Here is a 56,794-nt window from a genome sequence, read left to right on the forward strand (position 1 = left end):
GGCAGGCTGACCGTCGGATTCGAAGACCGACGAAGGGTTTGACGCGTGTACGAGGGTGACATCGCATCGGTACTGATTACCGAGGAACAGATTCGTCAGCGAACGGCCGAACTCGCGGAGGAGATCGCGGCGCGTTACCCCGTCGGTGCACCCGAGGGTGACCTGCTCCTGATCGGTGTTCTCAAAGGCGCAGTCTTCTTCATGACGGACTTTGCCCGGGCTCTCCCGATTCCGTCTCAGATGGAGTTCATGGCCGTCAGCTCTTACGGGTCCTCGACCTCGTCTTCGGGCGTCGTCCGCATTCTCAAGGACCTCGACAAGGACATCGCCGGCCGTCACGTGCTGATCGTCGAGGACATCATCGACTCCGGTCTCACGCTTTCCTGGCTGATGCGCAACCTCAAGACCCGGAACCCCGCGTCGCTCGAGGTCGTCACGCTGCTCCGCAAGCCCGACGCCGTGAAGATCGACGTCGACGTTCGTGACGTGGGCTTCGACATTCCCAACGAATTTGTCGTCGGTTACGGACTCGACTACGCCGAGCGTTACCGCGATCTGCCCTACATCGGATTGCTGGATCCCGAGGTCTACGGCGGCTGAACTCGCTGCCTCGCGTGAGGTAGGAGTGTGTGTTCGCTCGCTGAGCAGGACGTTGGAGTGCGTGTTCGCTTACAGGGAACTATGCGCTGTGGTTGCTCGGGAACCTCGTGGTCCTGGTCGTCGTTGAAATTGCAGACGATCGTTTCGATCGACCTCGACGGCTGCTGACGGGCACAGACAGGACCGACCACGGTAACCTGCAGGTGTCCGGTTGACAGCCGGCGGCGACCGGCAGACCCGCACTCCCGAAAGGACCGGCCACATCGGCCGACCTGTATGAACCGTAAGACTGTGTTCCGTAACGTGCTACTCGTAGCCGTCGTGCTGATGGTGATCTACGCCTTCAGCTACTTCGGTAACGACACCCGTGGCTTCAAGACCGTCGATACGTCGGTCGCGATCTCCCAGATAGACGCCAAAAACGTCACGTCTGCGCAGATCGACGACCGTGAGCAGCAGGTTCGCCTGTGGCTCAAGGAAGGTAACGACGCGACTGGTGGCCAGACGCAGATCTTGGCGAAGTACCCCGAGAGTGCGTCCCAGCAGATCTTCCAGGACATCGAGGGTGCCGGGCTCGAGAAGTTCAACACCACCGTCACCACTCAGAGTTGGCTGACGTCGATTCTGTTGTTCGTCCTGCCGATGATCATTCTGTTCGGCATCTTCTTCTTCGTCATGAACCGCATGCAGGGCGGCGGGGGACGCGGCGGTGTGATGGGCTTCGGTAAGTCGAAGGCCAAGCAGCTGTCCAAGGACATGCCCAAGACCACGTTCGCCGATGTCGCCGGTGCGGACGAAGCTGTCGAAGAGCTGTACGAAATCAAGGACTTCCTCCAGAACCCGACGCGCTACCAGGCCCTCGGTGCCAAGATCCCGCGCGGTGTCCTGCTGTACGGGCCTCCCGGTACCGGTAAGACGCTCCTCGCTCGCGCTGTTGCAGGCGAAGCCGGTGTCCCGTTCTTCACCATCTCCGGTTCCGATTTTGTCGAGATGTTTGTCGGTGTCGGCGCGTCGCGTGTTCGTGACATGTTCGAGCAGGCCAAGCAGAACAGCCCTTGCATCATCTTTGTCGACGAGATCGACGCCGTCGGTCGTCAGCGTGGCGCAGGCCTCGGCGGCGGGCACGACGAACGTGAACAGACTCTTAACCAGTTGCTCGTCGAGATGGACGGTTTCGGTGACCGCACCGGCATCATCCTGATCGCCGCAACCAACCGCCCAGACATTCTCGACCCGGCTCTGCTCCGTCCGGGCCGCTTCGACCGCCAGATTCCCGTCGGTGCCCCCGACCTCGCCGGCCGACGCGCCATCCTGCGTGTTCATTCGCAGGGCAAGCCGATCGATCCCAACGCAGACCTCGAGGGTCTCGCCAAGCGGACCGTCGGTATGTCGGGCGCTGATCTGGCCAACGTCATCAACGAGGCCGCACTACTCACGGCGCGCGAGAACGGCACCGTCATCACGGAAGCCGCACTGGAGGAATCCGTCGACCGCGTTGTCGGTGGACCGCGTCGCAAGAGCCGCATCATCAGCGAGCACGAGAAGAAGATCACCGCGTACCACGAGGGTGGACACACACTCGCGGCGTGGGCGATGCCCGACATCGAGCCTGTCTACAAGGTCACCATTCTCGCTCGCGGTCGCACCGGCGGCCACGCGATGACGGTGCCAGAGGACGACAAGGGTTTGATGACGCGCTCCGAGATGATCGCTCGCCTCGTGATGGCGATGGGTGGACGCGCCGCGGAGGAATTGGTCTTCCACGAGCCCACTACCGGAGCGTCGTCGGATATCGACATGGCCACCAAGATCGCTCGCGCGATGGTCACCGAATACGGCATGAGCGCCAAGCTCGGTGCAGTCCGCTACGGGCAGGAGGGCGGCGATCCGTTCCTCGGCCGTTCGATGGGCGTGCAGTCCGACTACTCGCATGAGATCGCCCGTGAGATCGACGAGGAGGTGCGCAACCTCATCGAGGCCGCGCACACCGAAGCGTGGGCAATTCTCAGCGAGTACCGTGACGCCCTCGACCTCATTGCCAGCGAACTGCTCGAGCGTGAGACGTTGACCCGCAAGGATCTCGAGAAGATTCTTGCCGGCGTCGAAAAGCGTCCGCGCATCACGGCGTTCAATGATTTCGGTGGCCGCACGCCGTCGGATCGTCCGCCGGTCAAGACGCCTCGCGAATTGGCGATCGAGCGTGGCGAGACGTGGCCGGAGCCGGCTCCGGCGCCCGTGCTCGTGAAGTCGGGTGCGCCCGCTGCCTCGAGCATCGGCGGTTCCAACGGCTACGCACAGCCCAATGCTCCGCAGCAGCAGCCTGCGGCCCCCCAGCAACCCGCACCTGCGCCGGGTACTCCCGACTACGGAGCACCGGCCGGTTGGTCGGCTCCGGGTTGGCCGCCGCGCGAGAACGAGACGCAGGCGTACCCCGGCCAGCAGACCGGCGGATACCAGGGCACGCCCAACCAGGGCGCTCCTAACCAGGCACAGCCTGCGCCGGGCCAGTACGGTCAGCCGGCACCGGGTCAGTACAGCCAGCCGGCACCCGGTCAGTACAGCCAGCCAGCACCCGGTCAGTACGGTCAGCCGCAGAGCCATCCGGGTGAGCAGGCCTATGGTCAGCAGAATTCGGGCCAGCAGCAGAATTCGGGCCAGCAGTACCAGGGCCAGCCTCAGTACCCGACCCAGCATTACACGGGTCAACAGGGTCAACCGAGCTACCCGGTGCAGTACCCGGACGGTGGGCCGTTTGCCGATCCGAACCGTGGAAATGCCGGTGGAAACACGGGCGTCGAGGGTCAGGATCAGTGGCTGGCGCCGGAGTCGGATCCCAACGCCGCGTCGAGCGACGACGGACCGAGCACCATGCGCTGGGACGGACCGGACGGATCTCGCTGACCAACCGCCGTTAGGCTCATGCGGCGGGGTATGAAACAAACTCTCGAGGAGCGTTCGGTTGTCGGTGAATGAAGTGGTCAGTGAACTGGTATCGGTTGAAACAGGGCGGCCGTTCGATCAGGCCCGTGCAGAAGCAGCGGTTCGTGAACTGTTGATCGCGGTGGGCGAGGATCCGGACCGTCCCGGTTTGCTCGATACACCCGCACGGGTGGCTCGGTCGTACAAGGAGATCTTTGCCGGGCTGTACTCCGAACCGGATCAGGCGCTGAACACCACGTTCGACGAAGGACACCAGGAACTGGTGCTCGTGCGAGACATTCCGATGTACTCGACCTGCGAACATCACCTGGTCTCGTTCCACGGAGTGGCACATGTCGGCTATATCCCGGGTAAATCCGGCAAGGTCACCGGCCTGTCCAAGTTGGCGCGAGTTGTCGATCTGTACGCAAAGCGGCCGCAGGTCCAAGAACGGCTGACAAGCCAGATCGCCGATGCGTTGATGCGCAAGCTCGATCCGCGCGGTGCCATCGTGGTCATCGAGGCCGAGCATCTGTGCATGGCGATGCGTGGTATCCGCAAGCCCGGTGCGAACACGACGACGTCGGCTGTTCGTGGGCTCCTGCAGTCCAGCGCGGCCTCGCGTTCCGAGGCTCTGGACCTCATTCTTCGTAAGTGAGCGCAGTGAACTCGGCGGGCGGCGTGTCGACGGATCCGGGTCGGACGCTGGTGATGGGGGTCCTCAACGTCACCGCTGATTCATTCTCGGACGGTGGCCGGTTCCTCGATCGAGATGCGGCGCTTGCCCGCGGACTGGAACTGAAAGCTCTGGGCGTAGACATCGTCGATGTCGGTGGCGAATCGACCCGGCCCGGAGCCTCGAGGGTTGATCCGAAAGTGGAAGCGGCACGGGTAGCGCCGGTCATCGAGGAGTTGGTGGCCGCGGGCATTCGCGTCAGCGTCGACACCATGCGCGCATCGGTTGCCGCTGCCGCGATCGAAGCCGGCGTCGACATCGTCAACGACGTATCCGGTGGTCGCGCAGATGCCGACATGGCGTCGGTGGTTGCTGATGCCGGGATTCCGTGGGTTCTGATGCACTGGCGCTCGGCGAGTGACTACGTTCACCGCGGCAGCGCCGATCACTACGACGACGTTGTCACCGACGTTCGTGATGAACTCCTGACTCAGGTCGACCTCGCACTGAAAGCGGGTGTCGATTCCTCTGCCATCATCCTCGATCCGGGCCTGGGGTTCGCGAAGAACGCCGACCACAACTGGGCACTGCTGCGGGCGTTGCCCGAGTTCACGGCGTTGGGTTTTCCTGTTCTGGTGGGGGCGTCGCGTAAGCGTTTCCTCGGGTCGCTGCTCAGCGATTCCGACGGGACGCCGCGTCCGCCGGCCGGCCGTGAAACTGCGACAGCGGTGGTCTCCGCGCTTGCCGCACGTGATGGCGCGTGGGGTGTTCGTGTTCACGACGCCCAGGCGTCACTCGACGCTATCGCTGTTGTGGAAGCGTGGTCTCGTGGACGGGAAAGGGACTGACATGGGCGATCGGATCGAGTTACGAGGACTGAAAGTCCGTGGCAATCATGGTGTTTTCGACCATGAGAAGCGTGACGGTCAGGACTTCTTCATCGACGTCACGGTGTGGATGGACTTGGCCCCGGCAGCCGCGTCGGACAATCTCGAACACACGCTGCACTACGGCGAGTTGGCCGAGGCTGCCGCAGCGATTGTCGGTGGACCGTCACGCGATCTCATCGAAACCGTTGCTGCCGAGATCGCCGACAACGTCATGACGGATACGCGGGTGCAGAGCGTCGAAGTTGTTGTCCACAAGCCGTCGGCACCGATCCCACTCGTGTTCGCAGACGTTGCTGTCGTTGCTCATCGGACGAGGCAGAAATGACTCGGGCCGTTCTGTCGATCGGCTCGAACATCGGCGATAGCCTGGCCCATTTGCAATCTGCGGTCGACGGTCTCGGAGACGCCGTAGTGGCTGTGTCACCGGTGTATTCGACCGCGCCGTGGGGTGGCGTCGAACAGCAGGATTTTCTCAACGCCGTCCTACTCGTGGACGATCCGACGGCCGGAAGCTACGACTGGCTGCTGCGGTCGCGCAAACTCGAGGAAGACGCCGATCGGGTGCGTGATCAGCGATGGGGTCCGCGGAGCTTGGACGTCGACGTGGTGGATTGTGAAGGAATTGTCAGTGCTGATCCGGAGCTGACGCTGCCGCACCCGCGGGCACATCTGCGGGCCTTTGTACTCATTCCCTGGCTTGACGTCGAACCAGGTGCAACCCTGATGGTCGATCAGGAGGTTCGGGCTGTTGCGCAGGTGCTCGCGAACCTCGATCGCTCGGAGCGCGACGGAGTGCGCGTCACGGATTCGGTTCTGATTCGGTGACCGAACAGGATCGGGGCATGAAACCGACAAAAATCAGCGAACTACTGGTTTTGACCGGAGTGGCCGCGGTTGCCACCTGGATTCTGATTCGTGTGTTCTACGGTTCGATGCCGCCCATCCCGGTGTACGCGGGCGCGTCGCTGTATCTGGCCGCGATCGCCGAGGTGATCCTCGCGTTTGTCATTCGGTCCCGGATCAAGGGAAGCCAGATCGGCGACGGTTATCGACAACTGCACCCGATCGCTGCTGCACGCGCCCTCGCGCTCGCAAAAGCGTCAGTACTGGTCGGTTCAGCTACCACCGGGGTGTGGATCGGAGCACTGGTGTATCTGATCCCACAACGATCCGTTTTGAAAGCTGCCGCCGAGGACACGCCGGGGGCGTGGGTCGGACTTGGTGCAGCAATTGCGCTGGTAGCAGCCGCGCTGTGGCTCGAACACTGTTGTAAGACGCCAGAAGATACACCGGACGAGCCGGCGCACTGAGCGCTGCGGTAGGCGAATCGCATGGGTAAGGTCCATGGCACCTGCGCTCTCGACAAGTACCCTGGCAACCATGACGAATTCTGGTCGATCGAAGTCTGCGCGCCGTAGCAAGCGCAGCGCGAGCCAGATGATCGTTGCCGGTCTTCTTGCTCTCGCCGTCATCGCCTCACTGTTTCTGATCTTCAGTAACAGTGTTCAACTCCTTCGTGTCGGACTGGTGGTGGCGCTCTGGGCAGCCACGCTGGGTGCGATCGCGATGACGAAGTACCGCCGCGAATCGGCGCTCGACAAAGCAAAGGTCGCGGACTTGCAGACCGTGTACGAGCTGCAGCTGGAGCGTGAGATTTCCGCTCGACGCGAATACGAGTTGAGTGTCGAAAGTCGTATCCGCCGCGAAGTCGGCACCGACTCGGCAGAACTGTCGGCGCTTCGCGAAGAATTGGTGGCGCTGCGACGCAATCTCGAAGCGCTCTTCGACGGTGGATTACTCCCCGAACGCCCGGCTTTGAAGGCCGACTCGACGCGCGTCGGAGAACTCGGCGGCGGTTCCTACAGCGCATATCAACCCGCAGCATCGGGCCTGTACGTACCCGGTGCCGGTCAGAACGCCACCAATTCCCCGAGCCCTCAGGTAGGTGGGTTGGCGTCGCCGAACGACGGTCCGGTCACCGCCGAAACCACCGTCGTGTTCGAGGAAGTCGCGTGGCGCGAGGCAGCTGCGAAGAATGCGGCAGTGAAAGATGCTCAGGTCAAACGCAATTCGCAGCAAGCGCAAGGCGCGCAGCGCGGCGAAAACCGTGAGCCTGCTGTTGCCGCAGTGAAGCCTGTGGTTGTCACGCCGCCGATCGCGAAGCCTGCAGTTGTGAAGCCTGAGACCGTCAAGCCTGTCGCCAAGCCGGTCGCCAAGCCGGTCGTTGACGAGCCAGTAGTCGAAGAAGTGGTCGAGGTAGTCGCCGAAGTTGTCGAAGAGCCAGTGGTCGCCGAAGTAGTCGAAGAGCCAGTAGCCACACCTGCAAGCAGTGCTCCTGAGCCAATTGTCACACCTGCAAGCAGTGCTCCTGAGCCAACATCCGAACCCACGGAGGAACCACGTCGTCGGCGTCGCGCAGTCCCGGACAGCGCCGACAGCGGTGCTCACTCCAACGGTTTGACGGTGGCCGAGATCATGGCAAATCTCAGTTCTGCGAATCCGGCGGAAGGCTCGGGGCGTCGTCGGCGCCGTGAGGATTGAGAGCCGTTGAGTCCTAGATCACTCGCTCGTCCATAGCGTCGCGTCTGGCGCGGGGGATATCCTCGTCGAAGAACGTCTGGTACCCGCAGAGCGGGACTGGAACGAACGAGAGGAATCCGGTGACTTCCTTCGGGATCACTAACGGACCTGTGCCTGCGCGATTGACGGTTGGAATTGTCTCGGCAGGGCGGGTCGGAACTGCTGTAGGCGCCGCACTCGAGCGCGCTGGACACATTGTCGGCGCATGCTCTGCTGTCTCTGCGGCATCAGTTGCGCGGGCGGCTAAACGACTGCCCGATTCCGAGATCCTGCCTGCCGCCGATGTTGCAGCTCGTTCGGAATTGTTGATCCTTGCAGTTCCGGACGATCAACTGGCGGATCTGGTCAAGGGCCTGGCAGCTACGAACGCAGTCAAGCCCGGGACACTTGTGGCCCACACATCCGGTGCCAACGGGATTTCGATCCTGGCTCCGTTGACGGAACTGGGCGCGCTGCCATTGGCTATCCATCCGGCGATGACGTTCACCGGGCATGACGAGGACACCGCACGGTTGTCGTCGGCGTGCTTCGGGATCACCGCTGCAGATGACATCGGGTATGCGATCGCTCAATCGCTGGTCCTCGAGATCGGCGGCGAACCGGTTCGGGTCCGCGAGGAGAACCGTGCGCTGTACCACGCTGCATTGGCGCACGGCAGTAATCACCTCGTCACGCTGGTGGTGGATGCCGTCGAGGCGCTGCGCGCGTCGTTGCAGGGAGATGAGCTGCTCGGTCAGCAGTTGATCGACGGCGATCCCGGAGGAGTTGCAGAGCGGGTTTTGCAGCCACTTCTCTCCGCTGCCTTGGACAACGCATTACGACGCGGCCCGTCGGCATTGACGGGTCCGGTGGCTCGCGGTGATGCCGCGGCTGTCGAGACACATTTACGAGTACTGACGGATCTCGACCCGGAGCTTGCAGCCGGATATCGAGCGATGTCCTTGCGATCGGCCCAGCGGGTGGGCGCCCCCACCACATTGTTCGACATCTTGACTGAAACGGGAGGTGACCGTCGTGAGTGATTTGCAGGGCGGATACAAGCGCGGCGAACTGACAGTGCACCACGAGCCGGACATGATTCGGCGTGTGTCGAAGGCCTTGCGCGGAGTGGGTCGCCAGGTGGCGTTGGTTCCGACGATGGGCGCTCTTCACGCGGGGCACATCGAGTTGGTTCGTCAGGCCAAGATCACCGGAGCGGTTGTCGTCGTCTCCATCTTCGTGAATCCGCTGCAGTTCAGTGCGGGCGAGGACCTGGACGCGTACCCACGCACTCTCGACGCGGACCTTGATCTGCTTCGGGCTGAGGGCGTCGAGTTGGTCTTCGCGCCGAGCGCGAAGACGATGTATCCGCGCGGTCAGCGCACGACAGTAATGCCGGGTCCGTTGGGCAGCGAACTCGAAGGCGGCGCCCGCCCGACGCACTTCGCAGGCATGCTGACGGTGGTGGCGAAGCTGCTGCAGATCGTGGCTCCCAACCACGCGTACTTCGGGGAAAAGGACTACCAGCAGCTGACGCTGATCCGTCAGATGGTGTGGGATCTCAACTTCGACGTGCAGATCATCGGTGTTCCGACGGTCCGCGAGTTCGACGGACTTGCATTGTCCTCCCGCAACCGTTATCTCGACGAGAGTCAGCGGACCGCGGCCGTGGCATTGTCGGCGGCGCTGATCGCCGGCGCTCATGCTGCCGCCGGTGGTGCAGAAGCGATCCTCGAGACTGCGCGCGCCGTTCTGTCCGCAGTCCCCGAGATCGAGGTCGACTATCTCGAAGTTCGTGGTGTTGATCTCGGACCGGCCCCGGAGCGAGGTGACGGCCGACTGTTGGTGGCCGCCAAGCTCGGTACCACCCGCTTGATCGACAACGTGGGAGTCGCGGTGGGAACCGGATTCCTCGAACGTGACACCGATCCTTCCGCCGACGCTGTTGACGACCTGCTGTCTCACTGAGCCCCCTCACGAGTAAAGGACCTTGGATATGTTTCGCACCATGATGAAGTCGAAGATCCACCGCGCGACGGTGACTCATGCCGATCTGCATTACGTCGGCTCGGTCACTGTCGACGAGGATCTGATGGACGCCGCCGATCTGCTCGAAGGTGAGCAGGTGTGCATTGTGGACATCGACAACGGTGCCCGCCTCGAGACCTACGTCATTGCGGGTGAGCGCGGCAGCGGTGTCATCGGAATCAACGGTGCGGCAGCGCATCTGGTCAAGCCGGGCGATCTCGTGATCCTCATCGCGTACGGCGTGATGAACGCGCAGGAAGTCAAGGAGTACAACCCGCGAGTCGTGTTCGTCGACGCCGACAACAACCAGGTGGAACTTGGTTCCGACCCAGCGCACGCACCCGAAGGTTCCGGTCTGATCACTCCTCGTATGCTGTCGACCCTGGACGCCGAGCGCGAATCCAGTCTGGTCTAACCGTGCTGCTCACGGTCGACGTGCGGAACACCAACATCGTTCTGGGATTGTTCTCCGGGGTTGGTGAGTATTCGAAGTTGTTGCAGGACTGGCGGATGCGTACCGATCCGCGGATGACGGCTGATGAATTGGCGTTGACCTTCCGCGGGCTGCTGGGGCAGCATGTCGATCAGATCACCGGTGTCGCGGCGTTGTCGACGGTACCGTCGGTGCTGCGTGAGATTCGCGTGATGCTCGGGCGGTACTGGGGACATGTTCCGCACGTTGTGGTTGAACCAGGTGTGCGAACCGGAGTGCCGCTGCTGGTGGACAATCCCAAAGAGGTGGGTGCCGACAGGATCGTGAACAGCCTTGCTGCGCATTATCTTTACGAGAGCCCCTGCATCGTTGTCGATTTCGGAACGTCGACGTGTATCGACGTCGTGTCGGGCAAGGGTGAGTTTCTGGGCGGCTGTATTGCGCCGGGCCTCGAGATCTCGACCGACGCCTTGGCGTCGCAGTCTGCCGCACTGCGGAAAGTGGAATTGGTGCGTCCGCGTTCGGTGGTCGGAAAGAACACCGTGGAGTGCATGCAGTCAGGAGCCGTGTTCGGCTTTGCCGGTCTTGTAGACGGATTGGTACGACGCGTTCGTGAGGAGTTGCCGGAGTTCGGTGGCTTGGACGTCGCGGTGATCGCCACGGGAGACAGTGCACCGCTGATCATTCCGGAGTCCGCCACCATCGAGCACCTCGAACGGGATCTCACGCTCGAGGGGTTGCGGTTGGTGTTCGAGCGCAATCAGGCGCGTAGGGGATCGGGTCGACGGCCGATAGCGTGACCGTCCATGTGTGACGTAGGGAATTCTCTCCACAGGTTTCGCGATCGCAGAAGTTGTGCCACAATGGTCAACGTGAATCGCTGCATGAGTGCTCAGGAGTGTTGTCGAGGCTGACCGCTGCCTTGACCAATTCACATCTCCTTGGAGCTAGCTCGTGCTACCCACATATTCTGCAGATCTCTCTGTTTTGACCCCTACTCTTGCATCTGGTCGTGGTGTTTCCGCAGGTAACGGGGCTAATCGCGGTTCGTCCGGACGACGTCAGAACCGGGCTTCGTTGCCCACCCGCTTGCGTCCCGCTGATCTTCTGCGCCTCACTGACGAGGGTGCAAACGGTGTTCTCGACGGACGTTTCGATCACCTCATTCCCGAGGCGTTCCCGACCGTCGAGCGGTGGTCCACTCGCTTGTATGCCGACGACGACGTCGACGTCTGGCTCATCAGCTGGGTTCCGGAACGTAACACCGAATTACATGACCACGCAGGTTCTTTCGGGGCCCTCACGGTTCTCAGTGGTTCGCTCACCGAATATCGCTGGGCAGGTGAAGAATTGGTGGAGCGTCAGCTCGACGCCGGCGATCAGGCGGCATTCCAGCTCGGTTGGGTACACGACGTCGTATGGACACCGCCGCAGCCCGGATCGAAGATCGAAATAAGCTCTGATTCACCGACTTTGAGCGTCCATGCCTACTCGCCGCCATTGACGGCAATGTCCTACTACGAAGTCACGGACAACAACACACTTCGTCGCACACGTACCGAGCTGACCGACCAGCCCGAGGGAGTTTGAAAATGACTATCGACCAAATGCTCGACGACGCTCGCGCACAGATCGATCGTATGTACGTCTTCCAGCTCACCGAAGCCTTTCATCGCGGGGCGATCTTCGTCGACATTCGCCCGCAGGCGCAGCGCGCCATCGAGGGAACTCTTCCCGGCGCACTCGCGATCGAGCGGAACGTTCTCGAGTGGCGACTCGACCCCACCAGCAGCGCACACCTCGCGTTGGCCACCGACCACGACGTCGAGTGGGTGATCGTCTGCTCCGAGGGCTACACCTCGAGTCTGGCCGCTGCGTCGTTGCAGCAACTCGGCCTGCGTAACGCCACCGACTTGGTTGGCGGATACAAGGCGATCAAGGCTGCAGGCTTGCTCGGTGCGCTCAGCGGAGTGCGTCATTGCACCCGTGAGTTGGCGGCGGTTTCCGCCCACTGAGGCGGCCGGCGGGTTTGCCGGAACGCTTTCGGGCTCACCCCGTGATGTCGGGTGAAGGCGGTTGTGAGGGCAAAGGGGCTCGAGTAACCCACTTCTCGCGCGATCGACGACACTGTTCGTGCCGGGTCTGCGAGTAGATCCGCCGCCACCGACAAGCGCCACTCGGTCAGATAGCCGACGGGTCCGATCCCCATGAAGTTGGTGAACCGGCGCGCGAAGGCCGCTCGCGAACAGCCGGCCTCCTGGGCCAAAGTCGCGACCGTCCAGGGGTGTTCCGGCCGATTGTGTATGAGCCGCAAGGCATGTCCGATGATGGGATCCTCGTAGGCCTTGATCCATCGCGGTGATCGATCCGGGTTCGCCGCGAACCAGGTACGGACCGCCGAGATCAGAACCAGGTCGAGGAGCCTGTCCAACAACACTTCCTGTCCTGGCCCGTCCGCGGCGATTTGTTGTTCCAGAAGCGTTGTCATCGGCGCGGTTTCGATGCTGCGTCGGACTACCGCGACGGGTGTCAGGCTGTCGAGGATCTGACGGCTGACATAGGAGTCCAAACGGTATGTGCCCGTGAGCATGACGGTCTGGCCGCTGGTCGAGTTGCCCCACGTGCGAACGCCGAGAACCGACATGTCCTCGAGTGGTGATCCGTCGACTGCGGCGCAGTTTTGTGCCTCGTCGATGAGTACGTGGATCGGGGTGCTTGGGTTATCGGCGACCGTATAGGGATCGGGGCCGCGCAGGAGTGCAATGTCGCCGGCCTCGAGGTTCTCGGTCTGTCCAGTGTCCGGGACGACTACTGCGCTGCCGCGAACCAGAATCAGCACGGTGACGGGTGCGTGGTCTTCGATACGTAATGACCAGGGCGGATCGAGCAGCGAGCGCAGCAGAAAAGCGCCCTCCGCCCGCGATCCGGCCAGCATCATCGACAATGCATCCATGTTTCGACGGTAGACGCTGACGTATGTTTTTGCGACCTTTGACTATGGATCGTATTGCCGCCGCGCGATCGAATGAGTTCATGACTACAACAAGCGACATTCAATCGGCAGTGGTGATCGGTGGTACCGGCAAGACCGGTGCGCGCGTTGCGCAGAGGCTGACGGCGGTGGGAATCCGTACCCGAATCGCGTCGAGAACATCCGGGACGCGTTTCGACTGGAACGATCAGACGACGTGGCAGCCCGCGATGTCCGGTGTCGAAGCGGCATACGTGACCTATGCGCCGGACCTCGCAGTGCCGGAATCGAGCACCCACATCGAGGAACTCGCGGAGCTTGCGTACCGCGAGGGGGTTCGTCGCATGGTGCTCCTGTCCGGACGCGGTGAACCTGCGGCGCAGAAAGCCGAGCAGGTTCTGGCCGACAGCGGTCTGGAATGGGCTGTGGTGCGGGCCAGTTGGTTTGCCCAGAACTTCAGTGAGGGGTATCTACTCGATCCGATTCGGGAAGGTCACCTGGAACTTCCGGTAGGCGAGGTGGGGGAGCCGTTCATCGACGTCGACGATCTCGCCGATGTGGCGGTGGCCGCATTGACTCGGACCGACCTCCTCGGCCGAGTTCTCGAGGTGACGGGTCCGGAGTTGCTCACCTTCGTGGAGGCCGTTGAGGCGATTTCGGCGGCGTCGGGGCGTGCGGTGTCATTCGAAAGAATTGGACTGCAACAGTTTTCCGACGGCATGGCGGAAGTCGGAGTCCCGAGTGATGTCGTGGAGTTGCTCACGTACCTGTTTGCCGAGGTTCTCGACGGACGAAATCAAAGTGTGACCGGCGTCGTCGAAGAGGTCCTGAAACGACCCGCTCGAGATTTCACCACTTTTGCCGCCGAGGCTGCTCGAACGGGGGTCTGGTCGTGAAGAAATCCGAGATCTTTCTGGAGTTGCTGGTCGGCGTGACTGCGTTCGGTGCACTGGTCGCCGGCGGTGCGCTGTTCGCATTCTCCGCCTTCGTGATGCCGGCCCTGCGCTCGGTGGATGCACATACCGCGATTACGTCGATGCAGGCGTTCAACGTGGAAGCACCGCGGAGTGCCTTGATGCTGCCCCTCGTCGGATCGGCGCTCACCGCGATCGCCGCCGGAATCTGGGCATCGATCTCGAGACCGGACGGTTGGGTGCTCGCTGTTGTCGGTTGCGGCGGGGTGCTCGCGTCCTTCGCGGTGACAGCGATCTACCACGTCCCACGCAACGACGCTTTTGCCTCGGTCAGGGCTACCGACGCAGGCGCATGGTCGTCATACGAGGCCGCTTGGACGATGTGGAATCACGTCAGGGTTGGCCTCTACCTCCTGTCGGGAATCGTGCTCGCGGTGGCCGCGGTGCTACCAGCAACAAACGCGGTGGACACGGCCCAGTAGTCTTGTACCCCGTGAGTGATGTAGAAGCCCAGCCAGTCGACGACACCCCCGAGCAGCTCCGTATCCGGCGCGAGAAGCGTGAACGGATCCTGGCGCAGGGGCAGGAGGCGTACCCGGTCTCGGTTGATCGCACGCATACTCTGGCGCAGATCCGTGCCGAGTTCCCGGAACTCGAAGCTGACACCGCTACCGGCGTGATTGTCGGCGTCGTCGGCCGCGTCATCTTCATGCGCAACACCGGCAAGCTGTGCTTCGCGACTTTGCAGGAGGGCGACGGTACCCAGCTGCAGGCCATGATCAGCCTCGCCGGCGTCGGCGAAGAGGCACTGGCCGCCTGGAAGTCCGACGTCGACCTCGGCGACTTCGTCTTCATCCACGGTGAGGTCATCAGCTCCCGTCGGGGTGAGCTCAGCGTGATGGCCGACGCGTGGCAGATCGCGTCCAAGGCGCTGCGTCCCCTGCCGGTCGCTCACAAGGAAATGAGTGAAGAGTCCCGTGTGCGTCAGCGCTACGCGGACCTGATCGTTCGGCCCGAGGCTCGGGACAACGCCCGCAAGCGTGTCGCTGTTGTCCGTGCGCTGCGTAATGCGCTCGAGAGCCGCGGCTTCCTCGAGGTCGAGACGCCGATGCTGCAGACGCTGCACGGCGGCGCGGCAGCTCGCCCGTTCGTCACACACTCCAACGCCCTCGATATCGACCTGTACCTGCGTATCGCGCCGGAACTGTTCCTCAAGCGTTGCGTCGTCGGCGGTATCGAGAAGGTCTTCGAGATCAACCGCAACTTCCGCAACGAGGGCGTCGACTCCACTCACTCGCCCGAGTTTGCGATGCTCGAGACGTACGAGGCCTACGGCACGTACGACGATTCCGCGAAGATGATTCGTGAGCTCGTCCAGGAAGTTGCGCAGGAAGCATTCGGCACGCAGGTCCTCACCCTCGCCGACGGTTCCGAGTACGACGTCAGTGGCGAGTGGCAGGTTCTCGAGATGTACCCGTCGCTGTCGGCTGCCATCGGCACCGAGGTCACGCCGGATACGACGGTCGACGAGCTTCTCGCCTTGGCGGAGAAGGTCGGCCTCGAGGTTCCCAAGGACAAGGGTTACGGCCACGGCAAGCTTGTCGAGGAGCTGTGGGAGCACCAGTGCGGCGATCAGCTGTACGTGCCGACGTTCGTGCGGGACTTCCCGGTCGAGACGTCGCCCCTGACTCGTGATCACCGCAGTAAGAAGGGTGTCACCGAGAAGTGGGACCTCTACATTCGCGGATTCGAGCTGGCGACAGGCTACTCCGAGCTGGTCGACCCGGTCATCCAGCGTGAGCGTTTTGTCGATCAGGCGCGCCTCGCGTCGGCCGGCGATGACGAAGCAATGGTGCTGGACGAGGAATTCCTTGCCGCCATGGAGCAGGGCATGCCGCCCACCACGGGAACCGGCATGGGTATCGATCGACTACTGATGGCGCTCACCGGCCTCGGAATCCGCGAGACGATCCTGTTCCCGATCGTGCGTCCTTCTGCTCGCTAGATTTTCCTGAAAAGGGTTCGACCGCACACTGTTGTGGTCGAACCCTTTTTCTGTTCCCCGACGGATTCGGGCCCGCCAGTTCAACGAACTGTTGCGTCCGTGGTCTCCGACTTTCGGATCGTCGAGATGATCTGGTCGATCGCTGCCTTGTCGAGGGACTCGGGGTGACCCTGATCTGACTGGATCAGGAAGATCATCACTTCCGCCGTGGCGTATCCAGGTGTGGCGACGATGTCGAATGTTGCTGATGACGGGTCGCATTCGTTGTCTGGGGGGATGTTGGTGGCGGTTACGGTGTATCGGACAGCGGGGCGTCCGGAAATGGTGAAGTGAGTTGGTTCTCTGTAGGCGATGGTGGCGTGGGTGCCGTGCTTGTCGGAAAAATGAGATCGGCTTTGTGGACCCATTCTTGTGCGACGGTGTCGATGTCGACGCCGTTGCGACCGGTTGTCCCCAAGTGCGCCAAAGATAATGGTGTCCTCAGTGGTGGTCCACCCGGCGACTGAGCCTGAGTTATTTCGCCAATCGGGTGGAATGTCATAGGTGAGACCGAATTTGGTGGCGATAGGCTGAGGTTGGCCGGGTTCCACATCGATCTTCGGTGGTGGCCGATCCAGAGGGTGGAATCAGCACATTGTGGGCGCGTTTTCCGAAAAGCGATTGATAACGCGTTCTAGTTTGTTAGCGTCTGCACGGTTTGTATCTGCCGTCAGAGGAGTCGATCGTGCGCAGAACTGGGATTTTCGGGGGAGTTGTACTCGCGGCGGCGATCCTCGTCGGGATGGGGTCGACGGCGTCGGCGCAGGCACCGTTGCCCGTTCCCAGCGCGTTTCTTGCCGGCGTTCCCCAGGAGTTGGGGAATCCTGGTGGTTCGGCTCCCGGATCCAACGACTTTTCGTGTAAGCCGACTGCTGAACATCCGAATCCCGTTGTGCTCGTGCATGGTACGGCCGGCAACAGGGCGACCAACTGGGCTACCTATTCGCCATTGCTCGCCAATGAGGGGTACTGCGTTTTCGCGCTGACCTACGGCAATTTTCCGGAACAGCCGTGGCCGCTGTCGGCGATCGGTGGGATGCAGGAAATACCTTCCAGTGCAGCGCAATTGTCGAGTTTTGTCGATCAGGTTCTTGGTGCTACCGGAGCGTCGTCGGTAGATCTGATCGGACATTCGCAGGGCACGATCATCAACGGGTATTACGCGAAGTTCCTCGGTGGCGCCGACAAAGTGGACAACATCATCTCGGTTGCGCCGCTGTGGAAGGGAACGCTCGGAAACGAGCAGGTCAGCATCGGGCGCACCATGCGTGATCTCGGGGTGTCCGCGGCAGCGCAGGCCGGATTCCCGATCTGTAAAGCCTGCTTGAACATGGGCGCGGGATCGGAGTTCATCGAGAATCTTCGTGCCGGTGGCGTCTACGCGTCGGGTGTTCACTACACGAACATCACGACGCGATACGACGAGCTGGTTCTTCCGTACACAAATGGTCTCAAGCCTGGGCTGAACGCCACCAACATTGTTGTCCAGGACGGTTGTGAGCAAGACATCTCCGATCACCTCGCCATCGCGGCATCGCTGCGCGCCGCGACATTTGCTCTCAATGCGCTCGATCCATCGCACCCGCGACCGGTACCGTGTCATCCGGTGTGGCCCATCGTGGGTTGAGCAGAGCATGGAGGCGTGCGATGGGCATACGGGCACTAGCCTGCGCGGCGGTTGCGGCAGCAGTACTGGGGGCTGCTGCCGCGCCGGAACGTGCGTCGGCGGATACGCCGCCCGTGACTACACCGTCTGTCACTTCAACACTGCCTGTTCCGTTCGGTTTCGCCAGCGGGATTGCGCTGGAAGCGCTCGACCCCGGGGGATCAGTGCCGGGAACCAACAACTACTCGTGCACGCCTTCGGTGGCGCATCCGGATCCCGTGGTCCTCGTCCACGGAACCGCGGCAAACCGTCAGACCAACTGGGCGGTACTTGCGCCGGTTCTCGCGAACGAGGGTTATTGCGTTTTTGCACTCACGTTCGGGAACCGATCCGACCTGCCATGGCCGTTGTCGGCTGCAGGTGGCCTCGCGCCGCTGCCGGAGAGTGCACAGCAGTTATCGGACTTCGTCGACGGAGTACTGGAGGCGACGGGTGCCTCGAAAGTCGATCTCGTCGGACATTCGCAGGGGACGACCGTCAGTGGGTACTACGCCAAGTTCTCAGGCGGTGACGACAAGGTCTCGAAGATCGTGTCGATAGCCCCGCTGTGGAACGGTTCCGACGTCGGTCCGCCGAAAGGCGTCGGCGGTCCGGATTTCGACAACGCGAGCTTTGTGTCCGAGCTGCGTGACGCCGGCGTGTACGCGGACACCGTCGAGTACTCCAATATCGTGACTCGCTACGACCAAGTAGTGGTTCCGTACACCAGCGGAATACTCGCGGCGTCGAATGCGTCCAACATTGTGGTGCAGGATGGTTGCCCGCAGGACCGGTCGGACCACATTGCCGTGGTGGCGTCACAGAGAACGGCAGCGTTGACGCTGGCGGCACTCGATCCGTCGGCGACCCGTGAAATCCCGTGTGATCGAGTGCTCCCGATTATCGGCTGATCTCAGCGCCGAACTCGATATACGTACCTGTTCGCTTCAGGCGTACAGGAAGTGGGAAACGATTGCCGGAGCTGCGACGTTGTGAGATGTAAGTAAGCCGGTATCCCCTGCCAATCGGGTGGAGGAGCAGCAGGTGGACTTCGCGCCCTCTAGAGTAATAAGTGGGGTCGTGCAACCTCAGTCGATTCGTAGACGCCATGTCTGCTGACCGGCGAGGCGATCAGTCTGTAGTGCCGGAGCGAAACGCGGCGACCAGGGACGAGACATCCGGTCTCGAACCTGCCCGCCGGAGAGTGTGAGGGAGAGCGATGTTCGAGAGGTTCACCGATCGCGCGCGGCGCGTTGTTGTCCTGGCTCAAGAAGAAGCCAGGATGCTCAACCACAACTACATCGGTACGGAGCACATCCTCCTCGGCCTCATTCACGAGGGCGAAGGTGTTGCCGCCAAGTCGTTGGAGTCGTTGGGTATCTCCCTCGAGGGAGTCCGCAGCCAGGTCGAGGAGATCATCGGCCAGGGCCAGCAGGCTCCGTCCGGTCACATCCCCTTCACACCGCGCGCCAAGAAAGTCCTCGAGCTGAGTCTGCGCGAAGCGCTGCAGCTCGGACACAACTACATCGGTACGGAGCACATCCTGCTCGGTCTCATCCGCGAGGGTGAGGGCGTTGCAGCCCAGGTTCTGGTCAAGCTCGGTGCCGATCTCAACCGTGTCCGCCAGCAGGTCATCCAGCTGCTGTCGGGCTACCAGGGCAAAGAGCCCACCGAAACCGGTGGCACTCGCGGAGAGGCCGGCACGCCGTCCACCTCGCTCGTGCTCGACCAGTTCGGTCGCAACCTGACGCAAGCTGCCCTCGAAGGCAAGCTGGACCCGGTCATCGGCCGCTCGAAGGAAATCGAGCGTGTCATGCAGGTTCTCTCGCGTCGTACCAAGAACAACCCGGTCCTCATCGGTGAACCCGGTGTCGGTAAGACCGCTGTTGTCGAGGGCCTGGCTCAGGCAATCGTCAACGGTGAGGTCCCCGAGACCCTCAAGGACAAGCAGCTGTACACGCTCGACCTCGGGTCGCTCGTGGCCGGCAGCCGTTACCGCGGTGACTTCGAAGAGCGCCTGAAGAAGGTTCTCAAGGAGATCAACACCCGCGGCGACATCATCTTGTTCATCGACGAGCTGCACACTCTCGTGGGTGCGGGCGCGGCTGAGGGCGCTATCGACGCGGCCTCCATCCTCAAGCCCAAGCTTGCCCGCGGTGAGCTGCAGACCATCGGTGCCACCACTCTCGACGAGTACCGCAAGTACATCGAGAAGGATGCCGCACTCGAGCGTCGTTTCCAGCCCGTTCAGGTGGGCGAGCCCACCGTCGAGCACACCATCGAGATCCTCAAGGGTCTTCGTGACCGCTACGAGGCTCACCACCGTGTGTCCATCACGGACGGTGCTCTCGTGGCAGCTGCGACGCTGGCCGACCGCTACATCAACGACCGCTTCTTGCCGGACAAGGCGATCGACCTCATCGACGAGGCGGGCGCGCGAATGCGCATCCGTCGGATGACTGCACCGCCGGACCTGCGCGAATTCGACGATCGCATCGCCGACGCGCGTCGCGAGAAGGAGTCCGCGATCGACGCGCAGGACTTCGAGAAGGCCGCGAACCTGCGTGACAAGGAAAAGACCCTCGTTGCTCAGCGTGCTGAGCGTGAGAAGCAGTGGCGTGCGGGCGACCTGGACGTCATCGCCGAGGTCGACGACGAGCAGATCGCCGAGGTTCTGGGCAACTGGACCGGCATCCCCGTCTTCAAGCTCACGGAGGAGGAGACCACTCGTCTGCTCCGTATGGAAGAGGAACTGCACAAGCGGATCATCGGCCAGGAAGAGGCAGTCAAGTCCGTCTCGAAGGCGATCCGTCGTACGCGTGCAGGTCTGAAGGATCCCAAGCGTCCCTCGGGCTCCTTCATCTTCGCCGGCCCGTCCGGTGTCGGTAAGACGGAGCTCGCGAAGTCGCTCGCCAACTTCCTGTTCGGCGACGACGACGCTCTGATCCAGATCGACATGGGCGAGTTCCACGACCGCTTCACCGCTTCGCGTCTGTTCGGTGCCCCTCCCGGGTACGTCGGATACGAAGAGGGTGGCCAGCTCACCGAGAAGGTCCGTCGCAAGCCGTTCAGCGTCGTGCTGTTCGACGAGATCGAGAAGGCACACCAGGAGATCTACAACACCCTCCTGCAGGTGCTCGAGGACGGCCGTCTCACCGACGGTCAGGGTCGTACCGTCGACTTCAAGAACACGGTGCTGATCTTCACGTCCAACCTCGGTACGTCGGATATCTCCAAGGCTGTCGGCCTGGGCTTCAGCTCGGGAACGGGCACCGGCTCGAACTACGAGCGGATGAAGCTCAAGGTGCACGATGAGCTGAAGAAGCACTTCCGCCCCGAGTTCTTGAACCGTATCGACGACATCGTCGTGTTCCATCAGCTCACGAACGAGCAGATCGTTCAGATGGTGGACCTGATGCTTGCTCGCGTCGAGAAGGCACTCAAGAACAAGGACATGGCCATGGAGGTCACCGACAAGGCCAAGTCGCTTCTGGCCAAGCGCGGATTCGATCCGGTACTGGGTGCGCGGCCGCTGCGTCGCACCATCCAGCGCGAGATCGAGGACCAGATGTCCGAGAAGATCCTCTTCGGAGAGATCGGACCGGGACACATCGTGCTCGTCGACGTCGAAGGCTGGGACGGCGAAGGCTCGGGCGAGGACGCGAAGTTCACGTTCACGCCTACGAAGAAGCCGATCGACGTGCCGGACGCACCGCCGATCGAACTGTCCAAGGCAGGCGAGAGCGAAAGCGCCGCAGAGTAAGTAGTACAGAGCTGTAAACGAAAACGGGCGGCACCCTTACCGGTGCCGCCCGTTTTGTGTATCACGGGGAGAGAGCATATTCATGAACGAGATCGAGATGGGCCATCTGCGACGTTGTGTCGAATTGGCGCGAGAGGCATTGGACGAAGGCGACGAACCGTTTGGATCGGTACTTGCTGCCGCTGACGGGACTTTCCTCGCGGAAGATCGAAACCGAATTGCGGGAGGCGACAGCACACGACATCCGGAATTCGAGTTGGCGCGGTGGGCCGCGCAGTATCTGACGACGGAAGAGCGCTCTACGGCAACGGTATTCACCTCCGGCGAGCATTGTCCGATGTGTTCGGCTGCTCATGCCTGGGTGGGATTGGGCCGGATCGTGTACGTGTGTTCGTCTGCGCAGTTGAGTGAATGGCTTACGGAGTGGGGAGTGGCCTCGGGGCCGGTACGATCCCTCCCGATCAACGAGGTTGCGCCGAATCTTCCGGTGGAAGGGCCGGTTCCGGAGCTGGTCGATGAGGTCCGCGAACTGCACCGCATGCTGCATTCACGCGGCGCCTGACGACACGCAAACGGACGGCACCTCTCGATCGAGATGCCGCCCGCTCTATGACGTTCAGGACATGACGTTCAGGACACTACGTCTACAGCCCGAGCCTGTTCACGCAGTTCGCCCTTGACTACCTTGCCACTTGCATTGCGCGGCAAGGCTTCCACGACGATGATGTCCTTGGGGTGCTTGTACCGTGCCAGGCGATCATTGAGGAAGGTGCTCAGCTCCTCGATGGTCAGGTCCACGGTTGAACCGGGGGTCATCGCGATGATCGCTACCGGTACCTCGCCCCACTTGGCGTCGGGACGCCCGACGACCGCGGCTTCGACTATCAATTCGTGTTCGTACAGAACGTTCTCGACCTCGGCGCAGTAGATGTTCTCGCCGCCGGAGATGATCATGTCCTTCTTGCGGTCGACGACGTACACAAATCCTTCGTCGTCGACACGGACCAGGTCGCCGGAGTGAAACCACCCGCCGTGGAAGGCATCTGCGGTGGCCTGGGGGTTATTCCAGTACTCACTCATCATTGTGGGTCCGCGGTAGACAATTTCCCCGATTTCGCCGGGTGCCACGTCATCCATGTTCTCGTCGACGACGCGAGCCGAGATGGTGGGGATGACCCGGCCGACTGAACCGAGCTTACGGATGGCGTCATCGCCGTCGAGTACGCAAGTGATGGGAGACATTTCGGTTTGCCCGAAGACTGCGACGTTGAACGCATCAGGGAAGGTTTCGGCCATTGCCCGCAAGATCGTGTCCGACGACGGGGCGGCACCCCAGGAAATGTTCTTGAGCGAGAGGGCTCGAGGTTGGGCTTTCTGAACTGCACACACCGCCTGCCACTGCACGGGCACGAGGAACAAGCTGGTGACCTTCTCGGCTTCGAGGATATCGAGAAGCTGACCCGGGTCGAATGCGCCAACCGGGTGGATCACCGTGGTAGTGCCCAGTTGCAGGCTTGGGGCGATGGAACCGAGGGCAGCGATGTGGAACATCGGCGACGCACAGAAGCCGATGGAATCCTCGTTGAACAGGTGGAAGGCACGAATGCAGGTCAACGCTTGTGACGAGAGATTGGAATGCGAGAGCACGGAACCTTTGGGGCGTCCTGTGGTTCCCGAGGTGTACATGATGAGAGCCGGTGTGTCGTCCGGGATGTCGATCAATGCATGAGGTTCACCCGGTTCGCTGATCAAGTCCTCGTAGTTCAAGCTGTCGCCCTCAGCGGGTGCGCCCACCGTGATGGAGATGTCGATGCCCTCGGACGCTGCGCGGGCTGCGCCGGCCAACGGAGCCAACGGGCCCTCCGCGACAATGACTTTGGAGCCCGAGTCGTTGACAAGGTAGGCGACCTCAGGTGGGGTCAGTCGGAAGTTCACCGGGACAGCGATCGCGCCCAACGCATTGGTCGCGAGAACAATCTCGAGGTACTCGGGGCGGTTCAGCATCAGGATCAGAACGCGGTCACCAAAACTGACGCCGCGCCGGGAGAGCGCGTCTGCCAGTTTTTCGACGCGCTCGTTCAGCGTGCTCCAGGTGATGGAATCGCCCTGGAATCGCAGCGCGATGCGGCCCGGGATCATCTGCGCGTGGCGGGCAACCTGATTGTTCCAGTTGGTGCGTCGCAGGCGCTGTACCTCGGACGCTGTATCGGTGGAGGGCATCTACTGTTTCCTCTCAATCACTTGAAGTGGGGTGCGCGTTTCTGAAGCATTGCGGTCGCGCCTTCGGCGAAGTCGGCTCCGACAAGAAGTTCTGCTTGACCGGTCTTTTCGAGTTCCAGAGCGGAGTCGATGCGATCGAGTGTTGCGGCGTTCAGTGCGGCTTTGGTGAGTTGGAGAGCACGACGGGGCGCTGCGCTGGTGCGCTTCGCGACGGACTCGATGTGTGCAGCGAACTGATCGTCGGGAAGGGTTTTGGAGACGAGCCCGAATTGCGCTGCATCTGTAGCGGATAGACGCTCACCCAGCAGAAGCATCTCGGCTGCACGCGCCCGGCCGATCGCTGCCGGAATCAATGCGCTGGCGCCGCCGTCGGACATCAGTCCGATGTTGACGAAAGACATGAGGAAGTAGGCACTTTCGGCAGCATAGGTCAGGTCTGCGGCGAGGGCGATGGAGACGCCTACACCTGCGGCAGGTCCGTTGACTGCGGCGATCACGGGCACGGAGGTGCTGGTGATGGCGCGAATCACGGTGTTTGCGGTGTCCATGACGATCTGGGGATCTGTCGGATTGGTTGTGATAGCTGCGAGGTCTGCTCCCGTACAGAAGGCGCGGCCTGCTCCGGTGATGACGATGGTGCGCACATCCGGGTTGTCGCCGGCGTCGGTAACAGCGTCGATGAGACTTTTCATGGTCTCGAAGTCGGCTGCGTTCATGCGTTCGGGGCGGTTGAAGGTCAAACGCAGAATGCCGTTGTCGAGTTCCGTCAGGAGACCCGCTGTGGACGAGGTCATGACGAACTCGGGGAAACGGTACAACACATGCGAATCATCAGCACACAGCTTCCTTCTCACGGTTGATCTGGCGAAATGTGTTCCCTTGGCGTAGGCCGTAACTCGTGCCGCAGGAGGGTCTCTTCAGTGGTGAATCTATCTGCGAGATTGTGCGAATAGCGGTTAACATAACACCTTGAGTGGCAGTGTCAAGGGTGTTCGGAGAATCCGATACGGTAGCTGTGAAACGAATGGAGGGATTCATGCCCGGACGGACACGCGTCGTCGCACGTGGCGATGAATCCACTTCGCGCACGCGGCCGAAGAATCGCAAGGCTCAGATCGCGGCGGTTGCAGCCGAGGCGTTCAGTGAGCGCGGGTACCACGCGGTGGGTATCGACGACATAGCGTCTGCCGTCGGCGTGTCCGGTCCCGCGCTGTACCGCCATTTCCCCACCAAATACGCACTGTTCGTTCACGCGGTCGAAAACTTGTCTCGGGCACTGCTCGATGCGGCCGATTCCGCGCACTGCGAGAGCGACGATCCGCGGCAACAGTTGCAAGCCGTCATGGTCGCAGTCATCGGTGTCACTCTCGAGAATCGGCGTCGGGGCGGGCTCTATCGTTGGGAAGGCCGCTACCTCGAGAAGGTGGATCGCGAGAACCTGCGCCTGGACGTGGTGGCCTTGCGCCTGCGGGTGTCAGAGCCGTTGGCTGCGGTCCGCCCGGAGCTCGGTCGTGCCGATCTCGACCTCGTCACGGCAGCGATTCTGAGTGTGATCGGCAGTGTCACGGGGCATCGATCGACGTTGCCGCCCAAGCAGATCGAGTCCTTGATGCTCTCCGTCTGCTGGTCTGTGATCGATATGGAACTCCCGCGGCGAGTCTCGTCGGTAGCGCCTTTGCAAGGCGTCAATACGATTCCAGGACTCGAACGTACATCGAAACGTGAAGTGCTGCTTCACGAAGCGGTGCTGCTTTTCCATGAACGTGGGTATCACGAGGTCAGCATCGAGGAAATCGGAGCCGCCGCCGGGATCACCGCATCGAGTGTGTACCGGCATTTTCCGAGCAAGGCAGACCTACTGGCCGCAGCCTTTCATCGGGTGTCCGAACAATTGACCGTCACGTTGGGCTCCGCCCTGGCAGAATCCGAGACTCCGCGCCCGGCTGTGCACACACTTGCTGAGCTGTACGTTGCCGTCTTCTTCGCTCAGAGTGAGTTGCTTGCCGTCTATTTCGCGGAAGTCGGAAATCTCCCTGCCGATGCCGGCAAGGAGCTACGGAAGATTCAGCGACGCAATGTCGAGGAGTGGGCGCACCTGTGCGTCGACGCCCGGCCCGAACTCACTGTCGCGTCGGCTCGATTTCTTGTTCACGCGGCGCTGGGACTGGTTCTCGATGTCGGCCGCGTCGTCCGATTCGCGGAAGCCGAACGCGTCGCGGCACTTCTGTCGGCGACACTTCTCGGATAGTCGCGGGTAAGTTCGAGTGGCAAGGCGTTTCACACAATCCGCAGACGGAAGTAGGGACACCCAATGCCAACTCGTACCGCACGCACGGCCTGGAACGGCACCTTGGAAGCCGGATCGGGGCAGGTGGAACTCACCAGTTCCGGAGTCGCGACATTCGACGTGTCGTTCCCCAAACGAGCAGCTGAGGAAGCCGGCGGAACCACCAGCCCAGAAGAACTGATCGCCGCGGCACATTCGTCCTGCTACGCGATGCAATTGTCAGCGCTCATCGCCGAGGCCGGGGGAACTCCGCAGAGCCTCGACATCACGGCAGATGTCTCGTTGGGCCCCGACACGGTCGGCTTCAAGCTGACCGGAATCAAGCTCACCGTTCGCGCCGAGGTCGACGGCCTCGACGCCGACGGTTTTGCCAAGGTAGCCCAGGCCGCAAAGGAAACATGCCCGGTCAGTAAGGCTTTGACAGGCGTCGACATCACATTGGATGCAGCGCTGGACTGATCTTCTCGTGCTCGGGCGCCGTTTTCGGCGCTCGAGCACCTCTGATCACCAGGTAGCTCGCGAGCAGTATCGGGAGCACCCACAGATCCGAAGGATCGCGGACGACGAGGATCGGCAAGAGGTTTCCGCGTAATCCTGCTGCGGCCCAACGGAGAAATCCGATCACCCACTCGTACGCGTCGCCAACCGGCGCAACCATTTTCACGGCGGCAAAGCCTATTCCCGTGACTGCGATGGACCAGGCGATCGCTGCTCGCCCCACCAGGCTGCGTCTGGGCACCTCGAGAACCGAGAGCAGAAGCAGTGGAAACAGGAACACACCGGCTATGTCGGACAGCTTGCCCGTCATCGTGTTTCCGAAGGCGTCCTTGAGCACGTGGTCGTTGATCAGAATGATCGCCACCGAAACCAGGGCCCACGGACTCAGCAGCAGATCGCCCGGACGCCTCACGACAGGTTGATGGTTGCCGAGCCGGACGAGAACAGATCGCATTTGAACTGCAAACGCAGACCGGTGGCGGCTTCGGGGACCTCATACGACAATTCACCGCGCTTGGCCGCACCCGGCGCTAGCTCTCCGTCGACGCTCGACGTGTTGCTGTCGGTGAACGTGATGTTGTACGACTTGTTTGCCGAGTCCTGCAGTTCGAAGCACATCATCGACGACACCGCGGCGGGCTTGTCACTGTTGTTGGTGACCTCGGTGTCAACCACGACGTAGCGGTTTCCGGGATCAGCGGTGATGAACTGATTGGTCGAGACGTACGGATCGACAACGCCGTGTACCTGAACGCGCCAGTCACCGAGTTCGACGACGTCACCGATACCGAAAGCGGCAGCGGGTGCGGCGGACGAACCGTTGTCGTCGACCTTCTTCGCTTCATCGGTTTCGCCTGACGCGATGGTTGCGAACAGGGCTGCGCCGACGGCGAGGACGGCGAGGGGAGTGCGGAGTGATCGCATGATGGGTGCCTTTCGAGAGCGGGTATGGCACTAGTCAACGATGTCCGGGATGCCTTTCGCGTCAGCCGAAAGATCGGGTGATCTCCTCCTTTCGGTCGTTGTTTGCGCGCGTGGTGGTCCAATCGGCTGATTCGAGGAGTCGGTGGTGGTCTATACGCTTACTCGGTGATCACCACCCGAGGAACTGCAGTGCGACGACGCGTATGGACAACTGTCGCCGTCGCATTCAGCATTTTCTGCTCGATCATGACGGCGACTATCGCCGGCTCGTCGGGAAATGTGCCACCGGTGCTGGTCGGAATCGGCTTTGTTCTCGGCGCAGCTGGTGGGATATCGCTGGTGTGGCGGCGTCAACGTCCCTGGGCGGTTCTGGCGATCACGCTGGTCGGTCCTCTGTTCTTTCCGACAGATGCCACGGCGGCGCTCATCGCTTTGTTTGCAGTTGCTCGAATCGCGCGCGGAAATCAATTGGCGGTCGCGGGCGCGGCGGTGTACGTCGCATGCGGAATCTCGTTGACCTACGACGCCTTTCGGGATCGCGAGTTTTCGGTGCTGACAATCGGAACTGCTGCGCCGAAGGACGGCACAGAGCTCGCGCAGTACAACCTGGCGCTGTGGATTCCATGGCTGGTCGCAGCCGTCATGGTCGCCGTCGTGGTGGCGCTCTCGCTTCTCGTTCGTACCAAAACCGAACTCGTCGAGGCCGAGCACGTGCGGGATCTGGCGACGGAACAGACCGATGCGATGCGCGACGAAATGATTCGCACCGAGGAACGCACCCGGATCGCCCGCGACATGCACGACACAATCGCGGCCAGCTTGAGTCGAATTTCGTTGTTTGCCGGCGGGTTGCAAGTCAGTGCTGCAGACAATCCGGAGAAGGTCGTCAATACCGCAGCCATGATCCGAACTACCGCACACGAGGCTTTGGACGAATTGAAGGGCATCGTCGGAGTGCTCAGGGGAAGTGGTGATCGTCGTGAGCACGGTGGGCATCAGGGCATCGATGCGATCGGTGATCTGGTCAACGGTGCTCGTGCGGCCGGCATTCACTGCCGTCTGGAATCGGAACTGCTTCCGGGTGACGTGGGAATGTTGGCTGGTCACGTGTGTTATCGCGTAGTGCAGGAAGCGCTCACCAATGTTCAGAAATACGCGAGCGATCAAATGCTCGTCATTTCCGTCACTGGATCACCGCATGACGGAATTCGCATTCTGGCACGCAACAAGCTCAGCGATCTGCCTCCGATGACGTCGATCGGTTCGCGTTCGGGGCTCCGCGGATTGGCCGAGCAGGCACGCGAGATCGGCGGCAAGGTCGAGGCCGGCGCGCTGGGGGAGGACTTCCTCGTCAGTTGCTGGGTGCCCTGGTTCGCATAATTTTGTCGGTGGCACTCGGTAGTCTTGCGCCCACCATGAACACAGACTCGCGGGTGACGACGCTGATTGTCGACAACGACGCCTGGGTGAGGCGCGGGATGAAGGACATCCTCGAAGCCACACCCGACATCGTGGTGGTTGCAGAGGCCGAGGACGGCGACCAAGTGCCGGCCAAGGTCACTCGATTTCGTCCCCACGTCGTACTGATGGACCTCAAAATGGTCCGCGTCGGGGGCTTGGAAGCAACTCGCCAGTTGATGTTGATGCCCAACCCTCCCAAGGTCATCGCAATGACGGCTTTCGACGTCGACGGCCTGGTGATCGAGGCGGTCGAGGCCGGCGCACACAGCTTCATGCGGAAAGATGCTGCACCCGAAGCCTTTCAGCAGGCCGTGCGCGTCGTTGCATCCGACCATGCGCTGTTCAGCCGGGATTCTCTGCGGGCTATCGCCGAGTCCACTCCCCGTGAACCTGTTCGGGACCAGACGGCGTTGGCGGTGCTCACCGACCGTGAGCGCGAAGTTCTGGTGCAGTTGGCCACAGGTCTGGGAAACGGTGAAATCGCGGAGCGTATGTACCTCGGTGAAACAACGATCAAATCGCACGTCTCGTCGTTGTTCTCGAAACTCGGAGTGAACAATCGGGTGCGTGCATCGCTGGTTGCGTACCGGTGCGGTCTCGTCGTGTGATGTAAGGACTAATCTCGCCGCTGCTGTTGTTGCACCTTCGGTGACTGATCAAATCGTGATTGACCAAGACGTGACCATCGAAGTGTGGTCGGACGTTGCTTGTCCGTGGTGCTACATCGGAAAGACCAGGTTCCTCTCGGCCCTGGATCGTTTCGAGAACAAGGACCGCGTCAACGTCATCTGGCGCTCGTACCAGCTTGCGCCGGAGACTCCGGTGGGAGAGGGCCGCACGGAACTCGACGCCTTGGTCGAGATGAAGGGAATGGCGCCTGATCAGGTACGCCAGATGTTCTCGCATGTGAGCGCGACGGCCGCCGAGGTCGGATTGACCCTGGACTTCGACACCGTGATCGCCGCCAACACTTTTGATGCGCACAGACTGCTACATCTCGCCGGTGAGCGACAGAACGAACTCCTCGAAGCACTGTTCAAGGCTCACTTCAGCGACGGAAAGGTGATCGACGATCGTGAGGTGCTGGTAGATCTGGCTGTGAGCGTCGGCCTCGACGCGGACACCGTGCGTGAGCAGCTCAACTCCGATGCCGCCGCCGAGTCAGTGCGCGAGGATCTGTCCATGGCCCGCCAGCTCCAGGTCAGCGGCGTTCCGTTCTTCGTCGCCAACCGTGCGGTCGCTGTGTCCGGCGCTCAGCCCGAAGAGGTGTTCCTGCAGCTGCTCACGCAGGCTTCCGAGCCGGCCTGACAGCGAACATCCCTGACAGCGCGTGCGCAGAGGCGCTGTCAGGGATGGGTCACGGCCGCAATACGCAGCGAGTTCCCCCGTAGATCGTGGTAATACATTTGTTGCAGTGAATACAGAGCGTCTGCCCGTGGCCTTCTTCCTCGATCGTCTTGATCAAGTTCGGGTCGCTGAGCAGTGCGCGGCCCATTTGGACGAACTCGAATCCCTCACGCATGGCGAGGTCGATCGATTCCTTGCCCGTGATTCCGCCGAGCAACACCAGCGGGAGGTCTACTGCGTCGCGGATCTGGCGCGCGTGATCGAGTAGGTAGGCGTCGGTGTACGGGTAGGTGCGCAGGAAGTGTTTTCCCACGAGTTTGATTCCCAGCTTCTGTGGCTGCGGCATGAGTGCCCCGAATTCCCGTAGCGGTGCGTCACCTCGGAACGTGTAGAGGGGGTTCTCGAGTGAGCTTCCGGCTGTGAGGACCACCCCGTCCAGGGTTCCGTCTTCTTCGAGCCAGCGCACAACTGTGATTGCCTCTGCGAGCCAGAATCCACCAGGCACGCCGTCATCCATGCTGACCTTGGCGATCACGGCGATTTTCGTACCGACCGCGTCTCGGACGGCGCGTGCGGTTCGACGCGCGAAGCGTGCTCGATTCTTCAGGCTTCCGCCGTAGGAATCGTTGCGGTGGTTCAGTTTTGGGCTCAGGAATGAACTGATGAGGTAACCGTGACCGAAATGCAGTTCGATGGCGTCGAACCCTGCTTCGGTGGCGGCTCTGGCAGCGTGGGCGTGGGCCTCGACGATCCGATCGATGTCGGCCTCGGAGGCGGCTTCGGCGAAGCTGAGGGTTGTCAGGTGAAAGTGTCTACTCGATGTAATTGCCTTGTGGCCGTTTGATTTCGGGTTTGCGACGGCACCCGCATGGCCGATCTGTGCTGAGACGGCCGCGCCTTCGGCGTGAATCGCGTCGGTCAGCCGACGTAACCCGGGTGCGGTTTCCTCGGTCCACTGGAGCTGCCCTGCGGAAGTACGACCCTCCGGTGCGACGGCGCAGTAGGCCACTGTTGTCATACCGACGCCGCCGGCAGCGAACTTGCGATGAAAGTCGATCAGTTCGTCGGTGACCACACCTTTGGGTGTCATTCCCTCGAACGTGGCCGATTTGATGATTCGGTTCCGGAGCGTCGCCGGTCCCAACTTCGCAGGCGCGAAGGCCTCTAGTGTGGTCATCGGCTCGTATCCAACTCTGCGACAGCTGCTTCGAGCTTCTTGATCTGGTGTGCCAGCCACCCGGATTCCCAGAAGTTCGCCTCGGTGGACGGCTGTGTCAGCAGTTCCCGGTGGCAGGCCAGGAGGACGCGGGTAGCAGGTCCGTTATCGGGCTCGAATGCGAGAGCAGCCTCGGACAGCGCGGTGGCCTCGACCACTGCTCCTTCGGCGAGTCTCGTTTCGGCGAGTTCGATTGCACGCTCCACTCCGGCCAGTTCGACGAGATCAGCCAGAGTCTTCGTTCGGGGCAGATCGTAGAGCGCTGTGGTGGAGTCGTGATGGAACCATCCCAGGTAGGTTTCCCAGATGGTCTTGACTCCCCACTTGACCTGACCGTAGCCCTGTCCAACGTAAAGGTGTGGCGGCAAGTTGATTTCGCGCATCAGCGATTCGACGGACTTACCCGCGTTGATTCCGGAGAGCGTCGTGCGGTGAACGTAGTCGACGGCGTCGTACATCCGTTTCAAGACGGCGTCGATGAGTTCTTCGCCCTCGATGGGCTCGCCGCGGCCGGTGATCAGGGTCTGCGGTCGCAGGTCGCGCAGCGTGCGAATTGTCTTCAGGTACGGCTCGACAAAGCGGTATCGCTGTCCGCGGACGGTATTGAGATTGGGGAAGTGGCCGAAGAGGGGGCCGAGCAGGTTGCTGATCATCGCGATGCGATGCTGTGGAAGCCACACCATTGCGCCGTCGACTGTTTCGCCGACACCGGAATGTAATTCGACATCCAGTCCGCCGACCGTGAGGTCGAGACGATCTGTGAAAGTGAGATCCGGGATCGGCTCGTCCTGTGCATTGGACACGGATGGGAATTCTGCGGCAAAGCGTGCGACGGTATCGCCGTCCCGGCCGAACCATACGGGTGCCCATTGACGCATCCGCTTGATGACACGAGCATCGTCGAGCTGAACGGACTGGTTCAGCTCGTTGGCCACGTAGACGGCACCCGGCTCACGAAAGGCGTGAACTCCACCGACGTGGTCGGTATGGCCTTGAGTGGTGATGATGTACCTGGTCGGCCCGGAGTAGATGTCGTCGAACAGCTTTCGATGATGCGGTCCTTCGAATCCGCAGCCGGTGTTGACGATGATCCGGCCGGCCGGCGTGACGATCATGTACGCCGAGCTGGTGCCGCCGCTGCGGTAGATGAAATCGTTGATCGTGATCGCTTCGTCGGTGTACTCAGGTTCGAGCAGGGTCTTTCCCGGTCGTTGCGCGATCAGAGCGTCGACTTGATCGGAGATGTGCTGGTTCACAGAACCTCTACTTTCACAGAGAAGGCGTCAAAATAGTTGGCAAATCGAGTGCGCAGTTCGGCCGGTTCTCGGCCGAAGTCTGCTCGCAGGTCGTACACAACCTGACCGCCCGAACCGCGTTTGTGACTGGACATGTACTCGCGGATCTCTCCTCGCGCCTGCTCGGTCATCTCGAGGCCGGCGCGGTTGTAGATGTGCTCGACAGTTCCGATGTCGTTCGCCATGAATTGGTCGAAGTACACATCCACTCGCCGCTCGTCGGGGATCAGGGCGAGATCGCGGGTTCCCGCATCGAGCAACCGGCTGACGCGGTCGATCCAGTAGTCGCACACCGCATCCAGGTCGAGCTCGTGAAAGTTCATCCGGGCGCCGTAGCCGACCATCGTCGCTGCAGACTGGACTACCGACACCGGATCGCGGTGTGTCATGACGACGGTGGCGTCGGGGAAGGTGTCCATGAGTGGACCGAGTTGCTCGAGGTGCTGCGGGCACTTGAGAATCCAACGGTTCGGACCACGTTGCCACTGAAGGAGTTTGAGCATCGTCTTGATGAACTCGTAATGGGGGCGCTGATCGTGGGCGAGATAGTAATCGCGCCAGCGAGGTGCCATCGACGACATCCACTCGAAGTTGTAACTCGAGAAATCGAGGCTTTCGAGTTCGAGTTCCTCGTGAATATGTTCCGGGGTCATCGGATGCATTGCTGCCACCAGAGGGCTCTTGGCCTGCATCTGGTTCCAACGTTCTTGGCTCCGAAGCAATCTCGGGTCGACGCCGTCCACGCCGAGTTCGTCACCCGCGAAGGGGACGGGTTCCTGACTTTCCCAGAGTGGCAGCGACCGGAAACGGGAATCAGCCGACATGAGGTTCAGGAGATGCGTGGTACCCGAACGCGGCAGTCCCACAACGATGATGGGAGCCACGATCTCCTCGTCGTGAATCTCGGGGTGGCGACGCAGGACATCCAGTACTCGAAGTCGGTTGGCCGCGTAGCGGGTGCACGCTGCGTGAGTAGTCATCCGGGAGACCGGTGAACGGTTGGGATCGGCGTCGATCTCGTCGAGCCACAACGCCAGTCGCTCGCGGAAGTCGTCAGGACCGAAATCGCCGAGGCCTGTTTGTTCTCGCGCGGCGGAGAGAACGCTGTCCACGGACAGGGTTATCGGGTTCGCTTCGGCGTAGGCCCACGTCTGTTGCTGGGATTCGGTGAGTACGGGGTAACGGAGGTCGGTGATGCGCACGCGTTTCGGTGAGGTTGCTTCAGGTTGCGCGGTGGACGACGGCATCGAAGTCATCCTCTGATCGAGAATCCGCCGTCGACGGGCAAGGTCTGTCCGGTAACGAATTGTGCGGCCGGGCTGGCAAGGAACAGTACGACGGGAGCGACGTCCACGGACGGGTCTGCCCACCGGGCCATCGGTGTGCGATCGAGTGACGGTTTGCTGTGTTCAGGGCGCTGCTGGAGTCCTGCCGTCATTTTTGTTGCCGTCAGTCCAGGGGCTATGGCGTTGACTCGAATGCCGTCCTTGGCCCAATTCGATCCCATCGTCTTGGTCATCTGGACGACGGCGCCCTTCGATGCGCCGTATCCGGGCACGACGTCAACGGCGAAGTACGACGCCATCGATGCGACGTTGATGATAGAAGCGCCTCCGCTCTGCGTGCTTTCCTTGAGCAGTGGCAGGACAGCGGAAGACATTCGGAACCCACTCACGACGTTCACCGCGAGCGATTCCTCGAATACCTCCGGGTTCCATTCGCCTTTCTGGGTAAGCGTTTGACCTGCGTTGTTGACCAAGATGTCCAGTGCGGACAGCCCTGCCGCGACGGCGGCGATCTGCTCGCGATCTGTCATGACGCACTGCCGGTAGACGAATGCCGAGAGGTCGTGCTCGTAGTCGTCGGCCGACGCTTTGGTTCCGGTAATCGTCACGTGCGCGCCGGCGTCGACGAAGCGGTGTGCAATCGCAAGTCCGAGGCCGTTGGACCCTCCGGTTACGAGAACTCGGGAGGAAGAAAAGTCGAATGCCACAACACTTTTCGCAATAGAATCAGTTGCTCTGTCTTCGGTGCTTGATGTCATGAGGTGTGACAGTAGCCAGTTTGTGAACAATGTTCAATAGCTGTTGAACATTGTTTAGCGAGCAGCTAGTGTGTGTGGATGAACGCAACGAACACCACGTCTGTCCGCGGAGATACGGAAGCACGGCGCCGAGGGATCCTTGATGCTGCAGCAGCCATCCTGGATGTGGGTGGCTACGCCGCACTGACGATTCGGAGCGTCGCCAAAGAAGCCGGTATGAGTCCCGGACTCATCTACCAGTACTTTGTCGACAAACGCGACATCTTTGCAGCTCTCCTCTTCGAGAGTCAGCAGGAGTTGACCGTGTTCATTGCCGAATTGCCACGCGATCAAGGCATATCGGCCCTGATCGCAGCTATCGTGCCTGAAACCACCAAGCAATGGGCCCGAGTCGGGCACGTGGCATCTGTGTGGAGAACGACCGAAGACGCTTCGAACTCCGACGGGCAAGCGGTCCAAGACTTACGACATTCCACCGAAGCACAATTTGCAGAGTTGCGGACAGCTCTCGAAGACGCAGCGGGTGCACAGGGGCTTTCACTCCGTGAGGGACCTTCCCTGATCCCCTTCGTCTGGGCCGGCCTCATGGGGCTGGCCGACACCATCGTCAACAACTGGGCCCAAGACCTCGATCCGACGGAGTACATCACGTACTCGGCAGACGGGCTAGCGAGGGCAATTACACACTGACTGGAGCATCGATGACGCGAACTACCCCGCATCATGACGACCCACCCGAAGCGACGTGCGATACAACCGCTGCCATCGATATCAGCACTGCCGCAGGAGAACTGCTCCTCCGGTATCGCGAAGCGTTGACTCCCGACGATGTCGATCCCGTCGCGTTCCGAAAGGGTGCAGACCGAGTCAGTCAGGAATTCATCGCTGGGGAACTGGCTCGCCGATTCAGCGGCGACGCGGTGCTCTCGGAAGAATCACCTGACAATGCTGTGCGGCTCGGTGCGTCGCGTGTCTGGATCGTCGACCCACTCGACGGAACCCGCGAGTTCGGTGAGATCGGCCGCGGTGACTGGGCTGTGCACGTTGCATTGTTCGAAAACGGCTCTCTCACAGCAGGAGCCGTGGCGCTCCCGGGTCTGGGAATAACGCACTCGAGTAGAGACCCGGTACCGCTGTACAACGTCGTGCCGTCCAACCCTCGGGTTGTCGTAAGTCGCACTCGGAGGCCGGAGCCAGTGATGGCACTGGCCCGAGCGTTGGATGCCGAGTTGATCGAGATGGGCTCGGCTGGAGCCAAAGCCATGGCGGTAGTGCGCGGCGACGCTGACATCTACGCCCATGCCGGCGGACAGTACGAGTGGGATTCTGCCGCCCCGGTTGCCGTGGCTCAGGCTGCCGGCCTGCATGTTTCACGAATCGATGGCTCTGCTCTGCACTACAACCAAGAGAACCCTTGGTTGCCCGACTTGTTGATCTGCCGCCCTGAACTTGCTGCTACCGCACTGGAGGTGCTGAACCGATGACTACCACGCTGACGCATCTCGAACGGCTCGAAGCCGAGAGTATCCATATCATGCGAGAAGCGCTCGCCGAGAGTGAAAATCCGGTGATGCTGTATTCGGTGGGCAAGGACTCCGCCGTGATGCTGCACTTGGCGCGCAAGGCGTTCTACCCGTCGAAGCTTCCGTTTCCGTTGCTGCACGTGGACACTACGTGGAAGTTCCGCGAGATGTACGGCCTTCGCGACGAGACAGCAGCGGCGCCGGACCTCGATCTCCTCGTGTACAAGAATCCGGAATGTGTGGAGAAGGGAATCAACCCCTTCACCCACGGCAGTGCCGTCCACACCGACATGTGGAAAACCGAGGGACTCAAGCAAGCTCTTGATCACTACAAGTTCGACGGGGCGTTCGGCGGCGCCCGGCGTGACGAGGAAAAGTCCCGGGCGAAGGAACGGATCTTCTCGATCCGATCAGCAGCGCACCGCTGGGATCCGAAACAGCAGCGGCCGGAGCTGTGGCGGATGTACAACGTCCGCAAATCGCCGGGAGAGAGCCTGCGCGTGTTCCCGCTCTCGAATTGGACCGAGCTCGACGTGTGGGAATACATACGCCAGGAACAGATTCCGATTGTCCCGCTGTACTTCGCCGCCAAGCGTCCCGTCGTCGAACGTGACGGCGCGTTGATCATGGTCGACGACGACCGGATGCCGTTGCTGCCGGGTGAAACACCGGAACTCAAGAGTGTTCGTTTCCGAACCCTCGGGTGCTATCCGCTGACCGGCGCTGTCGAATCGACCGCGACATCCTTGACCGACATCATCCAAGAGATGTTGTTGACCACCACATCCGAACGCCAAGGCCGGGTCATCGACCACGACTCGAGCGCGTCGATGGAGAAGAAGAAGCAAGAGGGGTACTTCTGATGACCGTTTCCTCGGATCTGATTGCCGACGATATCGAACAGTATCTCGAACGTCATGCCAACAAGACGATGCTCCGCTTCATCACCTGCGGCAGTGTCGACGACGGCAAGAGCACGCTCATCGGTCGCCTTCTCTACGAATCGAAATTGGTTTTCGAAGACCAACTTACGGCTCTGGAAAACGACTCACGCAAGGTCGGCACACAGGGCGAAGGTCTCGATTTCGCGCTCCTCGTCGACGGACTGGCTGCCGAACGTGAGCAGGGCATCACTATCGACGTCGCGTACCGGTACTTCACGACCGAGCGTCGCAAATTTGTCGTCGCCGATACTCCTGGTCATGAGCAGTACACCCGCAACATGGTCACCGGCGCATCGACAGCTGACCTCGCGGTCATCCTCATCGATGCTCGCAAAGGTGTGCTCACTCAAACCCGCCGCCATTCGTACTTGGTTTCACTGCTCGGTATTCGACATGTAGTCATCGCCGTCAACAAACTCGATCTTGTCGACTACTCGCAGGAGGTGTTCGACAACATTGTCGCCGAATACCGTGCTTTTGCAGACGAAATCGGTTTGAAGAACGTCGTTCCGATTCCCATGTCGGCATATATGGGGGACAACCTCACCGAGCGCAGCGCGAATACCCCGTGGTACGACGGTCCGACACTTATCGATCACCTCGAAACCGTCGAGATCGACGATGATGTGCAGCAACGCCCGTTCCGTATGCCGGTGCAATGGGTCAACCGCCCCGACCTCGATTTCCGCGGCTTCTCCGGCCAGGTCACTTCCGGCATCATCCGCCCGGGTGATCGGATTCGAGCGCTTCCCAGCGGAAAGGAATCGACCGTCGCGCGCATCGTCACGATGGACGGTGATCTCATCGAAGCCATCGCCGGCCAATCCGTGACCATCACACTGACCGACGAGATCGACATCAGCCGCGGCGACATGCTCGCTTCATCGGATGCGCTGCCCCCGGTAGCCGACCAGTTCGAAGCCCACGTGGTGTGGATGGGTGAGCATGAGATGCTCCCGGAGCGGCCGTACCTCTGCCAGATCGGCACTATGACGGTCCAGGCTCGAATCACCAAGCCCAAGCACAAGATCAATGTCAATACTATGGAGAAGACGGCGACCGACACGCTTGCACTGAACGAAATCGGTGTCTGCAACCTGAGTTTCGACCGTCCGGTGCCATTCGACCCGTACGCCGACAACCGTGATACCGGTGGATTCATCCTCATCGACAGGTTGACGAACACCACCGTCGGCGCCGGACTCATCCAGCATTCTCTTCGGCGTTCGGACAACATTCACTGGCAGGCCGTCGATATCGACGAGAAGGCGCGAGAGACGCTCAACAGTCACAAACCGTGCGTAGTGTGGTTCACCGGGTTGTCCGGCTCGGGTAAGTCGGCGATTGCCAACGAGTTGGAGCGTAAACTCCATGCGCTAGGCTGCCATACCTATCTTCTCGACGGCGACAACGTTCGCCACGGACTCAACCGTGATCTCGGATTCACCGAAGCTGATCGTGTCGAAAACATCCGCCGCGTAACAGAAGTCGCTAAACTTATGGCCGATGCCGGACTGATCGTCCTCGCTTCGTTCATCTCACCGTTTCAGATCGAACGTCAATCCGCCAAGGAAACCATCGGCGCCGATCAGTTCTTCGAGGTGTTCGTCGACACCCCGCTGGCTGTCGCCGAAAAGCGAGATCCCAAGGGGTTGTACAAGAAGGCGCGCAGTGGTGCGTTGAAGAACTTTACCGGCATCGACTCGCCGTACGAAACTCCGGTCTCGCCGGATATTCGTATCGATACGACGTCATCGTCGACTCTCGATGCCGCTGATCAGATAATCCGGCATCTGCTCGAACGCGGAATCATTCACTGATTTCTCGATCTGCTGATAACTCAACCCTCAATTAAGGAGTCCTACATGCCTTCTCGTGACGAGATCTGCGCCGTTGTCGACAGCTACGTCAAGCTGCTCGGATCGCACCAGATCGATGAGTTGATGGAATTGTTCCATCAGGGTGCTGTGCAGCACGAGCCCGTCGGTGTTCGCACCAATCGGGGTTTTGACGAGATTCGGGCATTCTTCGCCGAGAGTGAGGACACGCCGTTCACCGTGAGTCTGCTGACCCCTGTCACTGTTGTGGGCAAGTTTGCTGCGATGCAAATGCGTGTCGAGCGCGAAGGTTTGGAGGATTTTGCGTCTACAGATCTCTTCGAGTTCGATGACAACTGCAAGATTCTCTCGATCACTGCAGTCCCCGACATCAAGGCCCTCATTCCCTGATTCGGGCGGCCCGGACGGCTGGAGCGTTCGAGAACGGGAGCAGATGTGCACCGATGTCGGGGCAGGAGAGCGTGACCTGCGCTGCATCGACAAACCGATACGGTTGTGCTGCAACTACTCCAGCAAGATTCTTGCGTAGGCGGGACATCTCGGCCCGTACGGTCACCGTGCGGGCTGGGTCGTCGAACAGGTCCTGAGCTAATTGCGACGCGGTGCGCCCTCTTCGCTCCGATCCCAGGAGAAACAGAATTTCCGCATGGCGCTGGGTGGGGGAGTACGTCCATTCACCCAACTCCGAAGACACTGTTACCGACATGCTCTCGGAATCACGCAGATCGACGTGCACTGTGGGAGCAGCGACGTTGCTTCCGGTGGAGGTCGGCCTGATCAGCCAACCTCCTGGTAGCGGATCCAATTCGCACAGCCCGAGGGCCGGGAACCACGTCCGGCCGGGAGTCAGCGCCGAGGGCAGCAGGATTCGAGTGCGATGTGGCAGAGAATCGACCGCCGCAACCCAGCCATGAGCGTCGGTGACCAGTGCGGGTGATCCGCCGCGTGCGAGCATCGGCGCTGCAACAGACCGTAATTGGTCGAGGTTGTCGCGGTGCTTGTCACGCAGGTGTGATTGGGCAAGACGTGCGACGGCGTCGACCAAGGCGAGTGTGGTGGGGTGAATGGTCTTGGCCGGCCCGCTGATGTCGACCACGCCGATTACCCGATCGTCTCGTGGATCTCGAATAGGTGCACCCGCGCAGGTCCACGGATGATGGCTGCGCGCATAGTGTTCCGCCGAAAAGATCTGAACGGCTTGATGCGACACCAATGCGGTGCCGATGGCATTGGTGCCGACAGAGTCCTCGGCCCAGTTTGCACCCTCGATAAATCCGAGCCGCCCCGCCTGATCCAGTACCCGATTGGATCCGCTGCGCCACAGCACTGTTCCACGTATGTCCGCGACAACCATGATGTTCTCGCCGCTCGCTGTCACCGATTCGAGTCCGCGGGTCACGTCGTCGAGTACGTCGTACAGGCCCGATTCACGGCGACGAAGGTCGAGTTCTGCCACATCCATCGACGGTTCGATTCGGCTCTGTTCAGGATCGACTCCCAGCTCTCTCAGCCGCTGCCAGGACTTGCGGATCACGTCGCGGGGACGAGCGGGGGATCGATCACCGGCCATCGTGGCGTCGTACACCGCGGCGAGGGTCCTCGCGTAGTTGCGAGGATCCTCACCGGGTGGCATCGCGGGCTCGGGCAACCGCGTTGTGGGTGTGGCCATGTCAGCGATATACCAACCCTCCGTCGATGAGTCCGGCTTGGCCGGTCATGTAATCAGAATCCGGTCCGGCCAGATAGGAGACAAACCCCGCCACGTCGTCGGGAGTCTCGGCTCGGCCCAGAGCAATGCCGCCGACAAACTTTTCGTAGGTCGCACCTTCCGGCGCCCCGGTGAGTTCGGAGAATCGCTTGTCGATGGTGACCCACATGTCGGTTCCCACAACTCCGGGGCAGTACGCGTTGACTGTGATGCCGTCTGATGCGTATTCCTTGGCCGCAGCTTGAGTGAGTGCCCGGACGGCGAATTTTGTTGCGCTGTACACACCCAACATGGCAAAACCGTCGTGGCCGGCAATGGACGATGCGTTGATGATTTTCCCGCGCTGACCGAGTTCCTTGAACTTCGCGGCCGCGGCTTGAATACCCCACACCACGCCGTCGACGTTGACGCTCCAAATCTTGGAGACTTCCTCGGGGGTGACGTCGGACAGGGGGCCTACCAGTGCAATTCCGGCATTGTTGACGATGATGTCGAAGCCGCCCAACGTTGAATGTGCGTGTTCAATGCTTGCCTGCACCTGGTCGCGGTCGCTGACATCCGCGATGAACGTGGTTGTCCGACGGCCGATTTCGCGAATCTTGTTGGCTACGGCGTCCAGCTTGGTCTGGTCGAGATCGACTAGCGCGATGTCTGCGCCGTCGTGGGCGAGCCGGAGTGCGATTCCACGTCCAATCCCTTGGCCTGCTCCGGTGACCAGTGCAACTTTGCCGGTGATGCTCATATTCAGTGTCTCCTCGTTGGCGGGTAAGCCGATGAGTGAGTTATATGTGATGACGACCACACTATAGAAGGGTTGCATCGCGTTGCAAACCCGAACAATCGGACATCGATTGCAACTGTCGGCAACTCTCCCTGTGTCCGGTTCGGCGCCTTCATAGTTGCGCGACCACTTCGCGAATTGCTTTGTGGCACAAACCGGGAGAAGAAGATATGACTGCAACAGTCGATGTTCCGAAGGGTTCGGCGACGCCGAGCCGTCGACCCTCGCGCCGCTGGATTCCGTTCGGTGCTGCAAATCTTGTGATCGTTCTGGTTCTGGCTCTGGCGAGTTGGTATCTTCTGGCCGATCCGGTGACCAGCCCCTGGAATTTCTATCCGTTGCCGTTCAATGCAGCGCTGTTCTGGGCCATACTTTTTGTGGTGTTCATCGGCTTCAACTGCGAGTTTGCTGGATTCGATCGACTGCCGCAGCCGGCCAGGGGCGTTGCAATCATGGCAGCGACAGCCGTGTTCGCGGTTGTGGTGACGTGGTTGCTCGCCAACGGAATCGGGAGTCTGTATCCGGACTTCGCGGCAGACCGCGCCGGCGGTCTCGGCTACTTCGCCGGTGCGCTGTTTGTGCTGTTCGGGTTCGGAACCTGGGTGATGGTGGTGCTGAACTGGCAGCATTGGCCGTGGGTCTCCATCGGGATGAAGCAGCCGTTGGTGGGTCTGTGCGAGATCGCGTTTGTCGCGGTACCGACGCTTGCCCTGTATTTCGTTTTCGGGCTGCCGTCCGTATCGCTGTCCGCAACCAATCCATTGATGACCGTCGACACCGTGCTCGGGTGGTTCTACTGCGTTGTGGTGGTCGTGATCTTGACCGGTCAGACTCTGGAAAATTGGCCGTGGCGGCTGTTCGGTGGTGGAGGGAAAACCGCACTCGCGGCTACGGTGGGCAATTTTGCACTGGGAACCGGGCTGTACTTCGTGGCACTGTCTGTTGTGAAGGTTGTGCTGGGAAGTGCTGCGGTTGCCGAGTTGGGTGGCGTCGTGAATCAGTTTCCGGCCCAACTCGGTGTGTGCTGGGCCTTCTGGATGATCTTCTGGGCCAATGCATTCGGAAACAAGCCGACTGGGTTCGCTGACGGGGTGAACCTGTTGATCCGCGCAGTGCTCACGTTGGGGCTGGCAGTGGTGACGTTCCTCTTCTACTACCGTTTTGCTGCCGAGCACATTCTTCACGAACCCGCAGTGGCCGACGGATTGCACGGCAATGCACTGGGTTTCGTGGACTGGACGGTGCTGTGGACGTTGTTCTACGTTGTCGGCTTCCAGTCGCTGGGGCTTGGCCGATTGAAGCCTGGATCCGCGTGAACTGGTTGCCCGCAAATGCATGCGGGCAACCAATCGCGTAGGTCAGACTTTCGTGAGGGGTGCTGACTCTGCGGCAGTTTCCTTCTGCGCCGCGTTCTTTCGTGCGGGAATCAGCAGCGCGATTGCACCGGCGATCAGTGCGGCACCGCAGGCGATGAGCAGACCTGTACGGAACCCGGCTTCCGTCGGGAGGGTGTGACCGGCGAAGTCCATACTCATCTGAGCCAGGACAACGCCAACGACAGCGGCGGAGATCGAGGTGCCGACGGACCGCATCAGGGTGTTGAAGCTGTTGGCCGACGCCGTGGCGGACGGCGGAACCGCGCCCATGATGAGGGCGGGCATCGAGCCGTAGGCAAGGCCGATTCCAGCGTTGCAGATGCAGGTCACGATCAGCAAGCCCCAGTCGGCGCCCTTGGACACAGCCAGCAGAAGCGAGACCAATCCGACTCCCAGTCCGAGTGCTCCGATCAGATCGAAGCGTTCGCCGGTGTTGTGTACCGGGGTGGCGGGAACGAAGAACCAGATCAGCACGGCGATGATCACGCTGAGAACGGCGGAACCCCAGAAGAGGACACGCCAGTTGGTGTGCTCGGCCACGGCAGCTGCCATTGGCAACCCGAGTGCGCCGCCGATGCCCGTCGTGTCGAGATTCGGTGCGCGGATCGAGAATGGATCGGTAGAAGGACTGGCATGGACAAGCCCACGCATTTGATCGAGTTCGAAACCATGCTGCTCGGGCGATACGTCGGCCTCCATCCGCCGCAGTACAAGCATGGTGGCAATCACCTCGATCGAAGTGCTTACACGTTGCTCAGTCGCATCGACATGCAAGGCCCTATGTCGATCGGTGAACTCGGCGAGGCCTTCGGGCTGGATACATCGACACTCAGTCGCCAGACGTCCGCAATGGTGAATTCGGGTTTGGTTCAACGTATTTCCGACCCCGATGGCGGTATGGCGCGAAAGTTCCGCATCACCGACGAGGGGATGCGCCGACTCGGTGCGGATCGGGCTGGCAACGTGGACGGCCTGGATCGGGTCGTGGCCGATTGGGAACCTGAGGATGTGGCGACGTTTGCGATGTGGCTTCGGAGGTTCAATTCCGACGTCGAGAAACTAGCCGGACGTCCCTGGCCGCGAACGTAGCGGGGCACAGTCCGGGAGAACTTCAACGGCCCGGGGATTGCAACGGATTGCAACGCTTGTGACCCGGGCCACTTATGCGATGTGCTGTGTATCACATTCCCAAAGAAGGAGAAGTGATGACGCAAACCATCGATTCCGCAGTCGTAGCCGCGGAAAGCTCGACGGCTGTGACACCTCAGGAGCGCGTCGACGCCTGGCTGGCGGATTTCGAGTCGGCGCTCGCCGCTCGTGACATCGAACGGGTCGCAGCAAAATTCGCCCTCGACAGCTTCTGGCGAGACTTGGTTTCGTTCACCTGGAACATCAAGACCGTCGAAGGTCGCGAGCAGATTGCCGACATGCTTTCCGAGCGTCTCGACGACACTGATCCTTCAGGATTCCGGACCACCGAGACCCCCGACGAAGCCGACGGCGTCACGTCGGCCTGGATCGAATTCGAGACCTCGACGGGCCGCGCGCACGGACACCTTCGGCTCAAGGACGAACTCGGCGATCCTGTTGCTTGGACACTGCTGACGTCATTGCAGGAACTCAAGGGACACGAAGAGGGCAAGGGCACCCGCCGGCCACGCGGCGCGAAGCACGGGGCAGACCCGGACCGCATCACCTGGGCCGAACAGAAGGAGATCGAGGACCGCGAACTCGGCTACACCACACAGCCTTACGTCGTGATCGTCGGCGGCGGCCAGGGCGGAATCGCGCTCGGAGCGCGCATGCGTCAGCTCGGAGTTCCGGCCATCGTGATCGACAGCCACGAGCGGCCGGGGGATCAGTGGCGCGGACGCTACAAGTCCCTGTGCCTGCACGATCCGGTTTGGTACGACCACCTGCCCTACATGCCGTTCCCCGACAACTGGCCGGTGTTCGCGCCCAAGGACAAGATCGGCGACTGGCTCGAGATGTACACCAAGGTCATGGAGGTTCCGTACTGGAGTTCCACGACCTGCACGTCGGCGTCATTCGACGAGAAGGCCCAGGAATGGACCGTCGAGGTCAACCGCAACGGCGAGAAGCTGACGTTGCGTCCCAAGCAGTTGGTGATGGCGACCGGTATGTCCGGCAAGGCCAATGTTCCGACCTTCCCCGGGCAGGACAAGTTCCTGGGCGATCAGCACCACTCGAGCAAGCACCCCGGCCCGGATCAGTACGTGGGCAAGAAGGTTGTGGTCATCGGGGCGAACAACTCCTCGCACGACATCTGCGGCGCTCTGTGGGAGAACGGCATCGACGTGACGATGGTGCAGCGCAGTTCGACGCACATCGTGAAGTCGGATTCGCTGATGGATCTGGGCTTGGGTGATCTGTATTCGGAACGCGCACTCGCCGCCGGTATGACGACACACAAGGCCGACCTCACGTTCGGTTCGCTGCCGTACCGGATCATGCACGAGTTCCAGATCCCGGTGTACGACGCAATCCGTGAGCGCGACAAGGACTTCTACGATCGCCTCGAAAAGGCCGGCTTCGAGCACGACTGGGGCGACGACGGTTCTGGCCTGTTCATGAAGTACCTACGACGCGGCTCGGGTTACTACATCGACGTCGGCGCTGCCGAACTGGTCGCGAACGGGGACATCAAGCTCGCGCACGGCAACATTTGTGAGCTGACCGAGAACAGCGTGATTCTCGAAGACGGAACGGAACTACCGGCCGACGTGGTGGTCTACGCAACCGGCTACGGCTCGATGAACGGCTGGGTGGCCGATCTGATCGGTCAGGACACTGCCGACAAGGTGGGCAAGGTCTGGGGCCTGGGGTCGAACACCACCAAGGATCCAGGACCGTGGGAGGGCGAGCAGCGCAACATGTGGAAGCCGACGCAGCAGGAAGCGCTGTGGTTTCACGGCGGCAATCTGCATCAGTCTCGCCACTACTCGCTGTATCTGGCGCTGCAGTTGAAGGCGCGCTACGAGGGCATTCCGACGCCGGTGTACGGGCTGCAGGAAGTGCATCATCTGAGCTGAAAACAAACTGCTGTGCGCCTTTGTTAACCGCCCGTGGTTAACAAAGGCGCACAGCAGGGTCAGCGCAGGGCGAACTTTTTCGCGACATCGGCATCCTTGGTCGCGCGCTCGGTGAGGAAGGCAAATGCCAATCCGAGTGCAAGCCACAAGGTTGCCTGTGTAGCGAGGGACGAGAGGCGGAACTCCCACAGCAGAGTTGCCGGGAAGTCGTCGCCCACCTCGTTGATCGTGGGCAGCGAGAGGTAACCGATTGCCACGATGACAAGGAACGCAGCCACCGGAGCGGCGACGCGCACACTGAGGAACTCGTGGGCGGATACAGCTTTTGCCGCCGCGGCGGCCGCGGTGACGGCCAGCAGTCCGAGGATCACGGTCGCGAGCCACAGCCAGGTTCGCTGGTTGATCGTGTCGGGATCGCCGACGGCTGGTGGGTTGGCCGGGTACTTGAAGAAGGGCACCGCCTCGATGGCGAGCCAGCCTCCCAGTGCGATGGCCATCACCAACAACGGTCCGGACATGGTGGTGATCCGCCGCGCGTAGTTGGCGACTACGGCGAAGATGGCACCGAGGGCCAAGCCCGCGAGCGACGTTGCGAGGAAGAGTCCAGCGCGTTGACCGTCACGACTGACGAGTGGAGCTTCTTCGTCGCCGTGCGAGTGTCCGGCAGTTTCGCCGGCGGCACTGTTGGCTTCTTCGATCGCGATGGCAGCGTTGACGTGCGGTTCACCCAGCACAAATGCAACTCCGCCGGCAAGGATGCCTGCGATCAAACCAGCCAACAAGCCACGAATCAGAAGCTTCGTGAAATTGTCGACTAGTGGCACGGGAGGCCCATCAAGTGGCGTCCGTCGTGCATCAGCTCATGCATGTACATGCCTGTGCGTGAGATTGCGCCCTGGTCGAATCCGACCAGGTAGAGAGCCAGCATCGCGAACAGCACAACAGCTGCGGCGAGGAAGGCAAGACGAGTCGAATCGATCGACGAGTCGGGAGAGTAGGCGAGTGCCATCGAAGCCTCCTGGGATTTTCGCGTCCCCTAGGTCAAATGCGATGGCCGGAGTGTCTGGCTGTCGAGGTGGTTTCACCTCGAATTACAGTGGCGCGACCGCTCCGGGCTTTCACCGGATTCCTGTCGACCATCGCGTGTACAGAGCGCACTTTAGCAGTGAACACACGAAAATCGTGAAGGATTTTGTTCGCTAGGCGACCAAAACCCTTCACGATCACGGATCAACTCTTGGCGGGGACGTCCAGAACGACCTCGAACTCGAGCAGCGACGCTCCCGAGGCGACGGGCTTGGCGCGCTCACCCGAGTGCGCTGCGCGGGCCGGGCCGTCACGCCAGTCGGCGAACGCCTCTTCGTTTTCCCACTGCGTGACCACGAAGTAGCGGTTCTCTCCGGCGGTGGGGCGCAGGAGCTGGAATCCGAGGAATCCGGGAGAGTTCTCCACGGCATGAGCGCGTGCTGCGAAGCGCTTTTCCAGTTCGGGGCCCGCGCCCTCGGGGATTTCGATTGCATTGATCTTCACGACTGCCATGTAAGCGACATTACCGCGCGGCTCCACCGCGTACGGTGACATTCGTGTTGCATGACGAAGGTGGTACCGGCCAGCCGATTCTGTTGTTGCACGGCCTCATGGGTAGTGCCCGGACGTGGCGCCGCCATGTGCCCTGGATTCGCGAGTTCGGCCACGTCTACACGTTCGACGCGGCCGGTCACGGACGGCCGGCGCCCGCAGAATTGACGACCGAGGCCTTTGTCGAAGACCTTGCGTCGGCCGTCACGATCATCGACGAGCCGATGATCGTGATCGGGCACTCGATGGGTGCCCTGCACGCGTGGTGTTTTGCCGCCGCACATCCGGACCGAGTGCGTGCGTTGGTTCTCGAGGACATGGCACCGGATTTCCGCGGGCGCACTGCGGAGGACTGGGCTCAGATGGTGTCGTCGTGGCCGCAGCCGTTTGCCACCGATGACGCGGTGAAGGAATTCTTCGGTCCGGTTGCGGGACAATACTTTCTGGATTCGTTCGACCGCCGCGACGACGGGTGGTACCTGCACGGTGACGTGTCGACCTTCCGCGATATCTCGGAAGAATGGGGCACGCGACATTTCTGGGATCAGTGGAGTGCAATCGAGGTGCCCACCCTTCTCGTCGAGGGTGAGTTCACGATTACCCCGCAAGGCCAGATGCGCGAGATGGCAGAGCGTCCGGGGACTCGGTATGTGCGCATTGCCGACGCCGGTCACCTTGTCCACGATGATCAACCAGACCGGTACCGCGACGAAGTGACGGCGTTCCTGGTTGATCAGAGCTGACTTCGGATCGACGCTCCCGCTTCTTCGAGTTCGACGGCTCGCCTCGCCAGGAGCCCGGCTGCGAACTTGGCTTTGTCTCCGCTGTGTCGCGGCACGACGTGCAGATGGGAGTGAAAGACGGTCTGACCGGCAGCACGACCGTCGTTGACCAGGATGTTGACGCCGTCTGCGGCGATGTCGCAGCTCCGCAGCGCGCCGGCGATGAGTGTGCCTACCCGGAACATCTCTGCGCCCTCGTGGTTTTCGAGTCCGTCGAGGTTGGTGGCGTGGCGTTTGGGCACAACAAGGGTGTGTCCGCGACTGACCGGGCGGGCGTCGAGAAAAGCGAGCACGGTTTCGGTTTCGAAAACACGAATTGCGGGCTCGTCTGCCGAGATGATGTTGCAGAAGACGCAGGTATGGCTCATGACTACAGAATGTATCCCGTCGGTGGATCAGAGCAGACGTAGCTCCCGTCCGCGTGCGAGTGCTTCGCGTCGATTGTGGACTTGAAGCTTTCGGTACAGCGTGCGCACCTGCGTCTTGACCGTGTTGACGGAGATGAAGAGTGCGTTTGCCATCTCCGTCAAACTGGCGTCGGACGCGATCAGATCAAGAACCTGTCTTTCTCGCTCGGTCAAGGTGACCAGGTTCAGTTCGTGTGGAAATGTTTCTCCTGGAGCAAGTTTCAGGAATTTGGCAAGTGCGCTCGATCCGGTACCCGCTATGGATTCAAGGTGATCGACGTCGTGTCGAGATATGGTCGAGAACGATCGGAGATTGCCGGTTTGGTCTGCGATGCTGCAGGCATTCGACCAGGCTTCGGCGGCGCGTCGCGGCTCGCCACCTCGCGAATGCGCGACGGCTTGAATCAGGAGTGCCTCGATTTGTGGGCGTGGGTACGACTCTCGCGCCCAATCGAATTGGTGGCACAGCGCGATTGCAGATTCATTCTGACCGGCCCGCTGATACAGGCGCGCGACGGAAACCAGTGTCCAGGGGTTGGCGGCCGGCTCGGCAATGTCCGACGACAGTGCCATTGCCAAGTTTCCGTCCCCGAGCGCGAGGGCGAGATCGATTTTGGTGGAGCGCAACAACGGTAGCGCAAACGAATCGGGTTTCAGCTTTGTGGGGTTGTCGGAAATTGCCCTGCGCAGCAACGTGATAGCTGCGGCTTCTTCACGGCAGGCGAGTGCGTACTGGCAGTGCGTGTAGAGGACAAATGCCCACAGTTCCTCGTTGTTGTCGGGCTCTCCCAGGGTTGCGACGGCCTCACGTGCATCCTGGAGGTCGAGAGTGCACAGTGCAGTCAACGCACGGGCTACCAGTCCTGGCGTTCGTACCATCGAGTGGAGCCATCCATATGTGTTCGGATGTTTGCGCTCGAGCCGTGACCATCCCTGTGACAGAGTGGGTTCCCCGACAATCGCCCAATTCATGGCTACACCTCCCGCCGCATTGCGGGCGATGAAGTCGATGCCTTGTGATTCACCGCCCCAGTACGCCATGCGCATCTCGGTGGTGGATTCGGCGAACCGTCCGCTCAGTTGAAAGGTGATACCCCATTGCACGCGCATCAACGGGAGTTGCGGGCTGATGTCGTCGGGGTTCGTAGCGAGAGCGCTTCTGCTGATCTGGGCCAGGCGGCGGGTCGTTTCGGCTGCAGGCCCGTATTTTCCGGCGACGCGCAGCCTGATCGAGTGAACACAGCCGACATTGAGTACGTCGCGGGCGTCCTTGCTTGCGCCGATCGCTCGGAGTTCTTCGGCAGAGCGAGGCAGCGCGGTGATCGGCTTGGGGATGTCGCCCGGCTGCATAGTGAACAGGTCGCGGCCCGCCAGAGCAATCGAACTCTTCTTCGCCGTTGCGGGCGGTATCTGTTGCAATGCGCGGCGTACGATATCAAAGCTTTCGGAAAGCATTGTTACCCAATTATTTTCGATAATATTGATGGCAAGATCCCAGTCGCCACCTTCGGTCGCGTACTTCAGCGCCGACGCGTGTCGGCCGGAATCGAGTCGGAAATGTGCCAGCGAGGACAATTGCTCTGTCGGATCGAGTCCGAGCTGTGGTTGCGTTGCCATCAGTGACGCGCGAACTGCCGCTGGAAGTTCCCAGCTTTCGTCAGTTCCGATTTCGATCCGGGAGAGTGTGCCGGCCGATTCCAGCTCGAGTAGACGTTCACGAATCCGGTCACGGGATTCGGGGGAGGCGAACAGGTGCGCTGCAGTGCTCACATCGAGGGTTCGCGCTGTCGAACAGGATACGAGGAAGTCCCGATGGTCAGCGATGTCGGTGTTATCGAGGGTCGTGCGCCGGGTGTACTCGTCGATCGTCTGTTGCAGGTTCAGCTCGAGGAGTTGATCTCGATCATGTTGTGTGGGTAGTAATTCGACGACCGCGGCGCCGGCATGTACGAGAGTTGGTAGGCCGCCGGTCATCGTCGTGATCTTCTCGGCTTCGCCGGGAAGGGGATTCGACCCGATGAACGTCAGTAGGTTTGCTGTGTCGGCCGAGTTGAAGAGTAGTTCCTCGGCACGGATCAGTTCGTGATCTACCTCGAGGAAATATGGTTCGGCAAACAGGGTGAGTCCCGACAATGTCACGGCGATGTCCAACTGGTGGCAGCGGGTGACTAGTTCGACAAGTTGCTCTTCGAGTGCGTGGTTTGGGATGAGATCCGGCCGAATCAATACCAGGAGAACTGGATTGGTGACGGCGGAGAATGCGGCGGCGAGGTCGGTGAACGGATCGCCGGATACGTGTGGGGCAACAATGCCGGACTGCCTGCTCTGGCGGAGGATCGTGGTGAGGTATTCCGATGCGCTCGAATTGAGCGGTGGAGCCGGAACCCACACGAGATCGTGGTCCGAGGTGTCGGAAGATTCGAGCCAGGATTTCAGGAGGTCGGATTTACCGTATCCGTTCGGGGCGCGCACAATTGTCAGGGGAGTCCGGCGATCCAACTTTGCAAAGAGCGCCTGACGGGGGAATGGTCTGGCGATGGCAGAGTGATTGACGCCCTCGACAGTTGCGTCCCCCTCCCGCCCCGACATCCTTGTGTTCCTAATCCCCGTTGTGCTCGTGCTTGCAATCTTCGGACCGACAGGCACAGAGAGATTGGGTGAAATGTCCAATTCTTCGTGTGCTTCCGAAATAGTAACTGGTACGGAGAATTGATGCCCTAATTAGGGCAATTCGGGCACAATTCTTCTCGAGGGAACCCGGTGTCTGGCCGATAATCCAGCCTCACCACAGGCTTTTGTGCCCAGAGAGTGAGGACGTAGGGCCATAGCTCGAGATTCGCCGGAGTGTTAGCGCTTAACCCGCTGTCAGCGGTTGCCCTCACCGGCCAGTGCAAACAGGCCGTCTTCGGTTTGTTCCACCAATCCGTCGACAAGCAGTGAATGCAGTGCGCGGTCGCGTTGACCGGGGTCGGTGAGCCAGACGATGTCGAGGCGCGCACGTTCGACGGGATGGTGGGTCTCTCGAAGAACGGCCATCAACTTGCCGCGGACCTGGCGATCGGTACCGGCGAATTTCTGCACTTTCTTCGGTGGACCGGTGTGTGCCGGTTTTCCGGAGGCAACCCAAGCGCAATTGGGCAGCGGGCAGTTGTCGCAGCTGGGTGTACGCGCCGTGCAGATCACGGCGCCAAGTTCCATCAGTGCAGCACTGTAGGTTGCCGCTCGTGCGCGGGTGCGGGGCAACAGTGCGGCGACGTCCGCGAGATCGCGCGTGTTCGACGGATTGCCCGGCTCTGCGTTGCCGTGCACGGCACGGGCAACAACGCGGCGAACGTTGGTGTCGACGACGGGAACTCGTTGTCCGTAAGCAAAGCACGCCACGGCACGCGCCGTATAGGAGCCGATACCCGGCAGTGACAGCAAAGTGTCCACGTCGCTGGGGACCACGTCGCCGTGTTCGGTGGCCAGGACGCCGGCACACTCGTGCAGGCGCAGTGCGCGTCGTGGGTAACCGAGCTTGCCCCACGCCCGCAGTACCTCAGCCTGGCTCGACGCCGCCATTGCCGACGGAACCGGCCAGCGCTGGACCCATTCCTCCCAGATCGGCGCGACCCGTACCACCGGCGTCTGCTGGAGCATGATCTCGCTCATCAGAATCTGCCAGGCACTGACTCCGTCGCGTCGCCACGGAAGATCACGGGCGCTATCGGCATACCACTTCAGCAGCACCGAAGATTCCACTGCCACCTTGACTGACACACTCCTAGGGCCTGGTTACGCGCTCGGCGACGTTCACCAAGACCCTATCGTTACGCTCCGACATCCAACATGCGCACCTGATGCAGAGAAAACGGTGGGTGGGCGGTATCAAGAACCGCCCACCCACCTCGTCGTTTCGATCAGGACGCGTACTGTGCATCCGTTCGTGTCGCGGTCGACGCGGGCGTCGACGTTCCCGAGTACCGGCGAACGATGATGTAGAGGCAGATCAGTCCGATCGCTCCGGCAGCGGCAAGGAATGAACCGACCTTCCACGCATTGTCCGGATTACCGTTGATCAGCATCACCATGATCATCGGCGCAAAACCGCCGATGATGGCCGAGATCTGATAGCCGAGCGACGCTCCGGAGAATCGGATCTCCGGCGGGAACAATTCTGCGAAGAGTGTTCCCTGAGTGCCGGTTTGGAGCGACATCGCAACGACGCCGACGATCACGGCCACTGCGAACGGCCAGATCGTGTCCGGACTGGAGCCGCCGATCATCAGCCACATCGGAATGCCCCACAGCATCATCGCCGCGGTGCCGAGACCGAAGACGAGCTTGCGGCCGTACAGATCGGAGAGGTAACCGGCCAGCGGGACCAGGGGAATCTGAATGGCGCAGGCAATCAGGATGTACGTCAATACCGTCGACCGCGGGATATCCAGATACGTCGTCGCGAACTGCACGGATCCGGTGATCATCGTGTAGAAGAAAATCACACCGATTGCATTGGCGCCTGCCGCGGCAAGAACCGTGCCCGGGTTCTTCTTGAGGACCTCGAGAATGGGGGACTTGCGGACAACCGGCGATTCTGCGAGCTTCTCGGCAATAGCCTTGAATTCAGGCGTCTCCTCGAGATAACGGTGAATGAGGAACGCGACCGGGAGCATCACCAAACTGATCCAGAACGGGATGCGCCAGCCCCAGGCGAGGAACGAATCCGCGGCGAGAGTGGCTGTAAGAATGAGGAAGACGATATTTCCGAGCACGACGCCAATCGGAACGCCCAGTTGCGCAAAGCTTCCGAACAATCCACGACGGTCGGCTGGGGCGTTCTCGGTTGCCAGCAGCACTGCGCCGCCCCACTGTGCGCCGACGGCCAAGCCCTGGCAGATTCGCAGAGTGACAAGGATAGCCGGGGCCAGCCAGATCACATTGGTGTTCGGGACGAAGCCGACCAGCGACGTGGCAATGGCCATCAGGACAACCGCGGCCACCAACACCGGCTTGCGGCCGTAGCGGTCACCAAAATGTCCCGCGAGCACGCCGCCGATGGGGCGAGCGATGAAACCGACTGCAACGGTGGCAAACGAACTCATTGCTGCAACCACCTCGCTGTCGGTGGCGAAGAACGTCGAGTTGAACACGAGTGCCGCAGCAGTCGCGTAGATGAAGAAGTCGTACCACTCCAGGGAAGTGGAGATGGCCGCTGCGAAGGACGCGCGCCGGGACCTACCCTGGCGCTGCACCGCTGATTCGGTGTTGTTGGTCATCACGATTCACTCTCTGTGGGATCGTTCACTTGGGTTCGTTGAGGACTGGAGTTGCGGCGAATTCGGCGCGAGCGAGCGAGCGACGGTGGACTTCGTCCGGGCCGTCCGCGATCTGCAGGAACCGTGCCTGCGCATACAGGACCGGAAGAATGGTGTCCTGCGACAGCCCGGCGCCGCCGAACACCTGAATGGCGTTGTCGATGATGTCCTTGACTGTCAGTGGAACCAGAACTTTGGCCGCTGCAATGTCATGGCGCGCAGCCTTGTTCCCCTCGACGTCCATCCGCCAGGCGGCGCGCAGAACGAGCAACCGGGCGGCGTCGAGCTTGATCCTGGAATCAGCAAGGTTGGCCTGTACAACACCGAGATCGGCAAGGGGAGACCCGAAAGCGACTCTGGTCCTGGCACGTTCGGTGAGCAGTGCGATTGCGCGCTCTGCCATACCGATCAACCGCATGCAGTGATGAATGCGTCCTGGACCCAAGCGTGCCTGAGCGACTGCAAAACCCCGACCGCGGGGACCGAGCAGGTTTTCCCTGGGGACACGAACACTGTCGAAGACGATTTCGCCGTGTCCACCCTCGTGGCGGTCGTCGAAGCCGAGAACCGTTGTGGAACGGACGATCTGCAGGCCGGGGGTGTCCATGGGTACCAGCACGATGCTGTGGCGGCTACCGACCGGAGCATCGGAGTCGGTCACGCCCATGACCATCGCAACCTTGCAGTCTTCGCGAAGGGCAGCAGTGGACCACCACTTGCGTCCGGTCAGCACCCACTCGTCACCGTCCTCCGCGATATCGAGACACACGTTGTTTGCATCGGAACTCGCGACCTCGGGTTCGGTCATCGAGAAGCACGATCGGAAATCGCCGTCGAGAAGTGGGGTCAGCCACTCGGCCTTCTGCTGCTCGGTGCCGTAGAGATGGAGCAGTTCCATATTGCCGGTGTCCGGTGGATTGCAGTTGACGGCTTCGGGACCGATCAACGGACTCCAGCCCGTCAATTCCGCCAACGGTGCGTATTCGAGGTTGCTCAGGCCGGCGCCCTCGCGGGCCGGGAGGAAGAGGTTCCACAGGCCCGATTCCTTGGCCGTTGCCTTGAGTTCGGCCATGATCGGTGGTGCGCCCCAGTGGCTGGGGTCTGCCGCCAATTGCTGCGCTGCAACGGCTTCGGCGGGTAGGACGTGCTCTTGCATGAAAGTCGTCAGCTTCTGTTGCAGCTCTTTGACTTTCGGACTGTATTCGAAATCCACGTCGGTGGTTCCAATCTCGGGGCGCGTCGCACAGAAAGTCAGCGGCGCAGTTCGTGAACAGAGGAAGTGCGGGTCAGATCGAGCGCACGCTGTAGAAGCGGGCCGACCATGTCGGCGACGTCGTCGAATCCTTCGCCGACAGTGTCGCCCTTGGCGTGTCTGGCATTGATGCCCTCGAGGATGACGGCAATCTTGAAGTCGGCGAACACCGTGTACCAGTCGATATCCGGCAGATCGATGTTCCGGCGGTCGGCATATCGTTCGAGTAACGCAGCGCGACTGGGAAATCCGTCCAATCGAGCAAGTCCGCGAGTGATCGGGTTGTCGACGGCTCCGGGTTGATCCCAGAAGCTGAGCATGATGCCGACGTCGGCGAGTGTGTCTCCGAGTGTTGCCATCTCCCAGTCTAGAAGGGCAACAATCTTTCCGGGATCGGAGCGGGAGTAGAGAACATTGTCGAGTTTGACGTCCCCGTGCACGATCCCGGGTAGGGATGTGGTGGGAACGGCACGGCGAAGTTTGTCGAGGAGTGCCGCGACCTCGGGGCGATCAGTGGTTCGAGAGGCGTCCCATTGCCGCGACCATCGGTCCAGTTGTCGCTCCAGGTATCCGTTGGTTCGCCCGAAAGTGTTGAGTCCCACTGAATCAGGATCGACAGAATGAAGGTCGGCGAGGACATCGGCAAAGGCAAGTCCGGCGCGTTCTCGATCGGCCGGAGACAGGGCGGCGGCGGATTCCGGGGTGCCGATGGAATTGCCGTCGATCAGTTCCATCAGATAGAACGTCGCGCCGAGTACGTCTTCGTCCTCGCAGAGAAGGAACGCCTCAGGTACCGGCACCGACGTGGATGCGAGCGCGTCGATGACGGTGAATTCCCGAACCATGTCGTGAGCGCTCGGAAGTACGTGACCGAACGGCGGACGCCGTAATACCCAGGTGTTCGAGCCGTCTGCGACGCGATAGGTGGGGTTGGATCGCCCGCCGCTGATGAGTGACGCCGTGATCTCTCCGTCGATCCCGCCAGCGAGATGCGTCGACAGGTACGTGGAGAGTGCGTCGAGGTCGAGTCCGGAGACGACGCGGCCTGCGTCGGACGTCGTCGATGATGCCGCGGACATTCGATGCACGCTCCTTTCGATGGAAACACAGCCGAACGATCGTTCGGCTGTGGATCATCATCAATGGAACGATCGACAAATGTCAACCATGAAAAAATATCGAACTTCCTGCGAACATTGGTGTGGGAGCAACGATGATCGAACCGCTTGCCAAACGATCGTTCGCCTGACATTATGGGAATTTAGTGACGCAGGTCTCACGGATGTTGGAGGTGTGGATTCCGGTGAAACGCGTGGAAAGGAAGGAGTGTTCGGGCCGGTCAGGCCGGTTCGACCATCGCGGTGGCCAAAGCGCAGTAGCGATCCGCAAGGTCCTGCGCGCTCAGTGGGCCGTCGGCACGCCACCACACGCAGACCTGCTGCCCCATGTTGATGATGGCGCGAACGGCATCACGCGGATACGCGGTGCGAAACGCGCCTTCTTCCACTCCGCGTTCGATGA

The 56,794-nt window shown here is 61.2% G+C and carries 59 protein-coding genes, 1 pseudogene and 1 riboswitch (2 of these 61 cut by a window edge); of the genes and pseudogenes, 36 read left to right on the forward strand and 24 right to left on the reverse strand.

Annotation, left to right across the window (positions count from 1 at the left end):
- The 9 genes from tilS to KYT97_RS22535 form a co-directional block, all read left to right on the forward strand.
- Positions 1-42, forward strand: partial view of a tRNA lysidine(34) synthetase TilS gene (gene tilS, locus KYT97_RS22495; RefSeq protein ID WP_219113089.1) — the 3' end only. The gene continues 903 nt to the left of window position 1, outside the view; the window shows 42 of its 945 coding nt (coding positions 904-945); its start codon lies beyond the left edge, outside the window; its stop codon occupies positions 40-42.
- Positions 43-45: 3 nt separating this feature from the next.
- A complete protein-coding gene (hpt, locus tag KYT97_RS22500; protein ID WP_033236316.1) occupies positions 46-600 on the forward strand; it encodes a hypoxanthine phosphoribosyltransferase in 555 nt (184 codons plus the stop codon).
- Between the two features lie 276 nt (positions 601-876).
- Entirely contained in the window at positions 877-3,501 is a 2,625-nt protein-coding gene (gene ftsH / locus KYT97_RS22505; protein ID WP_219110701.1) for an ATP-dependent zinc metalloprotease FtsH, read from the forward strand.
- Between the two features lie 58 nt (positions 3,502-3,559).
- Complete coding sequence (gene folE / locus KYT97_RS22510) at positions 3,560-4,177, forward strand: GTP cyclohydrolase I FolE (protein ID WP_033236318.1); 618 nt, start codon at positions 3,560-3,562, stop codon at positions 4,175-4,177.
- A gap of 53 nt (positions 4,178-4,230) precedes the next feature.
- Positions 4,231-5,043, forward strand: coding sequence for a dihydropteroate synthase (folP, locus tag KYT97_RS22515; protein WP_095888650.1), 813 nt, complete (start codon positions 4,231-4,233; stop codon positions 5,041-5,043).
- Position 5,044: 1 nt separating this feature from the next.
- Complete coding sequence (folB, locus tag KYT97_RS22520) at positions 5,045-5,410, forward strand: dihydroneopterin aldolase (RefSeq protein ID WP_095888145.1); 366 nt, start codon at positions 5,045-5,047, stop codon at positions 5,408-5,410.
- Positions 5,407-5,910 carry a 2-amino-4-hydroxy-6-hydroxymethyldihydropteridine diphosphokinase gene (gene folK, locus KYT97_RS22525; protein ID WP_033236320.1) on the forward strand — a complete coding sequence of 168 codons (504 nt, stop codon included), beginning with the start codon at positions 5,407-5,409 and terminating at the stop codon, positions 5,908-5,910. The genes folB and folK overlap by 4 nt, the downstream gene beginning before the upstream one ends.
- 17 nt (positions 5,911-5,927) lie before the next feature.
- Positions 5,928-6,395: a DUF3180 domain-containing protein gene (locus tag KYT97_RS22530; protein ID WP_033236378.1), complete on the forward strand. Its 468-nt coding sequence runs from the start codon at positions 5,928-5,930 to the stop codon at positions 6,393-6,395.
- Between the two features lie 70 nt (positions 6,396-6,465).
- The gene (locus KYT97_RS22535) at positions 6,466-7,626 is read left to right on the forward strand and encodes a DUF6779 domain-containing protein (RefSeq protein ID WP_219110702.1); all 1,161 of its coding nucleotides are present in this window, start codon (positions 6,466-6,468) and stop codon (positions 7,624-7,626) included.
- A 13-nt stretch (positions 7,627-7,639) separates the two neighbouring features.
- Here the strand turns inward: KYT97_RS22535 and KYT97_RS31135 are convergent, their stop codons facing one another.
- Entirely contained in the window at positions 7,640-7,765 is a 126-nt protein-coding gene (locus KYT97_RS31135; RefSeq protein WP_255285245.1) for a hypothetical protein, read from the reverse strand.
- Between KYT97_RS31135 and KYT97_RS22540 the strand changes: the two genes are divergently transcribed.
- From KYT97_RS22540 to KYT97_RS22565, 6 genes are all read left to right on the forward strand, one after another.
- Positions 7,746-8,687 (forward strand): Rossmann-like and DUF2520 domain-containing protein, encoded by a 942-nt coding sequence (locus tag KYT97_RS22540; protein WP_033236322.1) that lies wholly within the window; start codon positions 7,746-7,748, stop codon positions 8,685-8,687. The two genes, KYT97_RS31135 and KYT97_RS22540, sit on opposite strands and share 20 nt — an antisense overlap.
- Entirely contained in the window at positions 8,680-9,612 is a 933-nt protein-coding gene (panC, locus tag KYT97_RS22545) for a pantoate--beta-alanine ligase (protein WP_179300836.1), read from the forward strand. The genes KYT97_RS22540 and panC overlap by 8 nt, the downstream gene beginning before the upstream one ends.
- Before the next feature lie 28 nt (positions 9,613-9,640).
- A complete protein-coding gene (gene panD / locus KYT97_RS22550; RefSeq protein WP_033236324.1) occupies positions 9,641-10,087 on the forward strand; it encodes an aspartate 1-decarboxylase in 447 nt (148 codons plus the stop codon).
- Positions 10,088-10,089: 2 nt separating this feature from the next.
- Positions 10,090-10,905 (forward strand): type III pantothenate kinase, encoded by an 816-nt coding sequence (locus tag KYT97_RS22555; protein WP_033236325.1) that lies wholly within the window; start codon positions 10,090-10,092, stop codon positions 10,903-10,905.
- 277 nt (positions 10,906-11,182) lie between these two features.
- On the forward strand, positions 11,183-11,695 hold the full coding sequence (locus KYT97_RS22560; protein WP_033236326.1) for a cysteine dioxygenase: 513 nt from the start codon (positions 11,183-11,185) through the stop codon (positions 11,693-11,695).
- A 2-nt stretch (positions 11,696-11,697) separates the two neighbouring features.
- Positions 11,698-12,120 (forward strand): rhodanese-like domain-containing protein, encoded by a 423-nt coding sequence (locus KYT97_RS22565; RefSeq protein WP_092806033.1) that lies wholly within the window; start codon positions 11,698-11,700, stop codon positions 12,118-12,120.
- Here KYT97_RS22565 and KYT97_RS22570 read toward each other — a convergent pair.
- Positions 12,081-13,058, reverse strand: coding sequence for an AraC family transcriptional regulator (locus tag KYT97_RS22570; protein WP_219110703.1), 978 nt, complete (start codon positions 13,056-13,058; stop codon positions 12,081-12,083). The genes KYT97_RS22565 and KYT97_RS22570 overlap by 40 nt on opposite strands.
- Positions 13,059-13,138: 80 nt before the next feature.
- Here KYT97_RS22570 and KYT97_RS22575 point away from each other — a divergent pair, with 80 nt between their 5' ends.
- From KYT97_RS22575 to lysS, 3 genes are read left to right on the forward strand one after another with little or no spacing between them, the layout of a single operon-like run.
- Complete coding sequence (locus tag KYT97_RS22575) at positions 13,139-13,972, forward strand: NmrA family NAD(P)-binding protein (protein ID WP_219110704.1); 834 nt, start codon at positions 13,139-13,141, stop codon at positions 13,970-13,972.
- Positions 13,969-14,472, forward strand: coding sequence for an anthrone oxygenase family protein (locus tag KYT97_RS22580; RefSeq protein WP_141486589.1), 504 nt, complete (start codon positions 13,969-13,971; stop codon positions 14,470-14,472). The genes KYT97_RS22575 and KYT97_RS22580 overlap by 4 nt, the downstream gene beginning before the upstream one ends.
- Positions 14,473-14,483: 11 nt before the next feature.
- Positions 14,484-15,995, forward strand: a complete 1,512-nt coding sequence (lysS, locus tag KYT97_RS22585; protein ID WP_033236329.1) for a lysine--tRNA ligase — start codon at positions 14,484-14,486, stop codon at positions 15,993-15,995.
- A gap of 80 nt (positions 15,996-16,075) precedes the next feature.
- Here the strand turns inward: lysS and KYT97_RS22590 are convergent, their stop codons facing one another.
- Entirely contained in the window at positions 16,076-16,402 is a 327-nt protein-coding gene (locus KYT97_RS22590; protein WP_141486588.1) for a DUF8017 domain-containing protein, read from the reverse strand.
- Between the two features lie 317 nt (positions 16,403-16,719).
- On the opposite strand from KYT97_RS22590, the gene KYT97_RS22595 reads away from it, so the two are divergent.
- From KYT97_RS22595 to KYT97_RS22610, 4 genes are all read left to right on the forward strand, one after another.
- Positions 16,720-17,661 carry an esterase/lipase family protein gene (locus KYT97_RS22595; RefSeq protein WP_219110705.1) on the forward strand — a complete coding sequence of 314 codons (942 nt, stop codon included), beginning with the start codon at positions 16,720-16,722 and terminating at the stop codon, positions 17,659-17,661.
- 20 nt (positions 17,662-17,681) lie between these two features.
- Positions 17,682-18,590, forward strand: a complete 909-nt coding sequence (locus KYT97_RS22600; RefSeq protein WP_219110706.1) for an esterase/lipase family protein — start codon at positions 17,682-17,684, stop codon at positions 18,588-18,590.
- A gap of 308 nt (positions 18,591-18,898) precedes the next feature.
- A complete protein-coding gene (locus tag KYT97_RS22605) occupies positions 18,899-21,442 on the forward strand; it encodes an ATP-dependent Clp protease ATP-binding subunit (RefSeq protein ID WP_033236331.1) in 2,544 nt (847 codons plus the stop codon).
- An 82-nt stretch (positions 21,443-21,524) separates the two neighbouring features.
- A complete protein-coding gene (locus KYT97_RS22610) occupies positions 21,525-22,004 on the forward strand; it encodes a nucleoside deaminase (RefSeq protein ID WP_033236332.1) in 480 nt (159 codons plus the stop codon).
- A gap of 68 nt (positions 22,005-22,072) precedes the next feature.
- Here KYT97_RS22610 and fadD5 read toward each other — a convergent pair whose 3' ends face one another.
- Positions 22,073-23,662, reverse strand: a complete 1,590-nt coding sequence (gene fadD5, locus KYT97_RS22615) for a fatty-acid--CoA ligase FadD5 (RefSeq protein WP_045068318.1) — start codon at positions 23,660-23,662, stop codon at positions 22,073-22,075.
- Between the two features lie 17 nt (positions 23,663-23,679).
- Entirely contained in the window at positions 23,680-24,456 is a 777-nt protein-coding gene (locus tag KYT97_RS22620) for an enoyl-CoA hydratase (protein WP_033236383.1), read from the reverse strand.
- Positions 24,457-24,698: 242 nt separating this feature from the next.
- On the opposite strand from KYT97_RS22620, the gene KYT97_RS22625 reads away from it, so the two are divergent.
- Both KYT97_RS22625 and KYT97_RS22630 read left to right on the forward strand, forming a co-directional pair.
- Complete coding sequence (locus tag KYT97_RS22625; protein WP_219110707.1) at positions 24,699-25,910, forward strand: TetR/AcrR family transcriptional regulator; 1,212 nt, start codon at positions 24,699-24,701, stop codon at positions 25,908-25,910.
- Between the two features lie 63 nt (positions 25,911-25,973).
- Positions 25,974-26,408, forward strand: coding sequence for an OsmC family protein (locus KYT97_RS22630; RefSeq protein WP_007726950.1), 435 nt, complete (start codon positions 25,974-25,976; stop codon positions 26,406-26,408).
- Here the strand turns inward: KYT97_RS22630 and KYT97_RS22635 are convergent.
- Both KYT97_RS22635 and KYT97_RS22640 read right to left on the reverse strand, forming a co-directional pair.
- Positions 26,383-26,859 (reverse strand): hypothetical protein, encoded by a 477-nt coding sequence (locus KYT97_RS22635; protein WP_045068321.1) that lies wholly within the window; start codon positions 26,857-26,859, stop codon positions 26,383-26,385. The genes KYT97_RS22630 and KYT97_RS22635 overlap by 26 nt on opposite strands.
- Entirely contained in the window at positions 26,856-27,371 is a 516-nt protein-coding gene (locus KYT97_RS22640) for a DUF4352 domain-containing protein (RefSeq protein ID WP_141486584.1), read from the reverse strand. The genes KYT97_RS22635 and KYT97_RS22640 overlap by 4 nt, the downstream gene beginning before the upstream one ends.
- Positions 27,372-27,536: 165 nt before the next feature.
- On the opposite strand from KYT97_RS22640, the gene KYT97_RS22645 reads away from it, so the two are divergent.
- From KYT97_RS22645 to KYT97_RS22655, 3 genes are all read left to right on the forward strand, one after another.
- A complete protein-coding gene (locus tag KYT97_RS22645) occupies positions 27,537-28,751 on the forward strand; it encodes a sensor histidine kinase (protein ID WP_045068327.1) in 1,215 nt (404 codons plus the stop codon).
- Positions 28,752-28,786: 35 nt separating this feature from the next.
- A complete protein-coding gene (locus KYT97_RS22650) occupies positions 28,787-29,440 on the forward strand; it encodes a response regulator (protein ID WP_033236385.1) in 654 nt (217 codons plus the stop codon).
- Between the two features lie 70 nt (positions 29,441-29,510).
- The gene (locus KYT97_RS22655; protein WP_245005902.1) at positions 29,511-30,140 is read left to right on the forward strand and encodes a DsbA family oxidoreductase; all 630 of its coding nucleotides are present in this window, start codon (positions 29,511-29,513) and stop codon (positions 30,138-30,140) included.
- Between the two features lie 49 nt (positions 30,141-30,189).
- On the opposite strand, the gene KYT97_RS22660 is transcribed toward KYT97_RS22655, so the two are convergent.
- From KYT97_RS22660 to KYT97_RS22675, 4 genes are read right to left on the reverse strand one after another with little or no spacing between them, the layout of a single operon-like run.
- Positions 30,190-31,356 (reverse strand): NADH:flavin oxidoreductase, encoded by a 1,167-nt coding sequence (locus tag KYT97_RS22660; protein WP_219110708.1) that lies wholly within the window; start codon positions 31,354-31,356, stop codon positions 30,190-30,192.
- Entirely contained in the window at positions 31,353-32,651 is a 1,299-nt protein-coding gene (locus tag KYT97_RS22665) for an alkyl sulfatase dimerization domain-containing protein (protein ID WP_219110709.1), read from the reverse strand. The genes KYT97_RS22660 and KYT97_RS22665 overlap by 4 nt, the downstream gene beginning before the upstream one ends.
- Complete coding sequence (locus KYT97_RS22670) at positions 32,648-33,937, reverse strand: sulfotransferase family protein (protein ID WP_051730708.1); 1,290 nt, start codon at positions 33,935-33,937, stop codon at positions 32,648-32,650. Before KYT97_RS22670 ends, KYT97_RS22665 begins: the two co-directional genes overlap by 4 nt.
- A gap of 5 nt (positions 33,938-33,942) precedes the next feature.
- A complete protein-coding gene (locus KYT97_RS22675) occupies positions 33,943-34,734 on the reverse strand; it encodes an SDR family NAD(P)-dependent oxidoreductase (RefSeq protein ID WP_219110710.1) in 792 nt (263 codons plus the stop codon).
- Positions 34,735-34,812: 78 nt separating this feature from the next.
- Between KYT97_RS22675 and KYT97_RS22680 the strand changes: the two genes are divergently transcribed.
- From KYT97_RS22680 to KYT97_RS22700, 5 genes are read left to right on the forward strand one after another with little or no spacing between them, the layout of a single operon-like run.
- Complete coding sequence (locus KYT97_RS22680) at positions 34,813-35,424, forward strand: TetR/AcrR family transcriptional regulator (RefSeq protein WP_033236338.1); 612 nt, start codon at positions 34,813-34,815, stop codon at positions 35,422-35,424.
- A gap of 11 nt (positions 35,425-35,435) precedes the next feature.
- Complete coding sequence (locus KYT97_RS22685) at positions 35,436-36,218, forward strand: 3'(2'),5'-bisphosphate nucleotidase CysQ (RefSeq protein WP_219110711.1); 783 nt, start codon at positions 35,436-35,438, stop codon at positions 36,216-36,218.
- Entirely contained in the window at positions 36,215-37,120 is a 906-nt protein-coding gene (gene cysD, locus KYT97_RS22690; RefSeq protein ID WP_219110712.1) for a sulfate adenylyltransferase subunit CysD, read from the forward strand. The genes KYT97_RS22685 and cysD overlap by 4 nt, the downstream gene beginning before the upstream one ends.
- Positions 37,120-39,021 carry a sulfate adenylyltransferase subunit CysN gene (cysN, locus tag KYT97_RS22695; protein ID WP_033236341.1) on the forward strand — a complete coding sequence of 634 codons (1,902 nt, stop codon included), beginning with the start codon at positions 37,120-37,122 and terminating at the stop codon, positions 39,019-39,021. The genes cysD and cysN overlap by 1 nt, the downstream gene beginning before the upstream one ends.
- A gap of 45 nt (positions 39,022-39,066) precedes the next feature.
- The gene (locus KYT97_RS22700) at positions 39,067-39,429 is read left to right on the forward strand and encodes a nuclear transport factor 2 family protein (protein ID WP_033236342.1); all 363 of its coding nucleotides are present in this window, start codon (positions 39,067-39,069) and stop codon (positions 39,427-39,429) included.
- Here the strand turns inward: KYT97_RS22700 and KYT97_RS22705 are convergent.
- On the reverse strand, positions 39,419-40,672 hold the full coding sequence (locus tag KYT97_RS22705) for a GAF domain-containing protein (RefSeq protein ID WP_080711836.1): 1,254 nt from the start codon (positions 40,670-40,672) through the stop codon (positions 39,419-39,421). The genes KYT97_RS22700 and KYT97_RS22705 overlap by 11 nt on opposite strands.
- A 37-nt stretch (positions 40,673-40,709) precedes the next feature.
- A complete protein-coding gene (locus KYT97_RS22710; RefSeq protein WP_141486580.1) occupies positions 40,710-41,489 on the reverse strand; it encodes an acetoin reductase in 780 nt (259 codons plus the stop codon).
- Positions 41,490-41,698: 209 nt separating this feature from the next.
- Between KYT97_RS22710 and KYT97_RS22715 the strand changes: the two genes are divergently transcribed.
- A complete protein-coding gene (locus KYT97_RS22715; RefSeq protein ID WP_219110713.1) occupies positions 41,699-42,844 on the forward strand; it encodes a hypothetical protein in 1,146 nt (381 codons plus the stop codon).
- Between the two features lie 42 nt (positions 42,845-42,886).
- On the opposite strand, the pseudogene KYT97_RS22720 reads toward KYT97_RS22715, so the two are convergent.
- A pseudogene (locus tag KYT97_RS22720) lies at positions 42,887-43,483 on the reverse strand (hypothetical protein); the annotation flags it as partial.
- Between the two features lie 54 nt (positions 43,484-43,537).
- Here KYT97_RS22720 and KYT97_RS22725 point away from each other — a divergent pair.
- Together KYT97_RS22725 and KYT97_RS22730 are read left to right on the forward strand one after the other, a co-directional pair.
- The gene (locus KYT97_RS22725) at positions 43,538-43,993 is read left to right on the forward strand and encodes a MarR family winged helix-turn-helix transcriptional regulator (protein WP_045068347.1); all 456 of its coding nucleotides are present in this window, start codon (positions 43,538-43,540) and stop codon (positions 43,991-43,993) included.
- Between the two features lie 116 nt (positions 43,994-44,109).
- Complete coding sequence (locus KYT97_RS22730) at positions 44,110-45,957, forward strand: flavin-containing monooxygenase (RefSeq protein ID WP_219110714.1); 1,848 nt, start codon at positions 44,110-44,112, stop codon at positions 45,955-45,957.
- Positions 45,958-46,016: 59 nt separating this feature from the next.
- Here KYT97_RS22730 and KYT97_RS22735 read toward each other — a convergent pair whose 3' ends face one another.
- The 3 genes from KYT97_RS22735 to mhuD all read right to left on the reverse strand — a co-directional run bounded on the left by KYT97_RS22735 (position 46,017) and on the right by mhuD (position 47,496).
- Positions 46,017-46,781, reverse strand: coding sequence for a CbtA family protein (locus KYT97_RS22735; RefSeq protein WP_045068352.1), 765 nt, complete (start codon positions 46,779-46,781; stop codon positions 46,017-46,019).
- Entirely contained in the window at positions 46,772-46,966 is a 195-nt protein-coding gene (locus tag KYT97_RS22740; RefSeq protein WP_033236349.1) for a CbtB domain-containing protein, read from the reverse strand. The genes KYT97_RS22735 and KYT97_RS22740 overlap by 10 nt, the downstream gene beginning before the upstream one ends.
- A gap of 26 nt (positions 46,967-46,992) precedes the next feature.
- Positions 46,993-47,113, reverse strand: a riboswitch (cobalamin riboswitch).
- Positions 47,114-47,187: 74 nt separating this feature from the next.
- Positions 47,188-47,496 (reverse strand): mycobilin-forming heme oxygenase MhuD, encoded by a 309-nt coding sequence (gene mhuD / locus KYT97_RS22745; RefSeq protein ID WP_033236389.1) that lies wholly within the window; start codon positions 47,494-47,496, stop codon positions 47,188-47,190.
- A gap of 44 nt (positions 47,497-47,540) precedes the next feature.
- On the opposite strand from mhuD, the gene KYT97_RS22750 reads away from it, so the two are divergent.
- Positions 47,541-48,278, forward strand: a complete 738-nt coding sequence (locus tag KYT97_RS22750; protein ID WP_045069618.1) for an alpha/beta fold hydrolase — start codon at positions 47,541-47,543, stop codon at positions 48,276-48,278.
- Here the strand turns inward: KYT97_RS22750 and KYT97_RS22755 are convergent.
- The 7 genes from KYT97_RS22755 to KYT97_RS22785 all read right to left on the reverse strand — a co-directional run.
- Positions 48,269-48,685, reverse strand: a complete 417-nt coding sequence (locus KYT97_RS22755; protein ID WP_219110715.1) for an HIT family protein — start codon at positions 48,683-48,685, stop codon at positions 48,269-48,271. The two genes, KYT97_RS22750 and KYT97_RS22755, sit on opposite strands and share 10 nt — an antisense overlap.
- 27 nt (positions 48,686-48,712) lie before the next feature.
- Positions 48,713-51,313 carry a helix-turn-helix transcriptional regulator gene (locus KYT97_RS22760; RefSeq protein WP_219110716.1) on the reverse strand — a complete coding sequence of 867 codons (2,601 nt, stop codon included), beginning with the start codon at positions 51,311-51,313 and terminating at the stop codon, positions 48,713-48,715.
- A 276-nt stretch (positions 51,314-51,589) separates the two neighbouring features.
- Entirely contained in the window at positions 51,590-52,471 is an 882-nt protein-coding gene (locus KYT97_RS22765) for an HhH-GPD family protein (RefSeq protein ID WP_033236392.1), read from the reverse strand.
- Between the two features lie 152 nt (positions 52,472-52,623).
- A complete protein-coding gene (locus tag KYT97_RS22770; RefSeq protein WP_033236351.1) occupies positions 52,624-53,982 on the reverse strand; it encodes an MFS transporter in 1,359 nt (452 codons plus the stop codon).
- Positions 53,983-54,007: 25 nt separating this feature from the next.
- A complete protein-coding gene (locus tag KYT97_RS22775) occupies positions 54,008-55,234 on the reverse strand; it encodes an acyl-CoA dehydrogenase family protein (protein WP_033236352.1) in 1,227 nt (408 codons plus the stop codon).
- 38 nt (positions 55,235-55,272) lie between these two features.
- Complete coding sequence (locus KYT97_RS22780; protein ID WP_219110717.1) at positions 55,273-56,352, reverse strand: phosphotransferase family protein; 1,080 nt, start codon at positions 56,350-56,352, stop codon at positions 55,273-55,275.
- 260 nt (positions 56,353-56,612) lie between these two features.
- Positions 56,613-56,794, reverse strand: partial view of a TetR/AcrR family transcriptional regulator gene (locus tag KYT97_RS22785; RefSeq protein WP_141486570.1) — the 3' portion only. The gene runs 406 nt beyond the window's last position; only the last 182 of its 588 coding nucleotides appear in the window; its start codon lies beyond the right edge, outside the window; the stop codon is at positions 56,613-56,615.

Origin of the sequence: Rhodococcus globerulus (assembly GCF_019334125.1) — a bacterium.
GTDB classification, from domain to species: Bacteria; Actinomycetota; Actinomycetes; order Mycobacteriales; family Mycobacteriaceae; genus Rhodococcus_F; species Rhodococcus_F globerula.

Coding starts and splice junctions, on each gene's coding strand:
- KYT97_RS22730 (WP_219110714.1), top strand. CDS start 44,110: ATGACGCAAACCATCGATTCCGCAGTCGTAGCCGCGGAAAGCTCGACG.
- KYT97_RS22565 (WP_092806033.1), top strand. CDS start 11,698: ATGACTATCGACCAAATGCTCGACGACGCTCGCGCACAGATCGATCGT.
- folB (WP_095888145.1), top strand. CDS start 5,045: ATGGGCGATCGGATCGAGTTACGAGGACTGAAAGTCCGTGGCAATCAT.
- KYT97_RS22685 (WP_219110711.1), top strand. CDS start 35,436: ATGACGCGAACTACCCCGCATCATGACGACCCACCCGAAGCGACGTGC.
- cysD (WP_219110712.1), top strand. CDS start 36,215: ATGACTACCACGCTGACGCATCTCGAACGGCTCGAAGCCGAGAGTATC.
- KYT97_RS22600 (WP_219110706.1), top strand. CDS start 17,682: ATGGGCATACGGGCACTAGCCTGCGCGGCGGTTGCGGCAGCAGTACTG.
- cysN (WP_033236341.1), top strand. CDS start 37,120: ATGACCGTTTCCTCGGATCTGATTGCCGACGATATCGAACAGTATCTC.
- KYT97_RS22740 (WP_033236349.1), bottom strand. CDS start 46,966: ATGGCACTCGCCTACTCTCCCGACTCGTCGATCGATTCGACTCGTCTT.
- folP (WP_095888650.1), top strand. CDS start 4,231: ATGGGGGTCCTCAACGTCACCGCTGATTCATTCTCGGACGGTGGCCGG.
- KYT97_RS22705 (WP_080711836.1), bottom strand. CDS start 40,672: ATGCCACCCGGTGAGGATCCTCGCAACTACGCGAGGACCCTCGCCGCG.
- KYT97_RS22620 (WP_033236383.1), bottom strand. CDS start 24,456: ATGACCTCGTCCACAGCGGGTCTCCTGACGGAACTCGACAACGGCATT.
- KYT97_RS22760 (WP_219110716.1), bottom strand. CDS start 51,313: ATGTCGGGGCGGGAGGGGGACGCAACTGTCGAGGGCGTCAATCACTCT.
- KYT97_RS22660 (WP_219110708.1), bottom strand. CDS start 31,356: ATGACCACACTAGAGGCCTTCGCGCCTGCGAAGTTGGGACCGGCGACG.
- KYT97_RS22670 (WP_051730708.1), bottom strand. CDS start 33,937: ATGCCGTCGTCCACCGCGCAACCTGAAGCAACCTCACCGAAACGCGTG.
- KYT97_RS22680 (WP_033236338.1), top strand. CDS start 34,813: ATGAACGCAACGAACACCACGTCTGTCCGCGGAGATACGGAAGCACGG.
- KYT97_RS22530 (WP_033236378.1), top strand. CDS start 5,928: ATGAAACCGACAAAAATCAGCGAACTACTGGTTTTGACCGGAGTGGCC.
- mhuD (WP_033236389.1), bottom strand. CDS start 47,496: ATGGCAGTCGTGAAGATCAATGCAATCGAAATCCCCGAGGGCGCGGGC.
- KYT97_RS22710 (WP_141486580.1), bottom strand. CDS start 41,489: ATGAGCATCACCGGCAAAGTTGCACTGGTCACCGGAGCAGGCCAAGGG.
- KYT97_RS22575 (WP_219110704.1), top strand. CDS start 13,139: ATGACTACAACAAGCGACATTCAATCGGCAGTGGTGATCGGTGGTACC.
- ftsH (WP_219110701.1), top strand. CDS start 877: ATGAACCGTAAGACTGTGTTCCGTAACGTGCTACTCGTAGCCGTCGTG.
- KYT97_RS22755 (WP_219110715.1), bottom strand. CDS start 48,685: ATGAGCCATACCTGCGTCTTCTGCAACATCATCTCGGCAGACGAGCCC.
- KYT97_RS22570 (WP_219110703.1), bottom strand. CDS start 13,058: ATGGATGCATTGTCGATGATGCTGGCCGGATCGCGGGCGGAGGGCGCT.
- KYT97_RS22650 (WP_033236385.1), top strand. CDS start 28,787: ATGAACACAGACTCGCGGGTGACGACGCTGATTGTCGACAACGACGCC.
- KYT97_RS22725 (WP_045068347.1), top strand. CDS start 43,538: ATGGACAAGCCCACGCATTTGATCGAGTTCGAAACCATGCTGCTCGGG.
- folK (WP_033236320.1), top strand. CDS start 5,407: ATGACTCGGGCCGTTCTGTCGATCGGCTCGAACATCGGCGATAGCCTG.
- KYT97_RS22780 (WP_219110717.1), bottom strand. CDS start 56,352: ATGTCCGCGGCATCATCGACGACGTCCGACGCAGGCCGCGTCGTCTCC.
- KYT97_RS22640 (WP_141486584.1), bottom strand. CDS start 27,371: ATGCGATCACTCCGCACTCCCCTCGCCGTCCTCGCCGTCGGCGCAGCC.
- KYT97_RS22590 (WP_141486588.1), bottom strand. CDS start 16,402: ATGGGTCCACAAAGCCGATCTCATTTTTCCGACAAGCACGGCACCCAC.
- KYT97_RS22700 (WP_033236342.1), top strand. CDS start 39,067: ATGCCTTCTCGTGACGAGATCTGCGCCGTTGTCGACAGCTACGTCAAG.
- panD (WP_033236324.1), top strand. CDS start 9,641: ATGTTTCGCACCATGATGAAGTCGAAGATCCACCGCGCGACGGTGACT.
- KYT97_RS22770 (WP_033236351.1), bottom strand. CDS start 53,982: ATGACCAACAACACCGAATCAGCGGTGCAGCGCCAGGGTAGGTCCCGG.
- KYT97_RS22675 (WP_219110710.1), bottom strand. CDS start 34,734: ATGACATCAAGCACCGAAGACAGAGCAACTGATTCTATTGCGAAAAGT.
- KYT97_RS22715 (WP_219110713.1), top strand. CDS start 41,699: ATGACTGCAACAGTCGATGTTCCGAAGGGTTCGGCGACGCCGAGCCGT.
- KYT97_RS22610 (WP_033236332.1), top strand. CDS start 21,525: ATGAACGAGATCGAGATGGGCCATCTGCGACGTTGTGTCGAATTGGCG.
- fadD5 (WP_045068318.1), bottom strand. CDS start 23,662: ATGCCCTCCACCGATACAGCGTCCGAGGTACAGCGCCTGCGACGCACC.
- KYT97_RS22605 (WP_033236331.1), top strand. CDS start 18,899: ATGTTCGAGAGGTTCACCGATCGCGCGCGGCGCGTTGTTGTCCTGGCT.
- KYT97_RS22625 (WP_219110707.1), top strand. CDS start 24,699: ATGCCCGGACGGACACGCGTCGTCGCACGTGGCGATGAATCCACTTCG.
- KYT97_RS22630 (WP_007726950.1), top strand. CDS start 25,974: ATGCCAACTCGTACCGCACGCACGGCCTGGAACGGCACCTTGGAAGCC.
- KYT97_RS22535 (WP_219110702.1), top strand. CDS start 6,466: ATGACGAATTCTGGTCGATCGAAGTCTGCGCGCCGTAGCAAGCGCAGC.